Below are 55,962 nucleotides of genomic sequence, written 5' to 3'. Positions count from 1 at the left end.
CCACCGCGTCCGGGCATTACAATCGAAGATTTCCGGTCAACGGATATCGGTGCAACCTCAAAGGTTTGACTTATGAGCATGACTGATCCCATTGCCGACATGTTCACGCGCATTCGCAACGCCCAGGCCATGGGCAAGGCGACCGTGAGCATGCCGGCTTCCAAGCTGAAGGCGGCCATCGCCGACCTGCTGAAGAACGAGGGCTACATCCTCGACAGCAAGGTTGAGCAGAGCGATGCCAAGAAGCCCGTCCTTGAGATCCAGCTGAAGTACTTCGAAGGCCGTCCGGCCATCGAGCGCATTCAGCGCATCAGCCGTTCGGGCCTGCGCGTGTATCGCGGCAAGGACGAACTGCCGCAGATCATCGGCGGCCTGGGCATTTCCATCATCTCGACCTCCGCCGGTCTGCTGACCGATGCGCAGGCCCGCAACAAGGGTCTGGGCGGCGAAGTGCTCGGCCTGGTGGCATAAGGGAGAATCGTCATGTCTCGTATTGCCAACGCGCCGGTCGCCCTGCCCAAGGGCGTCGAATTCAAGTCCGACGACAGCGGCGTCACCGTCAAGGGCCCGAAGGGCACCCTGTCGCTGCACGCGCTTCCGGGCGTCATCATCAACAACGAGGACGGCACGCTGCGCTTCTCCATCGCCAATGGCGGTGAAGTGAAGTTCGCGGGTACCGCTCGCGCCCTGGTGGCCAACATGGTCAAGGGCGTCACCGACGGTTTCGAGCGCAAGCTGGAGCTGGTCGGCGTCGGTTACCGTGCCTCCATGCAGGGCAAGAGCCTGAACCTCAGCGTGGGTTACTCGCACCCGGTGGTGTTCGAGGCCCCCGAGGGCATCTCCATCGAAACCCCGAGTCAGACTGAAATTCTGATCAAGGGTGCCGACAAGCAGCGCGTCGGTCAGGTGGCCGCCAAGATCCGTTCGGTGCGCCCGCCGGAGCCGTACAAGGGCAAGGGTGTCCGCTATGCGGGCGAGCGTATCAGTCTGAAGGAAGCCAAGAAGGCGTAATGCCGTCGCGGGCCGCATGGCCCGGACGATGTAAAGCCGATCCGTTTCCAGGAGTAGCAAGATCGTGGATAAGAATTCCGCCCGTCTGCGCCGTGCCAAGTCCACGCGCGCTCACATCCGCAAGCTGGCCGTGCCGCGCCTCACGGTGCACCGTTCCGGTCAGCATCTGTACGCGCAGGTCATCGACGCCACCGGCGGTACGGTGGTGGCCGCGGCCTCGACGCTGCAGAAGTCGGTCAACGAGGGCCTCAAGGGCACCAAGAACCTGACCGCCGCTGCCGCGGTGGGCAAGGCCGTCGCCGAACGTTCCATCGCCGCCGGTGTCGATAGCGTGGCGTTCGACCGTTCGGGCATGAAGTATCACGGCCGCATCAAGGCGATCGCCGACGCTGCGCGTGAAGCTGGCCTGAAGTTCTGATTCGTTGCGGCGTCCGTGCTTTTTCCGGGGTTTCTCGGGCCGGCGCCGCAATTCAAGCATAACCAGAAGTACAACAACTCCAAGCGGCTGCGGCCGTAATCTACAAGTCCCGGACCGTTCCGGGCGCGACAGGAAAAGACATGTCTTCGAGTGATCGTGACAATTCAGATGGCCTGCTCGAGAAGCTGATTGCCGTCAATCGTGTGGCCAAGACCGTCAAGGGCGGCCGCCAGATGAGCTTTACCGCGCTGACCGTGGTCGGCGACGGCGAAGGCCGCGTGGGCTTCGGTTATGGCAAGGCGCGTGAAGTGCCGCTGGCCATCTCCAAGGCCATGGAGCGCGCCCGCCGCAACATGGTGAAGATCGACCTCAACAACGGCACCCTTTGGTACGCCATCAAGGCGAACCACGGTGCGGCGCGTGTCTACATGCAGCCGGCCGCCGAGGGTACCGGCGTGATCGCCGGCGGCGCCATGCGCGCCGTGCTGGAAGTGGTCGGCGTGCGCAACGTGCTGGCCAAGGCCGTCGGTTCGCGCAACCCGATCAACCTGGTCCGCGCGACCATCAACGGCCTGAAGGCGGTGGCTTCGCCGGCGCAGGTCGCTGCCAAGCGCGGCAAGACTGTCGAAGAGGTGCTGGGCAATGGCTAAGAGCAACGCCAATACCGTTCGCGTGCGCCTGGTCAAGGGCCTGCGCGGTGTGCAGCAGCGTCATCGTCTGAGCGTAAAGGCCCTGGGCCTGAACAAGCTCAACGATGTGCGCGAACTGAAGGACAGCCCGCAGGTGCGCGGCCTGATCAACAAGGTCTACTACCTGGTCCGGGTCGAGGAGTAAGCGATCATGCGTCTGAATACGATCAAGCCGTCCGAAGGCTCGCGTCCGAGCCGCACCCGTGTGGGTCGCGGTATCGGTTCGGGTCTCGGCAAGACCGCTGGCCGCGGCCACAAGGGTCAGCACGCCCGCTCCGGCGGTTATCACAAGGTGGGCTTCGAGGGCGGCCAGATGCCGCTGCAGCGTCGCCTGCCGAAGGTGGGTTTCCGCTCGCTGAAGAAGGCCGACACCGAGCAGGTGTTCCTGTATCAGCTGGACAGCGTGAAGTCCGACACCATCGATTTCGCCACGCTGCGCGAGGCGGGTCTGGTCAGCAGCCGCGCCAAGAAGGTCAAGATCGTGCTGCAGGGCAGCATCGATCGCGCGGTCAAGCTGTCCGGCGTGATGATCACGGCCGGCGCCAAGGCTGCCATCGAGGCAGCCGGCGGAAGCGTGGAGTAAGGCGTGGCCGGTCCGCAGGGCAACAGCATGCTGGGATCGCTCGGTCGTCTGACCGAGCTGCGCCAGCGCATCTTCTTCGTGATCGGTGCGCTGGTGGTGTTCCGCCTGGGTTCGTTCATTCCGGTGCCGGGCGTGAACCCGGACGCGATGAGCAGCTTCCTGAATCAACAGGGCGGCCTGCTGGGCATGTTCAACATGTTCTCCGGCGGCGCGCTGGGACGTTTCTCGGTATTCGCCCTGGGTGTGATGCCGTACATCTCGGCTTCCATCGTGGTGCAGATGATGGGCGCGGTACTGCCCAGCCTGCAGCAGCTGAAGAAGGAAGGCGAGGCCGGTCAGCGCAAGCTGACCATGTACACGCGTATCGGCACCGTGGGTCTGGCTGCGTTCCAGGCGTTCGGCATCGCCGTGGCGCTGCAGAAGCAGGTCGGCGCGGGTAACATCCCGGTCGTCTACATCCCGGGTTCCGGCTTCATTCTGTCCGCCGTGATCGGTCTGACGGCCGGCGCGATGTTCCTGATGTGGCTCGGTGAGCAGATGACCGAGCGCGGCGTCGGCAACGGTATTTCACTGCTGATCTTCGCCGGCATCGTGGCGGGTCTGCCTGCCGCGGTCATGCATACGCTGACCATGGCCAACAACGGCGAGCTGTCGATCCTGCGCGTGTTCATGGTCATTGCCGTGGTGCTGGGCGTGACGGCGTTCGTGGTGTTCATGGAGAAGGCGCAGCGGCGCATCACCGTGAACTACGCACGGCGCGGCGGCGGTCGCCAGGGCTATCAGAACCAGACCTCGCATCTGCCGCTGAAGATCAACATGTCGGGCGTGATCCCGCCGATCTTCGCCTCGAGTCTGATCATGTTCCCGGCCACGGCTGCGGCCTGGATCGGAACGAGCAACAAGTCGCACTGGCTGACTTCGCTGACCACCGCGCTGTCGCCGGGCGAGCCGCTGCACGACGTGCTGTATGCCGCGATGATCCTGATCTTCGCGTTCTTCTACACCGCGATCGTGTTCAATTCGCAGGAAACGGCCGACAACCTGAAGCGCTCGGGCGCCCTGATTCCGGGCATCCGTCCGGGTCGCAGCACCGCCAACTACATCGACGGTGTGATGACCCGGCTGACGACGGTCGGTGCGATCTACCTGGTGCTGGTGTGTCTGGTGCCGACGTTCCTGCAGAACGCATGGCACGTACCGTTCTACTTCGGTGGTACGTCGCTGCTGATCGTGGTGGTCGTGGTGATGGACTTTACCGCGCAGATCCAGGCGCATCTGGTCAGCCACCAGTACGAGAATCTGCTCAAGAAGGCCAATCTCCGTCGCAACTGAGACGGTAGCAAGGGCCACGGGGAGAAAGCCGGGATGCCGGGTGCGGCGCCCGTAGGGCTTTCTGTTTGATGAAATAAAGGTTAGAATTGCGCGTTTACCGCGCACGTTACGTAACTCGGAGAGAACAGCTCATGGCGCGCATTGCGGGTGTCAATCTGCCGGTCCACAAGCATGTGTGGGTCGGTCTGCAGAGCATTTATGGCATCGGGCGTACCCGGTCCATGAAGGTCTGCGCCGAAGCCGGTGTGGAACCCACCACGCCGATCAAGTCGCTCAGCGAAGGCGAGATCGAGAAGCTGCGTGCCGAAGTCGGCAAGTACATCATCGAGGGCGACCTGCGCCGCGAGATCGGCATGTCGATCAAGCGACTGATGGACCTGGGCTGCTACCGCGGCCTGCGTCATCGCCGCGGTCTGCCTGTTCGCGGTCAACGCACGAAAACGAATGCGCGTACCCGCAAGGGCCCGCGTCGTCCGATCAGGAAGTAAACGGATTCCAAAGTTATGGCAAAGCCGGTCAAGAGCAAGAAGAAGGTCAAGCGCGTCGTCACCGACGCGATCGCCCATGTGCAGGCGTCCTTCAACAACACCATCGTCACCATCACCGATCGTCAGGGCAACGCGTTGTCCTGGGCGACCGCCGGTGGTGCCGGTTTCCGTGGTTCGCGCAAGTCCACGCCGTTCGCCGCGCAGGTTGCTGCCGAGCGCGCCGGTCGTGCCGCGCTGGATTACGGCGTGAAGACGGTGGAAGTGCGCATCAAGGGCCCGGGTCCGGGTCGCGAGTCGGCCGTGCGTTCGCTGAATGCGCTCGGCTACAAGGTTCTGAACATCACGGACGTCACGCCGATTCCGCATAACGGCTGCCGTCCCCCGAAGAAGCGTCGCGTCTAAGGAGCACATCATGGCCCGATATCGTGGAGCCACCTGCAAACTGGCGCGCCGTGAAGGCGCCGACCTTGGGCTGAAGAGCCCGGCGCGCGCGCTCGATTCCAAGTGCAAGCTGGAGAACAAGCCCGGCCAGCACGGTGCCAATCGCCGCATGCGTCAGTCGGATTACGCCGGCCAGCTGCGCGAGAAGCAGAAAGTCAAGCGCATCTACGGCGTGCTGGAACGTCAGTTCCGCAACTACTACACCAAGGCGTCCTCGCTGAAGGGCAACACGGGCGAGAACCTGCTGCGCCTGCTGGAAAGCCGTCTCGACAACGTCGTCTATCGCATGGGCTTCGCCGTGACCCGTTCGCAGGCGCGTCAGCTCGTGTCGCACAAGGGCGTCATGGTCAACGGCAAGAAGGTGAACATTCCTTCCTTCCAGGTCCGTGAAGGCGACGAGATCTCCCTGACCGAACGCGCTCAGAAGCAGCTGCGCGTGCAGGAAGCCTCGACGCTGGCCGACAGCATGGATCTGCGCCCGATGTGGGTCGAGGTCGACGCCAAGAAGTTCGCCGGCGTGTTCAAGTCGGTGCCGGATCGCGGCGATCTGCCGTCCGACATCAACGAAAGCCTCATCATCGAGCTTTACTCGAAGTAAACCAATTACCGGAGCCGTACATGGCAGTTTCGTCTACAAGCGTGCTGCGGCCGCGCGGCCTGAATGTCGAGCAGCTCGGCCCCAACCACTCCAAGGTGGTGGTCGAGCCGCTGGAGCGTGGCTTCGGCCACACTCTGGGCAATGCCCTGCGTCGCGTGCTGCTCTCCTCCATCCCGGGTTCGGCGATCGTCGAGGTCGAGATCGACGACGTCCTGCACGAATACACCACGCTGGAAGGTCTGCAGGAGGACGTGATCGAAGTCCTGCTGAACCTGAAGGACGTCGCGATTCGCCAGCACAGCGGCGATGAGGTCGTGTTGACCCTGTCCAAGAAGGGCAAGGGCGTGGTCACCGCGGGCGACATCACCGTTGATCACACCGTGGAAATCGTCAATCCGGACCATGTGATTTGCCATCTGACCAAGGACATCGCGCTGAACATGCGCCTGAAGGTCCGCAAGGGGCTGGGTTACCAGCCGGTCAGTGCGCGTCAGAATCCGGACGACGAGAGCCAGCCGATCGGCCGTCTGCAGCTGGACGCGTCCTTCGCGCCGGTGCGTCGCGTGGCCTACGAGGTCGACGCGGCCCGCGTGGAGCAGCGTACCAACCTGGACAAGCTGATCCTGGACATCGAGACCAACGGCACCATCGACGCCGAGGAAGCGGTGCGCAAGGCGGCCGAGATCCTCAATGACCAGCTGTCGATCTTCGGCGACTTCTCGCAGCGCGAGAGCGACGAGGGCGAAGCCGAGCAGGCCGGGTTCGACCCGCTGCTGCTGCGTCCGATCGACGATCTGGAGCTGACCGTGCGTTCGGCCAACTGCCTGAAGGCCGAGAGCATCTACTACATCGGCGATCTGGTGCAGAAGACCGAGGTCGAGCTGCTGAAGACCCCGAACCTTGGCAAGAAGTCTCTGACCGAGATCAAGGACGTGCTGGGTGCGCGCGGTCTGGCGCTGGGCATGAAGCTCGAGAACTGGCCGCCGCCGGGTCTGGTGCACGGGATGCAGCTGGGCTGATAAGGCTCCGCTCGGACCTGCGGTGAATTGCAGTCCTTAAGTGTTTACTTGTGCGATCTTCCCTGATCGCCCTAGTAGTGAAGAATTCGGCCGGAGCGTTCATTACGCTCTGGCCGAAGCACCAAAAGTGGCCATCCATGGCCGCACTGTTCGAAAAGCGTCGTTCTTTTGGCATTTTCGGACGCAAGCGGTCTTCGGACCGTGTTTCTCTAAGGCCCCGATCTGATAGGGCTCACAGCGGGCAACCGCGGGTGTCGGACACAAGAGCCGGCTTCCCATAACGACAAACGAAGAGAATTCCATCATGCGTCACATGAAATCCGGTCGTAAATTCAATCGGACCAGCAGTCACCGTCAGGCGATGTTCCGCAACATGGCGGCGTCGCTGATCAAGAACGAGCTGATCCGCACCACGCTGCCGAAGGCCAAGGAACTGCGCCGCGTCGCCGAGCCGTTGATCACCCTGGCCAAGACCGACGGCGTCGCCAACCGCCGCCTCGCCTTCGCGCGTCTGCGCGACAAGGAAGCGGTCGGCAAGCTGTTCACCGATCTGGGCCCGCGCTACAGCGAGCGTCCGGGCGGCTACCTGCGCATCCTGAAGTGCGGCAACCGCGACGGCGACAATGCGCCGATGGCGTACGTCGAGCTGGTGGATCGTCCGGGTGCCCCGGAAGCCGAATAAGTTTTCCGGTTCCTGATTTGCTGAAAGACCCCGGCAGCCTGCGCTGCCGGGGTCTTTCGCTTTCGGCGCCGACGGTTTCTGCGACGCGCGCATGGGTCTGCGTGCTGACAAGCGCAAAGGGAATGGGTACCTTTGCGGTTCATTCGTCGAAGCGATGCCCCATGAATCCACTGCGTTGGTCTTTCCGCACCTTCTATCTCGTCGGCTTCCTGATCTGCGCCGCGCTGATCGGCTTCGCCCTGTATGCGCAGTACGTGCTGCTGATGGATCCGTGTCCGCTGTGCATTCTGCAGCGCGTGGCCTTCATCGCGCTTGGCATGGTGTTCCTGGTCGGTGGTCTGCATGCGCCCAAGGGCCATGGACGCTGGGTCTACGCACTGCTGGCGCTGTTGGCGGCCGCCACTGGCGTAGCCATCGCGGCGCGACACCTGTGGATTCAGTCGCTGCCGCCGGGCGCCGTGCCCAGCTGCGGTGCGCCGCTGGGTTACTTGTTGGATACGCGCGACGCGCACGGCGGCCTGCTCGGTGTGCTGAAGATGGTGCTCAGCGGTTCGGGCGAGTGCGCCAAGGTCGAAAACATCCTCGGTCTGCCGATGCCGCTGTGGTCGCTGATCTGGTTCGTGCTGCTGGGTGCCGGTGCGCTGTTCGCCGCGCGCCGCCGCCGCTGAGACTTCATCCGCCGGACATGCGCTCATGCCCGCACGGCATTTCCCTGGATGCGGGATAATGCCTATCCTGTTTCCATGAACCGCCGTGCCCGTGCCATGAATGTAAGCGATCGTCCCGTCCAGCCCATCCGTGAACCCGAGAACTGGGCGCCGGATTCCTGGCAGGCACGCGAAGCCATCCAGCAGCCGCATTACGAGGATCAGGCGGCGCTCGGTGCCGCGCTCGGGGAGCTTAGCGAGCGTCCGCCACTGGTCACCTCGTGGGAGGTGCTGACGCTCAAGCGCCTGGTCGCCGAGGCGCAGGAAGGCCGGCGCTTCGTGCTGCAGGGCGGCGATTGCGCGGAAAGCTTTGCCGACTGCAACAACCGGGTCATCACCAACCGCTTGAAGGTGCTGCTGCAGATGAGCCTGGTGCTGGTGCACGGCATGCGTCTGCCGGTGCTGCGCGTCGGTCGTTTTGCCGGGCAGTACGCGAAGCCGCGTTCGGCCGACACCGAGACCCGCGACGACATCACGCTGCCGAGCTACCGCGGCGACATCATCAATGCGCCGGCCTTCACGCCGGAAGCGCGTCGCGCCGACCCGCATCGCCTGCTGCGTGCCCATTCGCATTCGGCGATGACGATGAACTTCACGCGCGCGCTGATCGACGGCGGCTTCGCGGATCTGCATCATCCCGAATACTGGGACCTGGCGTGGGTCGACCATTCACCGCTGGCCAGCGAATACCGGCAAATGGTCGATGGCATCAGCGACTCGCTGCGCTTCATGGAGACGCTCGCGGGTGAGGCGCTGGAAAGCTTCTCGCGCGTGGATTTTTTCACCTCGCACGAGGCGCTGCTGCTGCACTACGAGCAGGCCCAGACGCGCCGTGTGCCGCGGCAGTGGGGTTGGTTCAACCTGGGTACGCACTTCCCCTGGATCGGCATGCGCACGGCGGCGCTGGACGGCGCGCACGTGGAGTATTTCCGCGGCATTCGCAATCCGGTCGCGATCAAGGTCGGTCCGACCATGCAACGCGATCATCTGCTGCGCCTGCTGGATGTGCTCAATCCCGACGACGAACCCGGCCGCATGACGCTGATCCATCGCATGGGGGCGGACAAGGTCGCCGACAAGCTGCCGCCGCTGCTGGAGGCGGTGCGCGCCAGTGGGCGGCGCGTGCTGTGGGTGTGCGATCCCATGCACGGCAACACCGAGAGCACATCCAACGGCTACAAGACGCGCCGTTTCGCCAACGTGGCCGGCGAGTTGGAGCAGGCGTTCGATGCGCATGCCGCTGCCGGCACGCGCCTGGGCGGCGTGCATCTGGAATTGACGGGCGAAGACGTGACCGAGTGCATCGGCGGCGCGCGTGGGCTGGTCGAGGCGGATCTGTCGCGTGCCTACAAGTCGACCGTCGATCCGCGTCTGAACTACGAGCAGTCGCTGGAGCTGGCGATGCTGATCGTGCGCAAATCGGGCGGTCGCATCAGCGTCTGATCTCGATGCGTATGAGCCTGTCATGCGCTTGAGGTCACATGCGAGCATGTGTCGACGACGACTGCAGCGAGCACGCTAGGGGGCGGAGGCGGCCCCATGCCGAACGTGCGTGCAACCCATGATCGCGCCCACCGACACGACGAGCCTGATCGGGCTCGTGCTGATACGCCCGCCGCTGCTGACCATGATCCACGAGTTCGGAGGACATGCGCTGGCCTGCGTCGTCAGCGGGTCATGTGCCGACGGCCTTGGGCGCCTACTACGTGGCATGTCCGGCGGCGATGGGGTGGGACGGCCGCCTGATCGCGCTGGCCGGCACTGCGATGGACGTGGTCACGGCGTTCAGCGTACCAGGGCTGGCGCTGCGTGCAGGGTGATTTAGCGCGCCTGGCGCTGTGGATCGTGTTCACCGTGAAGGGCATGGTCGCCGCTGGTTACTGGCGGTCTCGGGCGTGTTCGGCCTTGGCGACTGGACGCCGAGTGTGCGCGGCGGGATGGGAGCGATGCCGCGGCGCATGCGGTTGGCGGGCGTCGGTCTGTTCGCCTACATTGCGGTCACACGGCGTATCGATACGCAGCTCGACGACATGCTCGGCACGCAGGGGACTGCGCTGGCGATGCGCAAACGCGCGGCGATGACGGTGTACGGCGTCGGTGGCCTGGTCGCGGTGGTGGTCAGTCTCTTCAATCCGCTCGGCATCGCGATCACGCTGGTTGCGGTCGTGGCCTTGTCGTCCGGGGCACCGCGAGGCTGTTCAACGTGGCGTTCCGCTCGTCCGGTGAACAGCCTGCGACCGCACTCCGCCTAGCTCGACGGTATGCGTGGCTGGTCGCGGGCGTACGGGTCACGATAGCGTTCCCGGCCGTACTCGTACCGATGCTCTACATCGGTACGGTCTAGCCAGAGGTTGGCACCGTGGTGGCAGGCGCTGGAACGCTTGCCGCGGGTACCGGCGCACTTGAGGCTGCCGGTACGGGTGTGCTCGACGGCGTCGCTACCGAGGCTGCCGCGGGAGCGGTCGCGTTTTCCGCTGGTGCATCCGCTTGCGGCGTCTCTTCCAGCACCGTCGGGAAGAAATGCGGACGACGGCGTGCGTGCGTGTGCTGCTCGAAGCCGTAGGCGATGCGGATCAGCGTCGGTTCGCTCCACTTGCCGGCGAAGAACACCACGCCGACCGGCAGGCCATGCACGAAGCCGGCGGGTACGGTGATCGATGGATAACCGGCCACGGCGGCCGTGCCGTAGCCGTTGCCGCCGTCGTTGTCGCCGTTGACCAGATCGGTCACCCACGCCGGCCCCTGGGCTGGCGCCACCAGTGCGTCCAGGTGCTGCGCGGCGAGGGCGGCGTCGATGCCTTCCGGCCCGGCTAGACGGTGCGCCTTCTGCCGGGCGTCGAGATAGGCCTTGTCGGTCAACGGTCCCATGGATTCGGCTTTCAGGAACAGTTCCTGTCCAAACCAGGGCATCTCGGTGTCCGCGTGCGCCTTGTTGTAGGCGATGAGGTCGGCCAGCGAATGCACCTTCAGGCGCGGCCGCGTGGCCAGATAGGCATTGAGATCGTGCTTGAACTCGTACAGCAGCACGGTGAATTCGGCATCGCCGAATTCGTTCAGGTGCGGCAGTTTCACCGGGTCGATGACGATGGCGCCGGCGGCGCGCATGGCCGCGATGGACTGATCCAGGATGCGGTCGGTGGCCGGGCTGTAGCCGGTCAGTGCGCGCACCACGCCGATGCGCTTGCCGCGCAGTCCCTGCGGATCGAGGAAGCGGGTGTAGTCGGTGGCGTGCAGATCCGCTTCGCGGGTGGCCGGGTCCTGTGGATCGCTGCCGGCCATCGCGGTGAGCAGGCGCGCGGCGTCGCCGACGGTGCGCGCCATCGGTCCGGCGGTGTCCTGGCTGTGGCTGATCGGAATGATGCCGGCGCGGCTGACCAGCCCGACCGTGGGCTTGATGCCGACGATGCCGTTGGCCGCCGACGGGCAGATCACGGAACCGTCCGTCTCGGTGCCGATGGCGACCGTGACGAAGCCGGCCGCCACGGCGGCGGCCGAACCCGAACTGGAGCCGCAGGCGCTGCGATTGAGCACGTACGGATTGCGCGTCAGGCCGCCACGACCGCTCCAGCCGCTGGAGGCATGCGTCGAGCGGAAATTGGCCCATTCGCTGAGGTTGGTCTTGCCCAACAGCACCATCCCCGCCGCGCGCAGCTTCAGTGCGACGGTGGCGTCGCGGGGCGCGGGCGGGCCGACCAGCGCCAGCGAACCGGCGGTGGTCTGCATGCGATCGCCGGTGTCGATGTTGTCCTTGAGCAGCACCGGAATGCCGAGCAGCGGCGGGTGCGACGTCGGTGCGCTGGCACGCTGCTCGTCGCGCTGGCGGGCGATTTCGAGTGCGTCGGGATTGATCTCCAGCACCGAATTGACGTTGGGGCCGGACTGGTCCTTGGCTGCAATGCGCATGATGAAGGCGCGCGCCAGATCCTCGGCGCTGAGCTGGCCCTGGTCCATGCGCTTCTGCAGCGTCGGAATGGACGCGTAGATGTTGGGCACGACGGGCGCGGCCGGCGGCGTCGCTGGCGGCGATGCACTCGCGGCGGCGGCGATTCCGGACAACAGCGCCCATCCCGGTACGGTCCAGATCTTCATCAACAATTCCCCTGAGGTCATGGAGCACGAAGGCTGCCATGCATGTTACCGCGTTCGCCCGCAGCCGGTCGTCGTCGATCGCCGGACGCGTCTAGCGGGTGTGCAGCCAGTCGGACACGGCCTGCCAGGGCTCGATGCGCCAGGCCGAGCGGGCCTGTCCGGACGGCGAAGGCAGCACGAACAGGCGCGTGTCGCCGAGCCGTTCGTCCTGCCAACCGTAGTCCACCGCATGACGCAGCCAGGCACGCGCCGCATTCTTGCTGGTGAAGGCAATCGCTTCGGGTGCATGCCGCCGGATGCGCGCCTCGAAGGCATCCAGATCGAAGGCGTCGCGCGGCAGTTGGTTGTCATTGCCGGAGTGGTGCTTGGAAAGGTCGGTCAGCCCGACGCCCAGCGCGAGCAACTGCGGGAACTCCGCCGGCGCGAAGCGACGTGGCGTGATGCCCACTTCGTGCAGCGTGCGCCAGAAGGCGTTGCCGGGATGGGCGTAGTACGCGGCCTCGCTGGCCGAGCGGCGGCTCGGTGCGGTGCCGCAGAACACCAGGCGCAGGCCGGGCTGCAGCATGTCGGGGAGAATCGGCGCGGACTCAGTCGCCATCGTCGAGCAGGAAGTCGGTGTACTGGAAGCGTTCGTCGCGCAGCACGGATTCGCCGCGTTGCAGCGCGATCGGTGCGCGGAAGGCCGGGCCGGCGAACGCGAGGGTGTGGAATTCGCCGTTTTCGCCGCAGGGATCGACACCCTCCGGCAGCGCGTCCAGCAACGCGTCGTCGAAGGCGCGTCCGCAGAACGAGGCGTCGAGCTGGGTGGTATCGACGCAGACCAGCATGGCGCGATGTCCGGTCTGCACGAAGTGGCGGGCCACTCGAGCGGTGTCCATCTTCCAGAGTGGAAACACGCCTTCCCAGCTCATTCGCGCCAGCTGCTGCTCGCGGTAGGCGCGTACATCTTCGAGGAACAGATCGCCGTACGCGCAGTGCCGCAGGCCGGGCCAGCGCGCGGCGGCCGCTTGCAGCGCTGCGGCATGCGCCTTTTCGTAGGCGTCGTTGCTGCTGGGCCAATCGATTTCGGCGGTCAGCAGCGGCAGTTCGAGCGCCTGCGCCTGACGTTCCAGCACGTCGCGGCGGATGCCGTGCATGGCGATGCGGTCGAAGGTGCGGGTGACGGTGGTGAGCAGGGCGACGGGCTGCCATGACGGATCGGCGCGAAGGGCTTCGAGCGCCATCAGACAGTCCTTGCCGCCGCTCCATGCCAGCAGTACGGGAGCGGGTTTGGTCATGCCAGCCAGTCTAAGGCCTAGGCCATGGCTTGGCGATGGCTGCGCGATCCTCTGGGCGTGACGTCACATGTCGTGCGGTGGCACACGAGAAATATCGCGTACCTACCGCAGCTTGGACACATCATCGGCCGTCATCCCGGCGGATGCCGGGATCTCGCATCTCATCGGCGCCTCGTGAAGTCGCTGGGTCCCGGCTTTCGCCGGGATGATGACTTTGGAGGCTCTTCGCCGATGCTGGCGTTGCGTCAGGCGGCGCGCGAGGCGCGCTTGCGGTCGCTTTCGGTCAGATGTTTCTTGCGCAGACGGATTTCCTTCGGCGTGACCTCGACCAGCTCGTCATCGTCGATGAACTCCAGCGCCTGCTCCAGCGACATGCGCACCGGCGGCGTCAGGGTCAGCGCGTCGTCCTTGCCGGAGGCGCGGACGTTGGTCAGCTGCTTGGCGCGCAGGGCGTTGACGGTGAGGTCGTTGTCCTTGGAGTGGATGCCGACCAGCTGGCCTTCGTAGATCTCCACGCCGGCGTCGATCATCATGCGGCCGCGGTCCTGCAGACCGTACAGCGCATAAGCCGGGGCCGGACCGGTGCCGTTGGAGATCAGCACGCCGTTCTGGCGCTTGCCGATCGCGCCTTCCGACTTCGGGCCGTAGTGGTCGAACACGTGGAACAGCAGGCCGGTGCCGGCGGTCAGCGTCTTGAATTCGGTCTGGAAACCGATCAGGCCGCGCGCCGGGATCATGTATTCTAGACGCACGCGACCGCGACCGTCCGGCTCCATGTTCTTCAGCAGGCCCTTGCGCAGACCCAGGCGCTCCATCACGCCGCCCTGGTACTGCTCTTCCAGGTCGACCACGAGCTGTTCGTACGGCTCCTGCATCACGCCGTCGATTTCCTTGATGATGACCTCGGGACGCGACACGCCCAGCTCGTAGCCTTCGCGGCGCATGGTCTCGATCAGGATCGACAGGTGCAGCTCGCCGCGGCCGGAGACCTTGAACTTGTCCGGATCGTCCGTGTCTTCGACCTTCAGCGCGACGTTGTGCAGTGTCTCGCGGATCAGACGGTCGCGGATCTGGCGGCTGGTGATGAACTTGCCGCCGCTGACGTCCTTCTTACCGGCGAACGGCGAGTTGTTGACCTGGAAGGTCATGGAGATGGTCGGCTCGTCCACGGTCAGCACCGGCAGCGCCTCGGGCGCGTCGATCGCGCAGACGGTGTCGGAGATGCCCAGGTTCTCGATGCCGGAAATGGCGATGATGTCGCCGGCGCGCGCCTCGGGCACTTCATTGCGCTCCAGGCCCATGAAGCCGAGCACCTGCAGCACCTTGCCCTGGCGCTTTTTGCCCTCGCGGTCGATGACGGACACCGGCATGTTGGTGCGCACGGTGCCGCGCTGCACGCGGCCGATGCCGATCACGCCGACGTAGCTGTTGTAGTCGAGCTGGCTGACGCGCATCTGGAACGGGCCGTCCGGATCCACGTCCGGCGCCGAGACCTTGTTGACGATGGTCTGGAACAGCGGCGTCATGTCGCCTTCGCGCACGCTCTCGTCCATGCCGGCGTAGCCCTGCAGGCCCGAGGCGTAGACGATCGGGAAGTCCAATTGCTCGTCGCTCGCGCCGAGGCGGTCGAACAGATCGAAGGTGGCGTTGAGCACCCAGTCCGGACGCGCGCCGGGACGGTCGACCTTGTTGATGACGACGATGGGCTTGAAGCCCATCTCGAAGGCCTTCTGGGTGACGAAACGGGTCTGCGGCATCGGGCCGTCGAACGCGTCGACCAGCACCACCACGGAATCGACCATCGACAGCACGCGCTCGACCTCGCCGCCGAAGTCGGCGTGGCCCGGGGTGTCGACGATGTTGATGCGCCAGGTCTCGCCCTTGGGGTCGGTCCAGCGGATGGCCGTGTTCTTGGCCAGGATGGTGATGCCACGCTCCTTTTCCAGGTCGTTCGAGTCCATCACGCGATCCGGAATCACCTCGCGTTCGGAAAGCGTGTTCGACTGCTTCAGCAGCTGATCGACGAGGGTGGTCTTGCCGTGGTCGACGTGGGCGACGATGGCAATGTTGCGGAGCTTCTCGATGGACATGCGAAACCGGCCCGACCTGTAGGTCGCGCCGCCTCTGTGGTGGAGTGAAGCGCGCGATTATACGGGAAAATTAGCCGAAGCGATATGAACGGCAGCCTTCCGGCGGGGCGTCGTCGTTGGGCGCGAATGACCGGTCGGGACACGGCCGCCGTTGCAACGACCGTGTCCGCAAGCTTCACTGGATCAGGTTGACCTGATCGGCCGCGGTGTACCAGAGCAGGCCATAGTGGCCGTAGGGATAGGTCAGGCTGCCGTCCTCGCCCCAGATCGACGAGGTGTGCACGCCGTAGACCAGGCAGGTGCCGGTGGAGCAGTTGATCTCGTCGGACCACGACTTGATCGAGTAGACCTTGTCGCCGAAGCGTCGGCCGTACAGATCGTTGAGGAACGGACTGTTGACCGACAGCCCCCACGAACCGCAGGTGGCGTTCCACACGTTGTACGGATACATGCCGCACGACCACAGACCGCGGAAGGCACCGGCGATGCCGACGAAGGTGTCGACGTAGGGACGCGCGCCCAGCTTGACGATCTCGTGCGCGGCCAGCGTCGCACCCATCGAGTGACCGATGACGTCGATCTTGCCGGTGCACGAGGCGGCGATGGCGTCGACGATGGCGTTGGCGACCGGCGTCTCCTCCGATCCGTTGTGGTCGTTGCAGGCGGCGCAGGTCTTGCTGCCCCAGTTCGGCGTGAAGATCTGCGAGGCGCTGTAGCCGCGCGACAGCAGTTCCTGGCGGGTGTTGTCGAAGTCCGAGGGCGATCCGGTGTTGCCGTGCACCAGCACCACGTTGTCGTGGCAGGCCGCGTGCAGCACCCCCAGCGGAGCCAGCAGAAGCAGGGCCGCGAGGCCCAGGATCAGGCGTTTGACGTGCATGATGGTTCCTCCCTTGCGTTGCCGAGATGTCCCCGCGTCCCCCGATGCGGGGTCGATACAGCCGTGCATGTGGTGCGCCGGAACCGGTGCGCGCAGCCTTGCGATCCCTGTCCGTGCCCGCGTGCCTGCGGTTTCCTGTGGACGTGCGACCGGCTCCGGCACGAGCGTCACGGAGGCTGTGCGCCTCCCTGATGCGCGGGCGATGGATCGCGTCCTCGTGCCGTATTCCGTGCGACTCCGTCGCGCCACGCGTCGGAGTGCGATGCGTCGGCCCGGCACGTCGCGGGTATCGCCGCCTTTTCGTTTCGCTGCGCGCCGCCGTGCACGGGTCTAGACCAGCCCGGTCAGGTAGTACAGGGCGATCACCACGAACACGGCCAGCGTCTTGATGACGGTGATGGCGAAGATGTCCTTGTAGGACTGACGATGGGTCAGGCCGGTGACCGCCAGCAGGGTGATGACCGCGCCGTTGTGCGGCAGCGTGTCCATGCCGCCGGAAGCCATCGCCGCGACGCGGTGGAAGACCTCCAGCGGAATGCCCGCGGCATGCGCGTTGGCGACGAAGGTGTCGGCCATCGCGCCGAGCGCGATGCTCATGCCGCCCGAGGCCGAGCCGGTGACACCGGCCAGGGCGGTCACGGTCACGGCTTCGTTGACCAGCGGGTTGGGAATCGCGTGTAGCGCGTCGGCGACCACGCGGAAGCCGGGCAGGGCGGCGATCACCGCGCCGAAGCCGTATTCGGAGGCGGTGTTCATCGACGCCAGCAGCGCGCCGCCGACCGCGGCCTTGCTGCCGTCGGCGAAGCGCTGCTTCACCGGCCGCCAGGCGAACGCGAGCACGCACAGAATGCCGACCAGCAGCGCGCCTTCCACGGCCCAGATGCCGGCCACGCGCGACACCTGCTGCACCACCGGTTCGGCCTTGCCGACCACGGCGGGCGCGAACGACGTGGACTCGCCGTACAGCCGCGGGATCATGTCGGTGAATACCTTGTTGGTCACGCCCACCAGCACCAGCGGCAGGACGGCGATGACCGGGTTGGCCAGCTTGCCGCCTTGGAACGGGGCCGGCTCGTTGACCAGGTTCTCGCCGTAGCCTTCGCCGGCGCGCGCGGCCTTGCGGCGACGCCATTCCAGGTAGCTCATGCCGACGACGAGGATGAACACGCCTCCCAGCGTGCCCAGCCATGGCGCAGCCCAGGCGGTGGTGCCGAAGAAGCTGGTCGGAATGATGTTCTGGATCTGCGGCGTGCCCGGCAGCGAATCCATGGTGAAGGTGAACGCGCCCAGCGCGATGGTGCCGGGGATCAGGCGCTTGGGAATGTCGGACTGGCGGAACAGTTCGGCCGCGAACGGGTACACCGCGAACACCACCACGAACAGCGACACGCCGCCGTAGGTCAGCAGCGCGCACACCAGCACGATCGACAGCATCGCGCGGCCGCGGCCGAGCAGGCCGATGGTGGCGGCGACGATGGATTTGGAGAAACCCGACAGCTCGATCAGCTTGCCGAACACCGCGCCGAGCATGAACACGGGGAAGTAGAGTTTCAGGAAGCCGACCATCTTGGCCATGAACAGGCCGGTGAACATCGGCGCGACCAGCGACGGATCGGTCAGCAGCACCGCGCCCAGCGCGGCGATCGGCGCGAACAGGATCACGCTGTGCCCGCGATAGGCCGCGAACATCAGGAAGGCCAGCGCTGCCAGCACGATCACGAAACTCATGCGTTTTCCCCCACTCGTGGAGGTTCCGAGTATCGGCATGCGCTGCCGTGCGTCCCACTGGACCAAAGTACAAGTGTGACGCCAGGGGCTTGCCGATAGCCTCGTTGCACGCTGTCCTAGAGACATTCTTGCGGGGGAAAACATGAAACGTCAGATCCTTTGTGTGGCCATCGCCGCCGCCTTCGGCACGCCGCTGTGCGTGCAGGCCGCGCAGCCGTCCGTCGCGCGCGATGCCGCGCCGGTGATGCAGAACGCGCCCGCCGGCGCGCAGGGCAAGCCCGAGACCGAAGCGCAGAAGAAGCGCGCCGAGGCCACCGAGTTGCAGACCGTCACGGTCACCGCGCGCCGCCGCAGCGAGAATCTGGAGAAGGTGCCGGTCGCGGTCAGCGCTTTCAGCGCGGACGACCTCAAGGATCTGCAGGCCAACAACATCGACGGCCTGCAGGGCGCGGTGCCGGGCCTGAACATCGTGCAGGGGCGCGGTTCGTCGTCGTCGGTGAACGTGTTCATCCGCGGCATCGGTCAGCCGGATGCCTTGCAGACCTTCGATCCGGGCGTCGGCATGTACGTCGACGACGTGTACTACTCGCGCATCCAGGGCGCGTTGTTCGACCTGTTCGACGTCGATCACGTCGAGGTTTTGCGCGGACCGCAGGGCACGCTATACGGCAAGAATTCCACCGGCGGCGCGATCAAGATCATCACCAAGCAGCCCAGCCAGACGCCGGGCGGTTCGGTCGAGGTGAAGGTCGGCAGCTTCGGTCGCCGGCAGGGGCAGTTCTACTTCACCGGTCCGCTCAGCGACACGCTGGCGGGCAGTCTGGCCGGCATCTACACCAAGAGCGACGGCTTCGTCACCGACCCGACCACCGGACGCAAGTACAACAACGACGACACCAAGGCGGTGCGCGGCAAGTTGCGCTGGGCGCCGAGCGAAAGCTTCGACGCGACCCTGGCGCTGGATTACACCAAGCAGGACACCGCACTGACCCTGGGCCAGCCGACCGCGCCGCTGTACGCCACCGATCTGCTGCTGGGTCCGGTGCTGCTGTACACGCCGCCGGGCGGCAAGTACGACTTCCACTCGCAGACGTCGTTCGGTCCGGGCAAGGGACAGAAGCTCGAACACAAGGGCGCGGCGCTGCACATGAACTGGAAGTTGTCCGGCGACTGGAACCTGAAGAGCATCACCGCCTACCGCAAGCTCGACAGCCATTCGTACATCGACATCGACGCCTCGCAGTTCCAGCTCGGCGACGTGCTGGTCGACTTCCACCAGAAGCAGTTCAGCCAGGAACTGCAGCTGCAGTACAACAACGGCGACAACCTGGAAGCGGTCTACGGCCTGTACTACCTGGACGAGAAAGTGCCGTCGCACCAGGAAGCCTACGCCAACGACTTCATCCGTTTCGGCGGGCTGCCGATCGACTTCCTGCGCACCATCGACGACGATCTGCAGAACAAGAGCTACGCCGGTTTCGCGCACGTGAACTGGACCTTCGCGCCGACCTGGACGCTGGCCGCGGGCGTGCGCTACACCAAGGAAACCAAGCACTACTGGCGCACCACCAGCGCCTTCTTCGGCGCGCCGCTGCAGGCCTTCAGCGCGGATCCGCAGGCGGTGATCGATCACGCCAGCAAGTCGTGGAGCGCGGTCACGCCGTCGCTCAGCCTGCAGAAGCAGTTCACTCCGCAGGTGATGGGCTACATCTCGGCCAACCGCGGCTTCAAGTCGGGCGGCTTCAACGGCCGTGCCAACGATCCCAACGAAGCGGCCGATCCGGTGTTCAATCCGGAGTACGTGTGGACCTACGAAATGGGTCTGAAGATGCGCTCGGCGGACAACCGTCTGCAGGGCAACCTGGCGGCCTATCGTTCCAACTACAGCGACTTCCAGGCGCGCGTGTCCGACGTGGTCAACCCCGGCTCGCTGACGCCGAGCTTCGACTTCCCGGTGCTCAACGCCGCCAAGCTGCGCATCCAGGGTCTGGAATTCGAGGGCACCGCGCTGGTCGGCGACGGCACGCGGCTGTCCACGCAGCTGGCCTGGATGGACGCCAAGTACGAGAAGTTCGACGACCACCGCCTCAACCCGAGCGATCCGCTGTACGACCCGGACCTGCACAAGCATGTGCCGTTCTCGCCGAAATTCACCGCGCGGGTGGCGGTGACGCAGACCTTCGGCCTGTCCAGCGGCGCCGCGCTGACCTTCGGCGCCGACGCCTCCTATCGCAGCGACACCTGGCTCAGCGTCGACAACCGTCCGGGCCTGATGCAAAAGGCCTACACGGTGACCGGCCTGTTCGGCGTGTACGACTCGGCGGACGGCAACTGGCAGTGGCGCGCCGGCGTGCGCAACCTGGGCGACAAGGTCTACAAGACCGACGCGCAGGAATTCTCCAGCGTCGGCAACATCCAGACCGCCTACTACGCGATGCCGCGCAACTGGTACCTCAGCGCGCGCTACAACTTCTGAGGCCAAGCGCGCGGACGTTTCACGGTCTCTCCCCGGAAAACGTCCGCAGCGGGCGCTCGGCAAGGATCGGCCGAGCGCCCGCAGGCTGCGTAGACTTCACGCGTGACCACCATCCGGCGCACTGCAGGATATGTTCAGATGACTTCCATGACGATTCGCGCCGCCTGGGCGCTGTGCCTGCCGCTGTTGCTTGCCGCCTGCGTGCGTGCGCCCGAGGACCGATTGCCCTCGTTGAAGGTCGATCCGGCGCGCGTCGAGGTGGCCGGACTCTCCGCCGGCGCGTACATGGCCACGCAATCGCATCTGGCCTGGCCGGACATCTTCTCCGGCGCCGCGCTGGTGGCCGGCGGCCCCTGGGGCTGCGCCGGCGGACAGCTGACGACGGCGCTCGGCACCTGCATGAAGGGCACGCCGGCGCCCGACGTCGACGCCCTGGTGACGCAGGCGCGCGAGGCCTCGGCGGCCGGTCGTCTCGGCCCGCTGGACGCGTTGGCGCGTTCGCGCGTCTACGTGCTGCACGGCAAGGACGACACGCGCGTGGCCGCGAACGTCAGTCAGGCGGCCGCGACGTTCTACGACACGCTGCGGGCGAAGATGCCGGCGCTGGCGTCGATGCAGGTGACCTGGGACGGCGATCGCGATTTCGGCCACAACCTGCCGGTGGCGGCGTCCGGCGACGACTGCCGCACGTCGGTCGCGCCGTACCTTGGACACTGCGGTTTCGACGCCGCCGGCGCGATCTTCAAACAGCTGTACGGACCGGCGCCGATGCCGGCGAAGGCCGCAACGGGCGAGTTGCGCAGCTTCGACCAGAACCGGCTGCGTCCGGACGGGCGCGACGCGTTCCTGGCCGACACCGGCTACGCCTACGTGCCGAAAGCCTGCATGGACGGCGCGGCCTGCGGCGTGCTGGTGGTCTTCCACGGCTGCAAGCAGAACGTGGAGTCGGTCGGCGAAGCCTTCGTGCGCGAGGCCGGTTTCAATCGCTGGGCCGACGCGTATCACGTGGCCGTGCTGTATCCGCAGACGCGCGCCAGCTTCGCGCCGCTCAATCCGCAAGCCTGCTGGGACTGGTGGGGTTACTCGGGCGCGCACTACGACACCCGCGAGGGCGTGCAGCAGCAGTGGTTGCTGCGGGCGCTGGCCGCGCTCGGCGTGCCGCAGGCGCGCGTCGATCTGAAACAGCCGTAGGCCGCGCCGGCGCGTTTGGTTATGCTCGGGCGTCAGGCTGTCGTCGCGATCTGAGCGAGCGGCGGCCGGGGGACCTCATGCAACGCGCAAGCGAGCGGACAATCCGGCCATGCTGAGTTCCGGCGTCATCATCGCCGCCGGTCTGGTCTGGCTCGGGCTGCTGTTCGGCGTCGCGCTGTACGGCGAGCGCCATCCGCGCGTGTTGCAGAACCGCTGGGCCATCGTCTACGCGCTGTCGCTGGCGATCCACTGCACCTCCTGGACCTTCTACGGCACGGTGACGCAGGCCAGCCGATCCGGCTGGTGGCTGCCGCCGACCTTCGTCGGCGCGATCCTGCTGTACGCCTTCGGCGCCGCGGTGCTGATGCGCCTGGTGCGACTGGCGCGCGACTACAACGCCGGTTCGCTGGCCGACCTCATCGCCGCGCGGCTGGGCCGGCACTCGGGACTGGCCGCGCTGGTCACGGCGGTGATGCTGATCGGCATCGTGCCCTACATTGCGCTGCAGCTGAAGGCGGTGGCGATGAGCTACGGCGTGCTCAGCCGCGACCGCTACGAGGGCATGCCGCCGTGGCAGGACAGTGCGCTCTACGTGGCGCTGATCATGGCGCTGTTCGCGATGCTGTTCGGCACCCGCCGCGCCGCCGCCACCGAGCACAACCGCGGCCTGGTGCTGGCGATGGCCTTCGAGTCGTTGTTCAAGCTCGGCGCGATGCTGGCGCTGGGCGCGATGCTGCTGATGCCGATGCACGGCCTGCCGACGCTGCCGCCGGCGCAGACGACGGTGCCGCACGACACCAACGGGTTCCCGGCCTTGATCCTGCTCGGCGCGCTGGCCATGTTCACGCTGCCGCACCAGTTCCATGCCGGCGTGGTCGAGTGCCGCGATGCGCGTCACGTGAACACGGCACGCTGGTTGTTTCCGCTGTACCTGTGCCTGATCGCCGCGCCGATCCTGCCGCTGGCGCGGCTGGGCGACGCCTGGCTGGGGCCGGCCGGCGTGTCGTCGGACCTGTACGTGCTGGCGCTGCCGCTGGCGCAGCAGCAGAACGGGCTGGCGCTGCTGGCCTTTTTGGGCGGCCTGAGCGCGGCGACCAGCATGGTGGTGGTGGCGACGCTGGCGCTGAGTCTGATGGTGGCCAACCACTTCGTCGCGCCGCTGCTGGTGCGCGCGGGCTGGGGCCGCGGCGAACAGGGCGATCTGCGCCGCGAGGTGCTGACGCAGCGGCGTCTGGCGATCCTCGCCATCGTGCTGCTGGCCTGGGGCTACAGCCGCGTGCTGGCCGGCAACGACGCGCTGGCCGACATCGGCGCGATCTCGTTCTCGGCGCTGGCCGAACTGGCGCCGGCGACGCTGGTGGCGATCTACCGCCCGCAGCTCGGCGCGCGCGCGGTCGGCGCGGGCCTGCTGGTGGGCACGCTGGTGTGGCTGTACGCGCTGCTGCCGGCGCTGTTCACGCCGCAACCGGGCTGGGTGCATGCCGGGCCGTTCGGCATCGAATGGCTGGCGCCGCAGCACCTGTTCGGGCTGTCCGGATGGAGCGGGCTGGGCCGTGCGGTGGTGCTGAGTCTGCTCGCCAATATCGCCGCGATCTTTCTGGTAGCGCGGTCGCGTTTCGGGCGCGCGCGGCCGGCGTCCGCGGGCGGTGGCGTGCCGCTGCACGAGTTGCGCGCGCTGTCGGCGCGGTTCCTGCCAACGTCCGACGTCGAGCGCCTGTTCCGCGATGCGCCCGACCGCGTGCTGGCCGAGCCGCCGCGCGTGGCCGCGGTCGAGCACGAACTGGCGGCGGTGATCGGCGCGGCTTCGGCGCGCTTGCTGCTGGACGTGATGCGGCATCAGGGCAGCGAGGATCTGGACACGGTCGCCGCCATCGTCGACGAGGCTTCGCAGGACCTGCGTTTCAACCAGCGTGTGCTATCGGCGGCACTGGCCAACATGAGCCAGGGCATCTGCGTGGTCGATGCGGAGCTGCGCGTGGTGGCGTGGAATCAGCCGTACGCGGATTTGTTCGAGTATCCCGACGGCCTGCTCGAAGTCGGGCGTCCCGTGCTCGAGCTGATGCGCCACAACATCGCCGCCGGCCTGATCGGCGAGGGCGAGGTCGAAGCGCGTTGCCAGCGCCGGCTGGCGCACATGCGCGCCGGCACGCCGCATCTGTCCGAACGGCATCTGCACGACGGCCGCGCCATCGAGATCCGTGGCAACCCGATGCCGGGCGGCGGCTACGTGGCGACCTTCACCGACGTCACCGACTTCCGCACCGCCGAGCGCGAACTGAAACGCAGCAACGAGACGCTGGAACTGCGCGTGGCCGAGCGCACGCATGCCCTAGCGCAGGCCAGCGAGGCCGCGCAGCGCGCCAACGAGGCCAAGACCCACTTTCTGGCTGCGGTCAGCCACGATCTGCTGCAGCCGCTGCACGCCGCGCAGCTGTTCGCGCACACGCTGGAAGAGCGTCTGGGCGAAACGCACCGCGACACCGCGCGGCATCTGCAGGGCGCGCTGGACGCCACCGAGCATCTGCTGGCCGGACTGCTCGACATCGCGCGGCTGGAAGGCGGGCGCCTGGTGGCGCGCCCGCGGCCGTTCGCGCTGGCCGACGTGCTCGATCCGCTGGCGGCCGAGTTCCAGGCGCTGGCCGCCGAGCGCGGCATTCGTCTGCGCGTGGTGCGCACGGCGCTGTGGGCGCAGTCGGACCCGCAACTGCTGCGGCGCGTGCTGCAGAACTTCCTCGCCAACGCGCTGCGCTACGCGCGCCGCGGCCGGGTGCTGCTGGGCTGCCGTCGCCGCGAGGGCGAGCTGGCGCTGGAAGTGTGGGACACCGGTCCCGGCATCGAGCGCGCCGAGCAGGCCCTGATCTTCCAGGAGTTCCGCCGCGGCAGCGCCGCCAGCGGGCAGGGGCTCGGCCTCGGGCTGGCCATCGCCGAACGCATGGCCGGGTTGCTGGGGCACCGGCTGACGCTGCGTTCCTGGCCCGGCTCCGGCAGCGTGTTCGGCGTGCGGTTGCCGCAGGCCGAGCCGGGGCCGGTCACCCCGCGCGCGAGCGCGGGACCCACGATCGAATCGCTGCCGGCCGGCAAGGCGCTGGTGGTCGACAACGAGCCGGACGTGCTGACCGCGATGCGCGCCGTGCTGGGCCAGTGGGGCTGGAACGTGCACGGCGCGGGTACGCTGGAGCAGGCGCTGGCGGCGCCATGGTCGCCCGACCTGCTGCTGCTCGACTACCACCTCGATGGCGGCGTGACCGGTCTCGACGTGCTTGAGGCGCTGCGCGTGCGCTTCGGCGCCACACCGGCCATCGTGCTGACCGCCGACCGCGATCCCGGGCTGCGTCAGCAGGTGCTGGAGGCGGGCGCGACGATGCTCTACAAACCGCTGAAGCCGCTGGCGTTGCGGCAGGTACTCAAGCATCTGATGGCGGCCGCCGAGCCGCAGGGGCGTGCGCGCGCCTGAATCGAATGCGCGCTAGTCGGCGTGCGCCGGATCGGCGAGGTCCAGCGAACGCAGCAGCACGCCGGCCTGGGTGCGGTTGCGCACTTCCAGCTTCTCGAAGATGGCTGTCGCGTGCGCTTTCACGGTGCGCTCCTGGATGCCCAGGCGGTCGGCTATCTGCTTGTTGAGCAGCCCCTCGGCGAGCAGGCCGAGCACGCGGTACTGCTGTTCGGTCAGGCGCGCCAGGCGCGCGGCGAGTTCGCTGTCGGACGGATCGCTGGGGGTGGCCGCGACGCTGTCGCTCAGATGCGGCGGCACCCATTGGCCGCAGTCGAGCACGGTGCGGATGGCGTTGGCGATCTGCTCGGGATCGGCGCTCTTGGAGATGAAGCCGGACGCGCCGTGGTCCAGCGCGCGGCGGATCACGCGCGGTTCGTCGTGCGCCGACACCACCAGCACCGCGACCGCCGGATGCTGGCCGCGCAGCGCCGCCAGTCCGGACAGGCCGCGACTGCCGGGCATGTGCAGGTCCAGCAGCACCAGGTCGGTGTCCGGCTCGTCGGTCAGCGCGCTGAGCGTGGTCGGCAAGTCGGGCGCTTCGTGGATGTCGCCGTCGGGCAGCGCGTGCAGCGCCGCCTGGCGCAGCGCGGCGCGGAACAGCGGATGGTCGTCGGCGATCAGCAGGCGCGGCATGCGAGGGATTCGGTACGGACGTCGAACACCGAGCCTACTGCGCGGTCCAGCCGCCGTCGACGACCAGCGTCTGCCCGGTGATGTTGCGCGCAGCCGGCGACATCAGGAACGCCGTGATCCCGGCCAGCTCCTCGATGCTGATGAACACGCCCTTGGGCATCGGCTTGAGCATGATCTCGCTGACCACCTGCTCTTCGCTGAGACCGTTCTCGCGCGCCTGCGCGGCGATCTGCTTGTCGACCAGCGGCGTATGCACGTAGGCCGGACAGACGGTATTGATGGTGATGTCGGTGTCCGCGGTTTCCAGCGCCATCACCTTGGAGAAGCCGAGCAGGCCGTGCTTGGCGGCGACGTAGGCGCTCTTGTAGCGCGAGGCCACCAGCGAATGCACCGAGCCGATGTTGACGATGCGGCCGTGGCCGCGTTCGCGCATGCCCGGCAGCAGCGCGCGGGTGATGCGGGCGACGCCGGTCAGCATCACCTGGATCAGCAGGTCCCACTTCGGCATCGGAAATTCTTCCAGCCGCGACACGTGCTGGAGGCCGGCGTTGTTGACCAGCACGTCGACCGGCGCGGGCAGGGCGGCGAGCAGGGTATCGACGCTGTCGTCGCGGCTGACGTCCAGCGCCAGGGCGTCGGCCCGACCGCCGTCGGCGCGGATCTGCGCCGCGATCTTGCCGGCGGCCTCCGCGTCGAGATCGGTGGCGAGCACATGATGGCCGGCGGCCGCCAGCGTCGTGGCGAGGCCGGCGCCGATGCCGCTGCCGGCGCCGGTGATCAGGATGGTGGACATGCAGCTACCTCGGGCAATGCGCAGGATGCGCCCAGCCTAGCGCTCCGGGGGCGACCCGGCATGTGGACTTTCGTACCATGGTCAGGAACGGATTTGCGGCTAGGCTGACAGCATGTCGAAGTTTGCCCGCTACCTCTGCACCGCCGCCGTGGCCGCCGTGACGGCCTGCGGGGCGCCGACGACTCCCAGCGAGGACGCCATGTCCGTCGACTTTCTCTCCGGACCGGTGCGCGTCACCGAACATCGCGGCAGCGACGACCTGCTTTCGGCCGGTCTCGGCCTGAAGGGGCTGGCCGGCGCGCCGACGCCGTTCGCCGATGCCGACGCACCCACGCCCGAGGCATTGCGCCGACGCGCCATCCAGACGAGCTGGAAGGGCATCGCCGATCTCGGTCCGCTGGGCGGCTACGGGCGCGCCTACGGCGGCGTGCCGGACGTGCCCGGTCGCGAATACACGGCGTTCGCGCGCGTGCCCGGCGCGCATGCCCCGCATCGCGTGCTGCTGCAGGCGCCGGACGCCTTCGACGCCAACGCGCGTTGCCTGATCGTCACCGCATCCTCGGGTTCGCGCGGCGTGTACGGCGCGATCTCCCTGGCCGGCGCGTTCGGTCTGCCGCGCGGCTGCGCCGTCGCCTACACCGACAAGGGCACGGGTTCGGGCTATTTCGACACCGCCACCGGTACCGGCGTGGCGCTGGACGGCACGCGCGCCAGGGCCGGCGATGCGCCGCTGGAATTCGAGCCGCGCGAATACGACGCCGGCGCCGGTGTCGCGGTCAAGCACATGCATTCCGGCGACAACCCCGAAGCCGACTGGGGCCGCGACGTACTACAAGCAGCGCGCTTCGGCCTGGCGATGATGGACCGCGCCTATCCCGACCAGGCGCCGTTCACACCGCAGAACACGCGCATCATCGCGGCCGGCCTGTCCAACGGCGGCGGCGCGGTGCTGCAAGCGGCCGGGCTGGATCACGACGGCCTGCTGGACGCGGTGATGGCGATGGAGCCGAACGTGCACGTGGCCGGACACGGTCGCGCGCTGTACGACTACGCCACCGAAGCGGCGCTGTGGATGCCGTGCGCGTTGACGGATGCCCGTTTCGACGACGCGCCACTGGCGCGCACCGAAGGCAAGCCGCCGGCGCACTGGCTGGCGCGTTGCGCGAGCCTGCACGCGCGCGGCGAGCTCCAGTCCGACACACCGGCCGGGCAGGCCGCCGAGGCGCTGGCGCACCTGCATGCGCAGGGCTGGACCGATGCCGTGCTGGCGACCGCCGCCAGCACCACGGTCTTCGACTCCTGGCGCAGCGTGGCGGCCGGCTATGCCTCGGCCTACCTGCGGCGCGGCGTCGGTCGCATGCCGTGCGGCTTCCGTTACGAGGCGATGGACGCCCAGGGCCAGCCCGTCGCGGCGGACGATGCAACCCGCGCCGCCTGGTGGGCCGACGCGTCGGGCATTCCGCCGGGCGCGGGCGTGGGCCTGTTCGGCAGGGTCGACGCGTCATCGGACCCGACGCTGGCCGGACTGGATTGCCTGCGCGCGCTGTGGACTGGCGAGGACACGGATGCCGCGACCCTGCATGCCTCGGTGGACGCGCTGGCCGCGCAGTTGCCGCGCAAGGATCTGCCGATCTCGGTCGTGCACGGCGCCGACGACGGCCTGATCCCGACCGCCTTCACGTCCGAGCCGTACGTGGGCTGGCTGCGCGCCGAGGGGCGCTCGCCTCGTTACTGGAAGGTGCCGCATGCCCAACATTTCGACGCCTTCCTGGCCCTGCCGGCCTTCGGCGCGGCGCATGTGCCGCTGATGCCGTACGGCTACGCCGCGATGGACGCGCTCTACCGTCACGTGGTCGGCGGCGAGCCCCTGGCCGACGCACCCACGCCGCAACCGAAGGCACGGGGCGCGCAGGCACTCACCCGCGAAGGATTGGACCTGTCGCCCTGAGTCCCGAGCAAGGGCGGTATAATCCGACGTTTCGTTCTCCACGACCGGACACCGCCCATGAGCATCACCGCCACCCTGCACACCAGCCGCGGCCCGATCCGCATCCGCCTGCACGACGACAAGACGCCGCTGACCACGGCCAATTTCGTCAACCTGGCCAAGCGCGGGTTCTACGACGGCCTGAACTTCCACCGCGTGATCCCCGACTTCATGATCCAGGGCGGTTGCCCCGAGGGCAGCGGTCGCGGCGGTCCGGGTTACCGCTTCGAGGACGAGTTCGACGCCAGCCTGCGTCACGACAAGCCGGGCGTGCTGTCGATGGCCAACGCCGGTCCGGGCACCAACGGCAGCCAGTTCTTCGTCACCCACGGCGCGACGCCGTGGCTGGACGGCAAGCACAGCGTGTTCGGCGAAGTCGTCGACAGCAGCGATCAGGCCGTGGTCGACGCGGTGCTGCAGGGCGACGCCATCGAGAAAGTCACCCTGGAAGGCGACGTCGACGCGCTGCTGGACAAGATGAGCGAGCGCGTGGCCGACTGGAGCGCGGTGCTCGACGCGCGCGGCTGAGCGCGGCTAATCCGCGACATGAAAAAGGGCGGCCCGCGGGTCGCCCTTTTTCGTTGCACGCGAAGACGCGCGCTAGGTCTTCTTCGCCACCAGTCGATACAGGAACAGCAGGATGATCGCGCCGACCACGCCGGCGATGAAGCCGCTGAGTCCGCCGCCGACCATGATGCCGAGCTTCGCGGCCAGCCAGTCGCCCACGAACATGCCGGCGATGCCGAGAATGGCGGTGATGATGAACCCGCCCGGATCTTTGCCGGGCATGAGCAGCTTGGCGACGATGCCGATCACCAGGCCGACCAGAAACAACCATATCCAATGCATGTACGTTCTCCCGTCGATGGGTCAGTGACACGCTGATACGTGCGTCCACGGATGCGGACGCCCCATTATGCACGGGCGGTCTGCATACGTATGCAGGACCACGGTGGCGATGGATGGGGCTACCGTGGGCAAAATGTGTGCTGCGCGCTGGCGGGAGGGTCCGCGTGTGGCATAGACTCGGAAAACGTTTACATAAAAACCACGGGGAGACTGCTCGATGAACGCAACCGTCGCGGCGCCGCAAGGCCGCAAGACCACGTTCACCTATTTGCTGGCCGCCTTGGCCGGCCTCATGTTCGGCCTCGACATCGGCGTGATTTCCGGCGCCGAACAGTTCATCCAGACCGAATTCCACATCAGCGACAACTACATCGAGTGGATCGTCAGCATCATGATGTGGGGCGCGGCCACCGGCGCCGCGGGGGCCGGCTGGCTTTCCTCGTCGTTGGGTCGCCGGCGCACGCTCATCATCAGCGCGGCGCTGTTCGTGATCGGTTCCGTGCTGTGCGCGTTCGCGTGGTCGCCCGCGTTTCTGCTGGTGGCGCGCTTCCTGCTCGGCATCGCGATCGGCGTGGCGGCGTTCACCGCGCCCCTGTACCTGGCCGAGGTCGCGCCGCAGGAGACGCGCGGCGCGATGATCTCGATGTATCAGCTGATGATCACCATCGGCATCCTCGGCGCGTTCCTGTCCAACCTGTGGTTTAGCCAGCATGGCGAGTGGCGCTGGATGCTGGGCGTGATCGCCATTCCGGGCGCGTTGTTCCTGATCGGCGTGCTGCGTCTGCCGGAAAGTCCGCGCTGGCTGGTCATGCGCGGTCGTTCCGAGGAGGCGCGCGATGTGCTGCATCACCTGCGTTCGGACGAGGCCGCGGTCGACCGCGAGGTCACGGACATCCAGGAGCAGCTGAAGATTCCGCAGCGCGGCTGGCACATGTTCCTGCAGAACCGCAATTTCCGCCGCTCGGTCGGTCTGGGCGTCCTGTTGCAGGTCGTGCAGCAGCTGACCGGCATCAACGTGATCATGTACTACGCACCGCGCATCTTCATGCACGTGGGTTTCGGCGTAAACGCGCAGATGTGGGCCACCGTGATCGTCGGCGTGACCAACGTGCTGGCCACCTTCATCGCCATCGCCTTCGTCGACCGCATCGGTCGCAAGCCGATCCTGTACGCCGGGTTCCTGGTGATGGCCGCCGGGCTGGGCGCGGTCGGCACGATGATGAACATGGGCACGCTGACGCAGGGCGAGCAGATCTTCACGGTCTGCATGCTGCTGGTGTTCATCGTCGGTTTCGCCATGTCGGCCGGTCCGCTGGTGTGGGCGATCTGCTCGGAGATCCAGCCGCTGAAGGGCCGCGACTTCGGCATCGGCGTGTCGACCCTGACCAACTGGGTCGCCAACGCCATCGTCGGTCTGACCTTCCTCAGCCTGCTCAACGGCATCGGCGCGGCACAGACCTTCTGGCTGTACGGCGGCCTGAACATCCTGTTCCTTCTGTTCACCATCTGGTTCGTGCCCGAGACCAAGGGCGTCAGCCTGGAGCAGATCGAGCGCAACCTGATGGCCGGCAAGCCGCTGCGCCGCATCGGCAGCTGATCGTCCGCACGCCTTGCCGGGCGGTGAGGCGTGCGTGCGACATCCGAAGGGCGCCAGCAACGGCGCCCTTCGCTTATGCCCTCCTGGCGGTTCGGGGCCGGCGACCGTGTGATAAAATTGCCGCTTTCCCCATCCCGCCCGCGTGAGGATTCCATGCCCAAGCTTGCCCAGCGCATGAGTCGCGCCAAGCCCAGCGCGATCATGCTGATCGCCGAGAAGGCCCGTCAGCTCAAGGCCGAAGGCCGCGACATCATCAGTTTCTCGATCGGCGTGCCGAACTTCCTGCCCGGCCCGCACGTGTATCAGGCCGTGCGCGACTGGCTGGACAAGGACTCGGGCCAGTACGGCTCCAACCGCGGCAGCAAGCCGCTGCTGGACGCCTTTCTGGAGCACATGAAGGGCAGCGGCATGGACGGCTACACCGCCGAGAACTGCGCGGTGGCGGTCGGCGCCAAGCACATCCTCTACAACCTGGCCGAGGCGCTGCTGGACGACGGCGACGAGATCGCCTTCCCGACGCCGTACTGGACCAGCTACCTGGACATCGCCGAGATCCTCGGTGCCAAGGTGAAGCTGCTGCCGTGCCCGCCGGAGCAGCACTACAAGCTGACCCCGGCGCAGCTCGACGAGGCGCTGGCCAGCAAGCCGAAGATCTTCCTGTTCAACAACCCGTCCAACCCGACGGGCATGGTCTACACCAAGGACGAGATCGCCGCGCTGGCCGAGGTGCTGGTCAAGCATCCGGACACCTGGATCATCACCGACGACATCTACAACCGCATGGTGTTCGACGGCGTCGGCTACCACAACTTCGTGCATGTCCGTCCGGAACTGCGCGAGCGCGTGATCTTCGTCGACTCGATGTCCAAGACCTACGGCATGCCCGGCTGGCGCATCGGCATGATGGCCGGTCCGAAGGACGTGGCCAAGGCCGTGGTGACCTTGAACTCCAACCACATCACCAACATCCCCGAGGTCGCCTCGGTGGCCGCGGCGGCCGCGCTGTCCGGTCCGCAGGACGTGCCGACCGAGAAGTGCGCCGAGTTCGCCCAGCGCCGCGATCTGGTGGTCGATGCGCTCAACAGCATCGAGGGCGTCGAGTGCCCGCGTCCGCAGGGCGCGTTCTACGCCTTCCCGGACATCTCCTGCGCGTTCGGCAAGAGCCACAACGGCAAGCGTCTGGAGAACGACGTCGACGTCTGCACCGCGCTGCTGGAAGCCAAGGGCGTGGCCTGCGTACCGGGCTCGGCCTTCGGCGAGCCGCGCGGTCTGCGTATCTCCTACACCTGTCCGGCCGAGCAGCTGGAGCCGGGCATGCAGCGCATCCGCGAGTTCTTCGCCGAGCTGTCCTGATTTTCACGGTCGCGGAACGGCTCGGTTCCGCGACCGACTCTCGCATTTCCCTGTTCAACGGAGTACCGACATGAAAGCACCCGTTCGAGTTGCCGTCACCGGCGCCGCCGGCCAGATCGGCTACGCGCTGCTGTTCCGCATCGCCGCCGGCGACATGCTGGGCAAGGACCAGCCGGTCATCCTGCACCTGCTCGAGATCACCCCGGCCCTGGATGCGCTCAAGGGCGTGGTGATGGAACTGAACGACTGCGCGTTCCCGTTGCTGGCCGACGTCGTCGCCACCGACGACGCCAACGTCGCCTTCAAGGACGTCGACTACGCGTTGCTGGTCGGCGCGCGTCCGCGCGGCGCCGGCATGGAGCGCAAGGACCTGCTGGAAGCCAACGGTAAGATCTTCGGGCCGCAGGGCAAGGCGCTGAACGACCACGCCAAGCGCGACGTCAAGGTGCTGGTGGTCGGCAACCCGGCCAACACCAACGCGCTGATCGCGCAGCAGAGCGCGCCGGACCTGGATCCGAAGTGCTTCACCGCGATGGTGCGCCTGGACCACAACCGCGCCATGAGCCAGCTGGCCGAGAAGACCGGCAAGCACAACACCGACATCAAGAAGATGATCATCTGGGGCAACCACAGCTCCACGCAGTACCCGGACATCCATCACGCCACCGTCGACGGCACGGCTGCCACCGATCTGGTCGATCAGGCCTGGTACGAGAGCGACTTCATTCCGACCGTGCAGCAGCGCGGCGCGGCGATCATCAAGGCGCGCGGCGCGTCGTCGGCCGCCTCGGCCGCCTCGGCCGCCATCGACCACATGCGTTCGTGGGCGCTGGGCACCGACGAGGGCAACTGGGTCTCGATGGGCATCCCGTCGGACGGCTCCTACGGCATCGAGCCGGGCGTGATCTACGGCTACCCGGTGACCTGCAAGGACGGCAAGTACGCCATCGTGCAGGGTCTGGAGATCAACGACTTCTCGCGTGCCCGCATGGACGCCACCGAGCAGGAACTGCGCGAAGAGCGCAGCGCCGTCGAGGGTCTGTTCGCCAAGTAAGCGCGAGCGAGATGCGGTATGGGAGAAGGCGGCCCTGTGCCGCCTTCTCTGTATCTGCAGCCTACGTGAAAGATTTTCGCCTGCATGCCGGTCATCATCCAATGATGTCCACGCCATTGCCCGCCTGCAGGAAAACGCCCATGCTGGACACGTTCCCACAGACCCACGCCGCGCGCGCCGCGGCACGACTTCACGGAGAAGCAACGATCATGAAACGCATGATGATGTGCATGGCCGCCTCGCTGGCGCTGGTCGCCTTGCCCGCGCTGGCCGCGCTACCCGACGGCGCCAAGGCGCCGCTGTTCACCGCCAAGGCTTCGCTCGGCGGCAAGGTGTACAGCTACTCGCTGGCCAAGGCGCTGAAGAAGGGCCCGGTGGTGGTCTACTTCTACCCGGCGGCCTTCACGCCCGGCTGCACCATCGAGGCGCACGACTTCGCCGAGGCCATGCCGAAGTACAAGGCGCTGGGCGCCAGCGTGATCGGCGTGTCGCACGACCCGATCGCCAAGCTGCAGAAGTTTTCGGTCAGCGAGTGCCGCAGCAAGTTCCCGGTGGCCTCCGATGACGACGGCGCCATCATGAAGGACTACGACTCGGTGCTGCCGAGTCACGCCGAATACGCCAACCGCACCTCCTACGTGATCGCGCCGGACGGTACGGTGATCTACAGCTACACCGCCATGAATCCGGACAAGCACGTCGCCAACACGCTGGAAGCCATCCGTGACTGGCGCAAGAAGCACGCGATGTGATCGCCGGCGTGCGGCGCACGTTTCGCGACTCGACGGGGCGGCTTCGGTCGCCCCGTTTCGTTGGGCGGGCAGGGCAACAGGGCGGGCATGCATCGTTTTCGGCGGCGGGCGCGTATATGCAATAGGTCGCCGTGTCCGGCGAGCGCTTCATCGCATCGAGGAGATCCAACGCATGAAACACGGAATTTCGTTGTTCGTGGCCGTCGTTCTGGCCGGTTTTGTGGGCACGGCGTCCGCTGCGCTGCCGGTCGGCGGCAAGGCGCCGATGTTCACCGCGCAGGCGTCGCTGGGCGGCTCGGTCTACACCTACGTGCTGGCCGACGCGCTGAAGAAGGGTCCGGTGGTGGTCTATTTCTATCCGGCGGCGTTCACCAAGGGCTGCACCATCGAGGCGCACGACTTCGCCGAGGCCACGCCCCAGTATCAGGCGCTGGGTGCGACGGTGATCGGCGTGTCGCGCGACGACATCGGCACGCTGAAGAAATTCTCGGTCAGCGAGTGCCGCAGCAAGTTCCCGGTGGCCGCCGATACGGACGGCAGCATCACGCGTTCCTATGACGCGGTGATGCCGATCGTGCACAAGTACGCGCGCCGCGTGTCCTACGTGATCGCCCCGGACGGCACGGTGATCTACGAGTACACCGACCTCAACCCGGATCACCACGTCGCCAACACGCTGAAGGCGCTGCAGGCCTGGCGCAGCGCGCATCCGCAATGAGATCGGGGCAGCGTCGTCCGGCTTGCACCTGAGCCGTTGCGCGGGCGGTTCGTGTCCGTCCGCGCCGCCTGGACTACAATAGGGGGCTGCAATCGCCCCTGATGGAGTCCACGCATGAGTTCTGATGCTTCGGCCGGCGCGCGTTTCCGCGCGGCCCTGAATGCCGAAAATCCGCTGCAGGTCGTCGGCGCGATCACCGCCTACGCCGGCCTGATGGCCAAGCGCGTTGGCTACAAGGCGCTGTACCTGTCCGGTGGCGGTGTGGCCGCCAACTCGCTGGGCATGCCGGACCTGGGCATCAGCACGATGGAAGACGTGCTGACCGACGCCCGTCGCATCGTCGAGGCCACGCAGCTGCCGCTGCTGGTCGATATCGATACCGGCTGGGGTGGCGCCTTCAACATCGCTCGCACAATCCGTTCCTTCGAGCGCGTCGGCGTGGCTGCCGTGCACATGGAGGATCAGGTCGGGCAGAAGCGCTGCGGTCATCGTCCCGGCAAGGAAGTGGTGCCGACGGCGGAAATGGTCGACCGCGTGAAGGCGGCCGTCGACGGCCGTACCGATCCCGCTTTCGTCATCATGGCGCGCACCGACGCCGCTGCCAACGAGGGCATCGACGCCGCCATCGAGCGCGCCGTGGCCTACGTCGAGGCCGGCGCCGACATGATCTTCCCCGAGGCCATGAAGACGCTGGACGACTACCGCAAGTTCAAGGCGGCGGTGAAGGTGCCGATCCTGGCCAACCTGACCGAGTTCGGTTCCACGCCGTTCTTCACCGTCGACGAACTGCGCGACGCCAACGTCGATATCGCGCTGTACTGCTGCGGCGCCTACCGCGCCATGAACAAGGCTGCGCTGAACGTCTACGAGACGATCCGCCGCGACGGCACGCAGAAGGCCGCGGTGCCGACCATGCAGACGCGCGAGGAGCTGTACGATTTCCTCGGCTATCACGAGTACGAGAACAAGCTCGACGCGCTGTTCGCCGAAGGCAACGACTGAATCACGCGACGGACGCCGGCCGCGCGCGGGCGTCCTCCACGACTCACGGAAAACACGAGGTTCCCAGCATGAGCGAGAACACCCAGCAGACCCTGCCCAAGGCCAAGAAATCCGTGGCGCTGTCCGGCGTCACCGCCGGCAACACCGCCGTGTGCACGGTCGGCCGCAGCGGCAACGACCTGCATTACCGCGGCTACGACATCAAGGACCTGGCGACCAAGTCCACCTTCGAGGAAGTCGCGCACCTGCTGATCCACGGTCATCTGCCGACCTGGTCCGAGCTCAACGCCTACCGCGCCAAGCTCAAGCGCATGCGCGGCCTGCCGCAGCAGGTCAAGGGCGTGCTCGAGCGCCTGCCGGCCGCGACCCATCCGATGGACGTGCTGCGCACCGGCTGCTCGGCGCTGGGCACGGTACTGCCGGAGAAGGACGACCACAGCATCAGCGGCGCGCGCGACATCGCCGACCGTCTGATCGCCAGTTTCGGTTCGATGCTGCTGTACTGGTATCACTTCCGCCAGAACGGCAAGCCGATCGAGACCGAGACCGACGACGACACCATCGCCGGCCACTTCCTGCATCTGCTGCACGGCGAGCCGCCCAGCGAGTCGCACGTCAACGCGCTGGACAAGTCGCTGATCCTGTACGCCGAGCACGAGTTCAACGCCTCGACTTTCACGGCGCGCGTGATCGCCGGCACCGGTTCGGATATCTACTCGTCGATCACCGGTGCCATCGGCGCGCTGCGCGGTCCCAAGCATGGCGGTGCCAATGAAGTGGCGATGGAGATCATCGCCCGCTACCGCGACGCCGATCAGGCCGAGGCCGACATCCGCGAGCGCGTGGCCAACAAGGAAATCGTGATCGGCTTCGGTCACCCGGTGTACACCATCGGCGATCCGCGCAATCCGATCATCAAGGAGATCAGCCGCAAGCTGTGCCAGGAAGGCGGCAACATGCGTCTGTTCGAAATCTCCGAGCGCATCGAGAACGTGATGATGGAACTGAAGAAGATGTTCCCGAATCTCGACTGGTACAGCGCCTCGGCGTATCACATGATGGGCGTGCCCACGGCCATGTTCACGCCGCTGTTCGTGATCGCCCGCACCACCGGCTGGAGCGCGCACGTGATGGAACAGCGCGAGGACAAGAAGATCATCCGTCCCAGCGCCAACTACGTCGGTCCGGAGGATCGGGCGTACACTCCGATCGAGAAGCGCTGAACCCGCGCAGGCGGCCCGCGAGGTGCGGGCCGCCGTCCGGCCACGGAGACGCACGATGCAGGGCACCGTATGATCACGTCGGCGATCGCACCGATCCTGCGCACGGTGCCGCACAGCGATACCTATGCCCACTGGGGCGTGAACTTTGCCGTCGCCGGCGCCACGGCAGTGGTGGTCGCGCTCTGCGTGCTGCTGCACTACGAGGGGCTGACGTTGCTTTCGCGCAGCCTCTCGCGCCTGCATGCGCATGCACGCCGTGGCGTGCTGCGCGGCATCTTCGGCGTGCTGCTGCTGCACGTGCTGGAGATCTGGGTGTTCGGTCTGGCGTTGTTCGCGCTGCTGCTGATCGATCCCCGCTTCGGCCAGATTCACGGCATTCCGCCGGAATCGATCTTCGATCACGTGTACTTTTCCGCGGTCACCTACTCGACGGTCGGCTTCGGCGACGTCATTCCCACCGGGCCGATCCGCTTCCTGGTCGGCACCGAGGCATTGACCGGCTTCGTGCTGATCACCTGGTCGGCCTCGTTCACCTACCTGGTGATGGAACGCTACTGGAAGCGCGCCTAGCCGCTCGCCGTCGCATGCGTGGCGAGCGGTCGCATGCGCAGCGTCAGGTCAGTCCTTCCTGCTCCAGTGCGCGACGCACGCTGGCGTCCTCGCCCATGCGCTCGAACCAGGCTCGCAGATGCCGCAGGCCGTCCAGATCGACTTCCTTGGCGTGGGTCCAACGCGTGATCGCGAACAGATAGGGATCGACGACGGAACGCGGACCAGCCAGCCATTCGTGCGTCGACAGTTGTGCATCCGCGCGCTCGAAGAGCCGGCGCAGCGTGGCGCGCGCGTGCGTCTGCGTGCGCTCGACGACGGCGTCGTCTTCCAGATAGCGCGTGCTTCCGAACAGCGGTTTGAACGCCGGGTGCACATCGGCATTGAGAAACCCCAGCCAGCGATTGATCTCGGCCCGTGCGCGCGGCGTGCCGTCGCCGCCGAGTCCGACTTCGGGGAAAGCGTCGGTGAGGTAATTCAGAATCGCGGCGTTCTGCGTCAGCGCCCAACCGTCGACTTCCAGCACGGGCACGGCGCCCGCGGGATTGAGGGCGAGGTAGGCGTCGGACTTGAGATCGTCGCGGCCCATCTTCTGCGCCAGGTAGGGTCGGCCGATCCATTCGAGGACGATGTGACTGGCGAGGGAGCAGGCGCCGGGGAGGTAATACAGCTTCATGAGCGACTCGGGCAGGGAAGTCCTGATCCCATAAACATAGCGCCAATCCGCCCATGGCCGGACATGCGCGTTCAGCGCGCGGTCGGGCGGATGAATCCCTTCTGATGACGGCGGCACTGCATGCGTCGTGACCGCACGGCTTTTCGCTAGGATCGATATGGCGGATGCCGTGTGCGCATCGGGCGGGCGTCCGCGCTTTCCGAAGCAAGAAAGGACGTGTCACATGCACCGCCAACCTCATATCTTTCATGGTTCCTGTCTGCTGCTCGTTGCAGGTTTGCTTGTCAGCGGCACGGTCGCGGCCCAGCATTCGCCCGCGCTCGATCGAGCCAGCATCTGGATCGGTGCGTACGACTCTGGCAGCGACACCACGCTGCGCGCCAGCAACCGCGACGGCAGTGCCTACGGTGACGTCAACCTCGAGGACGACCTCGGCTTCAGCAAGCGTGCCTGGTCGCCCCGTCTGCGCGCGGACGTGTTGATCGGCGACAGTCAGGGATTCTCGTTCGACTACTACCGCTACCGGCGCGAACGCAGCAAGACGCTGAGCGACAGCATCACCTATGAGGGCAACACCTACGAGGCGCAGGCCAGCGTGCGCGGCAAGCTCGGTTTCGATTTTGGCAGTGCGGCCTACCGCTGGTGGATCGGTCACGGCAACGATGTCTTCGGCATCGGCCTGGGCGCGGGCTATTACCGCGTGGATGCCTCGATTCGCGGGCAGGCCTCGGTCAACGGACAGACGGCGCAGGCCGAGTCGTCGACCGACGAAAGCGCCTGGGCGCCGCTGTTGCAGCTGGGCTGGCGGCATGCCTTCAACGACCGTTGGCGCATGTATCTCAACGCCTCGGGCGTGAAGAAGAATGGCGGAAATCTCTACGGTCACATCTATAACGCCGCGCTCGGCGTGCAGTGGTTTGCCACCAAGCACTTCGGGATCAGCGCCGAATACGACATCAACCGCATCCGGCTGCATCAGCGGCACGACGCCTACAACGACAGCCTCGATCTGAAGCTCGACGGCCCGTCGGTATTCGCGACTTTCCGCTTCTGAACGCGCTTCAGAGCCTTGCCGCGAGACGCGTACCCTGGTCGATGGCGCGCTTGGCGTCGAGTTCGGCGGCGACGTCCGCGCCACCGATGACGTGGGTGGCGATGCCGGCGGCGACGAGGGCGTCGGCCAGCGTGCGGTTCGGCTCCTGGCCCGCGCACACCACGACGTGATCGACGGCCAGCACGCGATCCTCGCCATCGACGCGCACGTGCAGACCGGCGTCGTCGATGCGCTGGTAGCTCACGCCGCCGAGCATGTGCACGCCTTTTTCCTTCAGCGTCGCGCGGTGCACCCAGCCGGTGGTCTTGTTCAGGCGTTTGCCCGGTCGGCCTTCGCTGCGCTGCAGCAGCCAGACTTCGCGCAGCGGCGCTTCCGGCGTGCGCGGCATCAGGCTGCCGGGCGTGCGCATCTGTTCGTCCACGCCCCATTCGGCGTTCCAGCGATGCACGTCGGTGGTGGGCGAGGGCACGTCCTGGGTGAGGAATTCGGCGACGTCGAAGCCGATGCCGCCGGCGCCGATGATCGCCACGCGCGGACCGACCTTCGCATCGTTGCGCAGCACGTCGATGTAGCCGAGCACCTTCGGATGATCCGCACCGGGCAGCGCCAGCGCGCGCGGCGTGACGCCGGTGGCGACGACCACGGCGTCGAAGTCGCGCAGAGCGTCGATGCCGGCCTCGCGGCCGAGACGCCGGGTGACCTTCGCGGCATCCAGACGCTGGTCGAAGTAGCGCAGCGTCTCGCGGAATTCTTCCTTGCCGGGAATGCGCTTGGCCATGTTGAACTGGCCGCCGATGGCGTCGGCGCGATCGAACAGCGTGACGGCGTGGCCGCGCTCGGCCAGCGTCGCGGCGCAGGCGAGTCCGGCCGGACCGGCGCCGACCACGGCGTAGTGGCGCGGCGTCGCGGCGGGCTCGATCTGCAGTTCGGTCTCGTGGCAGGCGCGCGGATTGACCAGACAGGAGGCGCGCTTGTTCTCGAACACGTGATCCAGGCAGGCCTGGTTGCAGGCGATGCAGGTGTTGATGGCGTCGCTGCGCGCCTCGCGCGCCTTCGCCACCCAGGTCGGGTCGGCCAGCAGCGGACGCGCCATCGAGACCATGTCGGCCTCGCTCGCGGCGAGGATGCGTTCGGCCACGTCCGGCATGTTGATGCGGTTGGTGGTGATCAGCGGCAGCGTCAGTTCCTGCTTCATGCGCGCCGTGACCCAGCTGAACGCACCGCGCGGCACGCTGGTGACGATGGTCGGCACGCGCGCCTCGTGCCAGCCGATGCCGGTGTTGATGAGCGTCGCGCCGGCCGCCTCGATGGCCTTCGCCAGGCGCACGATGTCGTTCCAGGACTGACCGCCCTCGACCAGGTCCAGCATCGACAGGCGGTAGATCAGGATGAAATCGGAACCGACGGCCTCGCGGATGCGGCGCACGATCTCGATGGGAAAGCGCATGCGTCGCTCGGCGTCGCCACCCCAGGCATCGGTGCGCTGGTTGGTGCGTTCGGCCAGGAACTGGTTGATCAGGTAGCCTTCCGAGCCCATCACCTCGACGCCGTCGTAGCCGGCCTTCTGGGCCAGCTTCGCGCTGCGCACGAAGTCGCCGATGGTGCGCTCGACGCCGCGTGCGGACAGGGCGCGCGGCGTGAACGGCGTGATCGGCGATTTCACTTTCGACGGCGCCACCGACAGCGGGTGATAGCCGTAGCGTCCGGCGTGCAAGATCTGCATGCAGATGCGCCCGCCTTCGTCGTGCACGGCGCGGGTGATCTTGCGGTGCCGCGCGACGTGCCAGGGCATCGACATGCGCCCGCCGAACGGTTTCAGCCAGCCGGCGATGCTGGGCGCGATGCCGCCGGTGACGATCAGGCCGACGCCGCCGCGCGCGCGCTCGGCGTAGAACGCGGCCAGCTTGTCGAAGTCCGCCGCGCGATCCTCCAGGCCGACGTGCATCGAGCCCATCAGCACGCGGTTGGGCAGGGTGCAGAAGCCCAGGTCGAGCGGGCGGAGCAGATGAGGGTAGGCGGTGGCGGTCATCGATGCGGCCAGGTCCAAACGATCGTTTGATTATGGCCGCGATGCGGGCGCGGGGCCAGCCCGCGCCCGGCTAGTCCGCCTTGGCGCGGTGCTCGCGGCGCTCGGCCCAGACGCCGAGGCCGCACACGCCGCCGACCAGTACGATGTCCAGCACCCAGCGCAGGCTGTCGTGGGCGTCGAACCAGGCGCGCAGCAGTTGCTCGTGGGTGATCATGCGCGCCGCGGTCCAGGCGATGGCGGCGGCGCCGACGTAGACGATCACCGGGAAGCGCTTGATCAGCCGCAGGATCAGGGTCGACCCCCACACCACCAGCGGCACGCTGATCAGCAGGCCGACGACGACCAGGCCGAGGTGCCCCTTGGAGGCGCCGGCGATGGCCAGCACGTTGTCCAACCCCATCAGCGCGTCGGCGACGATGATGGTACGCATGGCGGCGAGGAAGTTGTCGGCGACCTTGACGTGCGGGTCGTCGTTGTCGCCCTGGCGCAGCAGTTTCCAGGCGATCGGCAGCAGCACCAGACCACCGGCCAGCATCAGGCCCGGCACTTTCAGCAGATAGACCACGATGGCGGTCATCGCGATGCGCACGCCGATGGCGCCGGCCGTGCCCCACAGGATCGCCTTCTTCTGCAGGTGCGGCGGCAGATTGCGTGCGGCCAGGGCAATGACGATGGCGTTGTCGCCGGCCAGCACCAGGTCGATGAGGATGATGGCGATCAGGCCGGAGATCAGGTCGGGGGTCAGAAAATCCATGCAGGCTCCATTGCGCGTGGGACTCGTGCAGACGCCGGCAAACACGCGCGAAGCTTCGCCGACGGCCACAAAAGTCTTGCTCGCGGTCCGTGGACCGCCGCGACGACCGGGGCAGGTTTGCCCGTGATGACGATCGTCGCGCTTGGGAGCTACTCCCCTTTGATGCAACGATTGTCCGCAGCGCGGGACGTCGGCGTCAAGCGGCGCGGCCGGCGGATCGCGGTCCGGGCAGGGTACAATGGGCGTTTGATTCCCTTCAGCGAGGTCCGTCATGAGCGCCCCCGACATCCGTTCCGCCCAGCGTCCCGATCCCGATCAGCCGATGGTCGACATTGCCGACTACGTGGCCGACTACACCATCGATTCGACCGAGGCCTACGACACCGCGCGCTACATGCTGCTGGACTCGTTGGGCTGCGCCATGCTGGCGATGAAGTTCCCCGAGTGCGTCAAGCACCTCGGCCCCATCGTGCCGGGCGCGAACCTGCCGGGCGGCACGCGCGTGCCGGGCACCAGCCACGAACTGGATCCGGTGCAGGGCGCCTTCGCCATCGGCACGCAGATCCGCTGGCTCGACTTCAACGACACCTGGCTGGCCGCCGAGTGGGGCCATCCGTCGGACAACCTGGGCGCGATCCTGTCGGTCGCCGACTACCTCAGCCGCAAGGCCGAGCGCGAAGGCGGCGAACCGCTGACCGTGCGCGACGTGCTGGGTTATGCCATCAAGGCGCACGAGATCCAGGGCTGCTACGCGCTGAAGAACAGCTTCAACCGCGTCGGCCAGGATCACGTGATCCTGGTGCGCTTGGCCTCCACCGCCGTCGCCACCAAGATGCTCGGCGGCGACAAGGACGCCATCACCACCGCCGTGTCGCACAGCTGGATCGACAACGGCGCGCTGCGTACCTACCGCCATGCGCCGAACACCGGACCGCGCAAGAGCTGGGCCGCGGGCGACGCCTGCCGCCGCGCCGTGACCCACGCGCTGAACGCCGCGCACAAGGGCGTGGTCGGCTACCCGTCGGCGCTGACTGCCAAGACCTGGGGCTTCTACGACGTCGCCTTCGGCGGCAAACCGTTCGAGTTCGAGCGTCCGTTCGGCAGCTACGTGATGGAGAACGTGCTGTTCAAGATCAGCTTCCCGGCCGAGTTCCACGCGCAGACCGCGGTCGAGTGCGCGATGCAGCTGCACGGCGAGGTCGCCGGCAAGATCGACCAGATCGAGAAGATCGTCATCGAGACCCAGGAAGCCGGCTGCCGCATCATCGACAAGACCGGCCCGCTGGCCAACTACGCCGACCGCGATCACTGCATCCAGTACATGGTGGCCGTGCCGCTGATCTTCGGCCGCCTGACCGCCGCCGACTACAACGACGACATCGCCGCCGATCCGCGCATCGACGCGCTGCGCGACAAGATGGAAGTGAAGGAGAACCCGCAGTTCACCAAGGATTACTTCGATCCGGACAAGCGCTACATCGGCAACGCGGTGCAGGTGTTCTTCAAGGACGGCTCCAGCACCGACAAGATCTCCATCGACTACCCGATCGGTCACCGTCGCCGTCGCGACGAAGGCATCCCTGTGTTGCTGAACAAGTTCGAGCAGGCGTTGCGCGGTCACCTCCCGGCGCGTCAGGTCGAGAACATCCTGGCGGCGACCGCGGACCCGGCGAAGCTGGACGCGATGCCGATCCACCAGTTCCTGGGGCTGTTCACGGCCTGAATTACTGCTCTGACTGGTTTATGAACAGCATTCTCGAGCGGCGCGGAGAATGTTGTTTTTTTGATAAAATGGCGTCAACCGCACGAAATAGCGAATGCGGGACGCAAGTAACGGATTCCCGAGGCTCAGTTGTGGCAGGCGCAATGCCACTGCGGGCGGGAGCGGATGCGAAAAGCAACGAAGTGAAGAGGAGATTCCACATGAAACACAAGGCTTTGTACGTGCTTGTCGCGTTGACGCTTGGAAGCGTCAGTGCCGCGCATGCCCAGGACGCGATGACCTCCAGTGACAACGGTCAGGCCATGAGCAGTTCGAGTATGAGCAGCGATGCCAGCGCCAGCAAGGACAACTTTGACGGTCGTTGGTACGTGGCGCCGACGATCGGTGGCTACTACAACGACACCGACCGCAACACCAACAGCCGACAAATCTACTACGGTCTGGGCTTCGGCAAGTTCGTGAACCCGAACGTGTCGATTGATGGTTTCGCGGACTTCACCAGCCGCAAGATCGACTATTCCAGTTCCCATTGGAAGAATTTGACGATCGGCATGGCTGCGCGCTTCTATGCCGGTAGCTGGGATTCCTGGCGTCCGTATGCCTTGCTGGGCGCGATGGGCAGCCATCACACCAGCATGCTGGACAGCGGCTGGGCGCCTGCCGCCGAGATCGGTGTGGGCCTGTCCAAGACCATCACCAAGAACAACGACTTCCGCGTCGAGGCGGGCTATCGGTACGATTGGGACAGCAATTCGCAGGTCACCAACGGTGGCTATGGCGATTACTTCCTGGGCCTGAGCCTGGTGCATCGTTTCGGTGAAGTAGCCGCGCCGCCGCCGCCGCCGGTGGCTCCGCCGCCGCCGCCGCAGCCGACCTGCGATCAGCTGGACAGCGACAACGACGGTGTCAACAACTGCGACGACAAGTGCCCGAACACCGCGGCCGGCACCATCGTCGGTCCGGACGGCTGCCCCACGAAGGTCGTCATTGACCTGCGCGGCGTGAACTTCAAGTTCGACCGTCCGCACAAGGGCGAGACCGACATCGGTCCGACCCTGCAGAAGCCGACGTCCGACTCGATGGACATCCTCAACCAGGCCGTCGATACGCTGAAGCGCTATCCGAACGTCCACGTGATGGTTGCGGGTTACACCGACTCGATCGGTAGCGACAAGTACAACCAGGCGCTGTCCGAGCGTCGTGCGAAGATCGTCTATGACTATCTGACCGCGAATGGCGTGGACGCCAGCCGTCTGGACGGCCCGGTGGGTCATGGCGAGAGCAATCCGGTCGCCAGCAACTCCACCGACGAAGGTCGTGCGCGCAACCGCCGCACGGAGCTGCAGGTCGAAGACCAGCAGTAAGCCTCTCGGCAAGCAACACGAAAAAGCCCGGCGCGAGCCGGGCTTTTTCTTTGTCCGCGGTTCGATGCAGCGTGCGCAGCAGATGTCTCGGAACCGGGCATGGAAGGCAAACGCGTCATGGCCTCGACCCGTGCAAGCAATGCTACGTTCGCTACGTCATCCGCCTGCCGAGCGTTCTGCGCAAGGGCGATCGCCGTGGCGCATTGAAGCGTGAGCGAGGGCACATTGCTCGAAGCGACACCCTATCCGATGCGTTCCGCATCGTTCTGACATCCGGTGGCGAACCATGGGCGGGGCGACCTTCCCGATTGCTTCGAGTGAGGCTGCCGTAGGGCAGAGGTTTCCGCGCGTGCGGAGACCGGCCTCGGAAGCAGTGGCTACTGGAGTCTGTGTGCCGAGCGATCATTCGCAAGTATTTCTGACGCAGGGTTCAAACCGGCTGCGGCGGTTCCACTCGCGGGGTGCGGCGACCTGGTGGGCGCTTCCACAGTGGGGTGAAGCGGATGATCGGTTTGCTGCGCGGACCCGGTCCATCCCATGCCTTTCTTGCGGCAAGATCGTGCTGCCGGGGCAATGAAAAGTCGCCTCAGGCGCCTCGGTCATCCTGTCGCCGAGTCATGCGCGGCCGCGTGGATCCCGAACGGGGGATCGACAAGCACGCATCGACATACGAGAAAGCCCGGCCTGCGCCGGGCTTCCAGGGGATGCTCGCGTCGATGACGAAAAATTCAGGGCCGCACGAAGCGGTAGTGCCCCACGATCCATTGCTGACCGTGGTCATAGCCGAACAGCTCGGCGCAGGCCATCCAGAACATGCGCCAGCGCTGGTGCCAGAGACGGGCGTCGTCGCCATAGGTCTCGGCGAGCACGTCGAGCACCTGGTCGCGACGGGCGTCCTGGTTCTCCAGCCACAGATTCGCGGTGCGCTCGTAATGACGTCCGGACAGCCGCCATTGCTGTTCCAGCTTCAGGTCCTGCTGGAAGTGGAGCAGCGTGTCGGCGGCGGGCATCAGACCACCGGTGAAGAAATGCCGGCCCATCCAGTTGTCCTCGCCGTCGGTCTCGAACGGGTACATCAGTTCGCGATGACAGAAGATGTGCACGAACATCTTGCCCCCGCTGCGCAGCCAGCGTCCGATGTTGCGCAGCAGATGCTGGTAGTTGCGCATGTGCTCGAACATCTCGATCGAGACCACGCGGTCGAAGGCATCGGCATCCAGTTCCAGGCGATTGACGTCGGCGGTGATGACGCGGACGTTGCCGATGCCGCGCTCGCGGCACTGCGCCTCGATGTGCTGGCGCTGCAGACGCGAATTGGACACGGCGGTAATGCGCGCGTTCGGGTAGCGTTCGGCCATCCACAGCGTCAGCGAACCCCAGCCGCAACCGAGTTCGAGGATGTCCATGTCGTCGTCGAATTCGGCGCGCTCGCCATACAGCCGGAGCATGGCGGTCTCGCCGTCTTCCAGCGACTCGTTGCCCCGCGGGAAGTAGCAGCTCGAATATTTCAGGCGCGGTCCCAGGCATTGCTGGAAGAACGCCGGCGGCAGCTCGTAGTGCTGCTCGTTGGCGGCGTCGGTGTGGATCGCCAGCGGACTGCCGCGCAGTTCGCGAAGCAGATCGTTGAAGCGTTGCCATTGCCGTTCCAGCCCGCCTTCGTGTTCTTCGCGCAGGCGCTGCCGGCACAGGTTGCGGATACCGAGGCGCAGCAGCCGGTCGGGGACCAGACCGCGTTCGGCCAGTCCGATCAGCCCGCGTTCGCGCGGCATGCGGTGATGCGATGTGTTCAGTGCGATGCTGTCGCTCATGGGAGGGCGTCCTTCTTGGGTGGCCAGGGGATGAAGGCGCTGGTGCTGCGCTGATAGGCGCGGTAATCGTCGCCGCGGCTGCGCAGCGCCTGCGCTTCGGTGTAGGGAATACCGGTGAGGCGGTACAGGAACAGAAGCATCAGCACTGGACCGCTCCATGCCAGCCAGCCGATCGGCGAACCGATGGCCAGCAGCGGATAGACGAACCAGTGCGTCCACTCGAAGAAATAGTTGGGATGACGCGAGTAGCGCCACAGACCGGCGCGGCAGGTCGTGCCGCGATGCGCCGGATCGGCGCGGAAACGCGCCAGCTGCCGGTCGGCCAGCGCCTCGCCACCGACGCTGAGCAGCCAGATCAGCAAGGCCAGCGTGAGCGCCCAGCGCGGCAGCGGCGTGGCGTTGTTGGCCGCGGCCAGGAACGGCAGCGACAGCAGCGCGGTGAAGCCGGCCTGAGCCAGGAAGAAGGCCAGGAACTTGCCTTGCGCATCGTTCCAGTGCTGTCGCAGGTAGGCATAGCGGCCATCCTCCGGTTCACCGCTCACGCGCCGGAACAGATACAGGAACAGGCGCGCACCCCACAGGCCGCCCAGTACGAGCACGCTCAGGCGCGCTTCCATTGAACCTTCGCCGAGCCAGGCGTAGGCGGCGGCGCTGGCGGTCATCGATCCGGCCCACACCACGTCGACGATGCCGGCGTTGCGCGTTGCGCGCTGGCGCAGCCAGGCCAGGAACATCAGCACGGCCGTGGCGGCGAATATCAGCAGCGGTTGCGTCCACAGCGGGAAGTCAGGCATGTCGGACTCCGGTCTCGGTCGAGGCGCGCGACTCGAAGCGTCGCGCCAGATGCAGCATGAAGGGCAGGGCGGCGGCCCACATCAGGACCAGCGCGGCCATGCCGGGGAAGGCATCGGTGCCGAAACGCACCGCGTCCCAGCCGCGCGCGGCAGCCAGATAGGCCAGCGGCGCGCCCACGCCGCCGAACACGGCGGCCAGCGCGGGGCGGCCGAACAGGAAGCGGAAGGTGTGCCGCAGGGTCAGCGCGAAACAGCACCAGATGGCGACGATCCACAGCGGCGCCAGGTGCGCCGACGGCACCGGCGCGGCGTAGTGAAGCCAGCCGCTGGCGGCCAGGATCGAATCCATCGCGCAGCCCAGCGGCACGACCGTAGCCATCAGCAGCAGATCGGCGCGCCGCCCGCGATGCGCCAGTACCAGCGCAACGAACAGCGGCATGGCCACGAACGCCGGCCACCACAGCCCGTGTCCGGCGCCCCATACCGCCACCAGCCACACGATCTGGTAGCCGACGATGTTCAGCCATGCGTTCACGCGGACTCCAGGTCGGGCAGCCAGGCGTCGCGGCGGTTGCCGGGACGCGTGAACAGCATCTGCACGTCGCCGATCGAGCGTTCCAGGAAGCCGCCTTCACAGTAGGCGAGGTAGAACTCCCACATGCGCACGAAGCGCTCGTCGTAGCCCAGTTCGCGCACGTCCGGCAGCCGATCGAGGAAGCGTTCGCGCCAGGCGCGCAGGGTCAGCGCGTAACTCGGACCGATGTCTTCCAGGTTGAACAGGCGCAGATCGCTGCTGCGCGCGGCCGCCTGCAGCATCGCGCTGACGCACGGAATGAAGCTGCCCGGAAAGATGTAGCGCTTGATGAAGTCGACCGCATGCAAGGCCTGCCGGTAACGATGGTCTTCGATGGTGATGGCCTGGATCAGCGCCGCGCCGTCGGGCTTGAGCAACTGGCCGACGGTGCGGAAATAGGTGTCCAGATACTGATGGCCGATGGCCTCGATCATCTCGATCGACACCAGCTTGTCGTAGGTGCCCTTGAGGTCGCGGTAGTCCTCCAGCAGCACCGTCACCCGGTCGCCGAGGCCGGCCTGCGCGACGCGCTCGCGCGCCAGGTCGTGCTGCTCCTGCGAGATCGTGGTGGTGGTCACGCGGCAGCCGTAGCGCGACGCGGCATGGATGGCGAAACCGCCCCAGCCGGTGCCGATCTCGACCACGTGGTCGTCGGTCTTCAGGTCCAGCTTGCGGCAGATGCGTTCGAGCTTGCGCGTGGCGGCGACGTCCAGCGATTCGCGCGGATCGGCGTAGATGGCCGAGGAGTACATCAGCGACGGATCGAGGAACAGCTCGAACAGCGGATTGCCCAGATCGTAGTGCGCGGCGATGTTGCGCCGGCTGCCGTCGCGGGTGTTGCGGCGCAGGGCGTGCCAGGCGCGCATGGCCAGACCGCCGAGGCGCGCCACGCCGGTTTCCATCGCGTCGAGGATGTCGCGGTTGCGCACCAGGATACGCACCAGCGCAACCAGGTCGTCGCATTGCCACAGGCCGTCGATCCACGCTTCGCCGGCGCCGACGCTGCCGTTGGCGGCCAGAAAGCGGTAGAAGGCCGGATCGCGGACGTGGATCTCGACGTACAGCGTGTCCGCATCGGCGGCCGCCGGCGTGCCGAGGGTCTCCTGGCCGAGCGGGTCGCGCAGCGTCAGGCGGCAGTCGGTGAGCTGCGCCATCTGTTGCAGCAGACGCGCGCGCAGCATCTTCTCCAGGGAGGAGAACGGGCGCGATTGTTCGGAATAGGGTTGGTCGATTCGCATGTCCATGGCTTCAGCTCCCTTGTTTGCGGGGATGGTCGTAGACGGGAACGCGCTTCAGGAACAGGCGCAGGGCCTGCCAGTGAATCGCGACGATCACTTTCAGCGTCATCAGCGGGTAGCGCAGCAGCACGCGCGTCAGGCCGCGCCGGTTCAGCGGGCGGCGATGCAGCACCAGGGTGGCGTCGAACTCGCGGCGCGTGCCGTCGAGCACGTCCATGTGCACCGCCAGATCGTCGCCGGGAGCGGTGAAGCGCCAGGCGTAGTCGCGCTGCATGGCCATGAAAGGCGACACGTGGAAGGTCTTCGGGAACGTCCAGTGCGCGGCGCGCGCATGCTTGTGCGCCTGCTCCATCGGCAGGACGTAGGCGTGCCGTTCCTTCCACGGCGTGTTGGTAATTTCGGCGACGACGGTTTCCAGCGTCACGCCGTCCGGTGCGTAGCAGTAGTAGAAGCTGACCGGATTGAAGATCACGCCGAAGTAGCGTGCATGGGTCAGCAGGCGGATCGGTCCGCGCGGGCGTAGACCGGTGGCGTATTCGACGCGGCGGCGCACGGCTTCGTCCAGCGGCAGATCGACCGGCCCCATGTAGTCCTCGCGACGGAACGCGGCGAGGTTGGGACGGTCGAGCGACCACAGACGATGGCCCTCGAACAGCTGCTCGAGCTCGGCCAGATCGATATACAGCATCGCCACGCGGTAGCGGAAGCGGTGCTGCCGCGGCGCGTGACGACGATGCCGCACCCAGCCTTCGTAGATGCCGCTGGCCAGGCCGGTTGCGGCATCCGTCGGTGCGGATTTGGCAGATTCGGCCACCGCTCTGGGGTGTGTAGGCGTGTCGACTTGCTGGCGCAGCAGCGTGTTCATGGCCAGGGCACTCCAAGCTGGTTGGCGACTTCGACCGCGCTGCGCATGCCGTCTTCGTGGAAACCCCAGCCCCACCATGCGCCGGCGAACCAGGTGTTGCGCCGCCCCTGGATCTCGGCCTTGCGACGCTGCGCGGCGACCGTCGCATGCGTGTACACCGGATGCTGGTAGTTCATGCGCGCCAGCACGCGGTCCGGGTCGATGCGGTCGGTGCAGTTCAGCGACACGCAGAAGGTGTGCGGCGATTCGATCGACTGCAGATGATTCATGCAGTAGCTGACCGTGCAGGCGTCGCCGCCGTGTTGCGGGATCAGTGCGTTCCAGGCCGCCCAGGCCTTGCGACGGCGCGGCAGCACGCGGGTGTCGGTATGCAGTACGGTGTCGTTGTCCTGCCATTCGATGGCGCCGAGGATGGCGCGCTCTTCCGGCGAGGCATCCTCCAGCAGCTTCAGCGCCTGGTCGCTGTGGCAGGCCAGCACCACCTGGTCGACATGCTCGTCGCCGGCGGCGCTGTGGATGCGCACGCCGTCGCGCGCGCGCGTCACGCGCTCGACCGGACAGCCGACGCGCTCGTGCACCGACCAGCGCGCGCGCAGCGCGTCGATGTAGCGACTCGATCCGCCCTGCACCACGCGCCAGGACGGGCGGCCGTCGACCTGCAGCATGTGGTGATTGGCCATGAACCGCACCAGGTACGCGGCGGGGAAGGCCAGCACCTTGGCTTCCGGCGACGACCACAGCGCGCTGGCCATCGGCACGATGTGCTGATCGCGGAAGGCGTCGCCGTAGCCCTGCGCGCCGAGGTATTCGCCCAGCGTCGGGCCGGGTCCGTCGATGTCCAGCAGCGCGGGCGCCTCGCGGTAGAAGCGCAGGATGTCGCGCACCATGCCGTGGAAGCGCGGCGAGAACAGATTGCGCCGCTGGCAGAACAGCCGGTTGATGCTGGTGGCGTTGTATTCCAGCCCGCTGCGTTCGTCGTGCACCGCGAAGCTCATCGTGGTCGGCTGACCGCTCACGCCCAGCTCGTCGAACAGCTTGCACAGCAACGGATAGTGGGTCGGGTTGTAGACGATGAAACCGCTGTCGATGGCGTACGAGCGACCGTCGATCTCGATGTCGTGGGTGTGCGTATGGCCGCCGAGGCGGTCGGCGGCTTCGTACAGCACCACGTCGTGCCGGCGCGACAGCAGCCAGGCGCTGGCCAGTCCGGCGATGCCCGAGCCGACGACCGCGATGCGCGTCTTCATGCGTGCGGCTTCCCGTGCGGACGACGCAGACCGACCGGCACCGGCTTGAGCGCGCGGATCAGGCCCAGCGCCGCCATCAGACGCAGGCCGTAGTAGGTCGCGTCGATCTCCCACCAGCGGAAGCCCTGACGCGCCGAACCGGGGAAGTGATGATGGTTGTTGTGCCAGCCTTCGCCCATCGTCAGCAGCGCCAGCCACAGGTTGTTGCGGCTGTTGTCGCGGGTGGCGAAGCGGCGCGAACCGAAGCGGTGCGCCAGCGAGTTGATGGTGACCGAGGCGTGGAACAGGGCGACGGTCGACACGAAGAAGCCCCACACCAGCAGCTGCCCGCCGGTCACGCCCAGCGCCGGATGCGCGGCGTGCAGCCAGTCGCCGAAGAAGAACAGTCCGGCGGCCAGCGCGATCGGGACCAGGATGTCGAAACGGTCGATCCAGCGCAGTTCCGGATACTTCGCCAGATCGGGGATGACCGACCAGTCGGTGACGAAACCGCGCCGGGTCAGGAACCAGCCCATGTGGCTCCAGAAGAAGCCGCGCTGCACCGGCGAGTGCAGGTCGGCCGGCTGGTCCGAATGGCGGTGATGGTTGCGGTGATGCGCCGCCCACCACAGCGGCCCGCGCTGCACGGCGCTGGCGCCGATCACGGCAAACACGAACTGCAGCCAGCGCGGCGCGCGGAAGGCGCGGTGCGAGAAGTAACGATGGTAGAACGCGGTGATCGCGAACATGCGGATCAGGTACAGCGCCAGGGCGGTCCACAGCGCGAACCAGGAGAAGCCGACGAAGAACACCCCCAGACAGGCCAGGTGCATGCCGATGAAGGGCGCCACGCGGGCCCAGTCGATGCGGTCGGCGTGGGCCTGGGCGACATCGCTTTCCGCGGTGGCGCCGGTGTCGAACCACAGGCGGATCGCGTTCCACAGGCGGCGGTGCGTGCGGTCGGGGCGGGTGGCTTCATGCATAGATCGGCGTCCGAAAGGCGGGTCTGTGGGGAGATACGCAGATCCGGCCTGGTCGGATGCACCCGAAACGCGCCGGAAACGCGTTTTATGGGGAGATGCGCGAGGTATGTAGACTGGACGGGTCGCCCGCGCCGCGGAAGCGGTCCGCCGCGCGATGATGCAACGCAACGAGGAGACGCGATGAACCGCATTCGCCTATGGCTGGATGCCCTGCGGACCAGCCTGTGGTTCGTGCCCATGCTGATCGTGCTGGCATCGGTGGTGATGGCCTATGCCCTGCTGGCGGCGGACGCGGCGCTGCCGTCCGGGTGGTGGAAGCACTACGGCGAATGGGTCAACGCGGTGATGGACGTGCGCATCCGCGGCGCCACCGCGATGCTGCAGATGATCGGTACCTCGATCATCACCATTGCCGGCGTGGTGTTCTCGATCACTATCGCCGCCTTCACCTTGGCGGCCGGACAGTACACCTCGCGCGTGCTGCGCAACTTCATCGGCGACCGCGGCAATCAGACCGTCCTGGGCAGCTTCCTCGGCATCTTCATCTACTGCATGCTGGTGCTGCGTTCGCTGTCCAGCGCCAGCGACGCCGCGCACGCGCCGGCACTGGCATTGCTGATGGCGCTGGTGCTGGCGTTCTTCGCCATCGGCATCCTGATCTACTTCATCCACCACATCGCCATCAGCCTGCAGGCCACCAACGTGGTCGCGGCCATTGCGCGCGATGCGCTGCCTTCGATCGACCACCATTTTCCCGAGCGCTTCGCGCCGCCCGAACAGGACAACGTCGATCTCCAGCGTCCGCAGGGCAAGCATCGCAGCGCCCTGCGCGCGCGCCGCAGCGGCTATCTGACCGGCGTGGCCTTCGGCACGCTGGCCGAACATGCCGAAGCGTGCGACGGCCTGGTGCAGGTGCACCGCAACGCGGGCGAATTCGTCGCCGAAGGCGAGATGCTGGCCGAGCTGGTGTCACCCGAGCGCATCGAGGAGGCGCGTATCGAAAGCATGCGCGACGCCTGGTCCTTCGGCGACCAGCGCACCCTGGCGAACGATCCCGGCTACGGTCTGCGTCAGCTGGTCGACGTGGCGCTGAAGGCGCTGTCGCCCGGCGTCAACGAAACCACCACCGGCGTGATGTGCGTGAACTGGATTGGCGTGATGCTGCTGCGCATGGCCGAACGCCGCCTGCCGGCGCAGTTGCGCGTGCGCGATGGCTGCATCCGCGTCATCACCCGTGCGCCGCAGTTGGGCGATTTCATCGCGCTGGGGTTCGATCAGATTCGCCAGAATGCGGTCGGCAACGTGGCCGTGCTGCGGCGGCTGCTGGAAGTGCTGCTGGCCCTGTCGGCGAGCGAGGGCGCGCACAAGGCGCGCAAGCCGATCCTGCAGCAGGCCGAGGCCATCGAGATGCTGATCCGCGAGAGCATTCCGTGGGAGCGCGACGCGCGACCGCTGCAAGACTTGTTGACGGCTCTTCGCGAGCGTCTCGGCGGCGATGCCGAGACGCCTGCGGAAGGCAAGCCCGCCGGCGAGTGAATCGCGCTGGCGGACGCGGCTTCAGCCCGCCGGCAGTATGCCGAGCTGACGGCCGACGCGGGTGAAGGCATCGATGGCCTTGTCCAACTGCTCACGCGTATGCGCCGCGCTCATCTGCGTGCGGATGCGCGCCTGGCCCTTGGGCACCACCGGGAAGAAGAAGCCGGTCACGTAGATGCCCTCGTCGAGCAGGGCATTGGCCATGGCCTGCGCCTTGGGCGCGTCGTGGATCATCACCGGCACGATCGGATGGTTGCCCGGCTTGATCTCGAAGCCGGCCTCGGTCATGCGCTGGCGGAAGTAGGCGGTGTTCTCGACCAGCTTCTCGCGCAGGTCGCCGGCGGCGTCGAGCATGTCGAACACCTTGATGCCGGCCGCGACCACGTGCGGCGGTAGCGAGTTGGAGAACAGGTACGGCCGCGAACGCTGGCGCAGCATGTCGATGATCTCCTGGCGACCGGTGGTGAAGCCGCCGACCGCGCCGCCCAGCGACTTGCCCAGCGTGCCGGTGAAGATGTCGATCTTGTCCATCACGCCGTGCACCTCGGCCGAGCCGCGACCGGTCTTGCCGAGAAAGCCCGTGCAGTGGCATTCGTCGATGTGCACCAGTGCGCCGTACTTCTCGGCCAGGGCGGTGATCTCGTCCAGCTTGGCGACGTAGCCGTCCATCGAGAACGCGCCGTCGGTGGTGATCAGCTTGGCCTGGCAGCCGGCTTCGTCGGCGGCCTGGAGCTGGGCTTCCAGGTCGGCCATGTCGGAGTTGGCGTAGCGGAAGCGCTGCGCCTTGCACAGGCGCACGCCGTCGATGATCGAGGCGTGGTTGAGCGCGTCGGAGATGATCGCGTCCTCGGGGCCGAGCAGCGGCTCGAACAGGCCGCCGTTGGCGTCGAAGCAGGCCGCGTAGAGGATCGCGTCGTCGGTGCCGAAGAACTCGGCGATCTTCTTCTCCAGTTGCTTGTGCAGGTCCTGCGTGCCGCAGATGAAGCGCACCGAGGCCATGCCGAAGCCGTGGGTGTCCAGCGCCTCCTTGGCGGCGGCGATGACCTCGGCGTTGTCGGCCAGGCCCAGGTAGTTGTTGGCGCAGAAGTTCAGCACCTTGCGGCCATCGGCCAGCGTGATCTCGGACGACTGCGGCGAGGTGATGATGCGCTCGGCCTTGTACAGGCCGTCGTCGCGGATGCCTTCGAGTTCGGTCTTGAGGCGGTCGCGGATGGTGTAGGCCATGTCGGGTCTCCCGTGTTCCAGTATGGCGAAAAATGTTTTGGTGCGAGTGACACACAGGATCGTCATTCCTGCGAAAGCAGGAACCCAGCGTCTTTCAACGCTGCGTGGAAGTCGCTGGGTTACTCGCTGCGCTCGCCCCTCCGGGGCCGTCCTGCGGACGTTCTGCGCGCTGCGCGCTTGTCCGGCGTCCGCCGGGATGACGTCCCGATGGGTTGTGCGTAGGTACGGGTGTCACGTCCAGGAACACACGACCTTGCCGCAGTTGCCCGCGGCCATCAGGTCGAAGCCGGTCTGGAAATCGTCGATGCCGATCTGGTGCGTCAGCACCTTCTGCAGCGGGAAGCCGGTCAGCACCATCTGCGTCATCTTGTACCAGGTCTCGTACATGCGGCGGCCGTAGATACCGTGCAGGGTC

The 55,962-nt window shown here is 66.7% G+C and carries 54 protein-coding genes (1 of these 54 only partly in view); 33 read left to right on the top strand and 21 right to left on the bottom strand.

Annotated elements, in window-relative coordinates; all coding sequences use genetic code 11:
* Nucleotides 1–72: 72 nt before the first annotated feature.
* From rpsH to LF63_RS16305, 16 genes are all read left to right on the top strand, one after another.
* Nucleotides 73–471: a 30S ribosomal protein S8 gene (gene rpsH / locus LF63_RS11055; RefSeq protein ID WP_043101793.1), complete on the top strand. Its 399-nt coding sequence runs from the start codon at nt 73–75 to the stop codon at nt 469–471.
* 12 nt (nt 472–483) lie between these two features.
* Entirely contained in the window at nt 484–1,011 is a 528-nt protein-coding gene (gene rplF, locus LF63_RS11050) for a 50S ribosomal protein L6 (protein WP_043101790.1), read from the top strand.
* A gap of 64 nt (nt 1,012–1,075) precedes the next feature.
* Nucleotides 1,076–1,429, top strand: a complete 354-nt coding sequence (rplR, locus tag LF63_RS11045) for a 50S ribosomal protein L18 (RefSeq protein WP_081945192.1) — start codon at nt 1,076–1,078, stop codon at nt 1,427–1,429.
* 140 nt (nt 1,430–1,569) lie between these two features.
* On the top strand, nt 1,570–2,079 hold the full coding sequence (gene rpsE / locus LF63_RS11040) for a 30S ribosomal protein S5 (protein ID WP_043101786.1): 510 nt from the start codon (nt 1,570–1,572) through the stop codon (nt 2,077–2,079).
* Nucleotides 2,072–2,263: a 50S ribosomal protein L30 gene (gene rpmD, locus LF63_RS11035; RefSeq protein WP_043101784.1), complete on the top strand. Its 192-nt coding sequence runs from the start codon at nt 2,072–2,074 to the stop codon at nt 2,261–2,263. Before rpsE ends, rpmD begins: the two co-directional genes overlap by 8 nt.
* Before the next feature lie 6 nt (nt 2,264–2,269).
* Nucleotides 2,270–2,701, top strand: coding sequence for a 50S ribosomal protein L15 (gene rplO / locus LF63_RS11030; RefSeq protein WP_043101782.1), 432 nt, complete (start codon nt 2,270–2,272; stop codon nt 2,699–2,701).
* Between the two features lie 3 nt (nt 2,702–2,704).
* On the top strand, nt 2,705–4,033 hold the full coding sequence (gene secY / locus LF63_RS11025; protein ID WP_043101780.1) for a preprotein translocase subunit SecY: 1,329 nt from the start codon (nt 2,705–2,707) through the stop codon (nt 4,031–4,033).
* A 131-nt stretch (nt 4,034–4,164) separates the two neighbouring features.
* A complete protein-coding gene (gene rpsM / locus LF63_RS11020; protein ID WP_043101779.1) occupies nt 4,165–4,521 on the top strand; it encodes a 30S ribosomal protein S13 in 357 nt (118 codons plus the stop codon).
* A gap of 15 nt (nt 4,522–4,536) precedes the next feature.
* A complete protein-coding gene (gene rpsK / locus LF63_RS11015; RefSeq protein WP_043101775.1) occupies nt 4,537–4,923 on the top strand; it encodes a 30S ribosomal protein S11 in 387 nt (128 codons plus the stop codon).
* A gap of 10 nt (nt 4,924–4,933) precedes the next feature.
* Nucleotides 4,934–5,560 carry a 30S ribosomal protein S4 gene (gene rpsD / locus LF63_RS11010; RefSeq protein ID WP_043101766.1) on the top strand — a complete coding sequence of 209 codons (627 nt, stop codon included), beginning with the start codon at nt 4,934–4,936 and terminating at the stop codon, nt 5,558–5,560.
* A gap of 20 nt (nt 5,561–5,580) precedes the next feature.
* Nucleotides 5,581–6,579 carry a DNA-directed RNA polymerase subunit alpha gene (locus LF63_RS11005; RefSeq protein WP_043101764.1) on the top strand — a complete coding sequence of 333 codons (999 nt, stop codon included), beginning with the start codon at nt 5,581–5,583 and terminating at the stop codon, nt 6,577–6,579.
* A gap of 304 nt (nt 6,580–6,883) precedes the next feature.
* Nucleotides 6,884–7,261: a 50S ribosomal protein L17 gene (gene rplQ / locus LF63_RS11000; RefSeq protein WP_043101762.1), complete on the top strand. Its 378-nt coding sequence runs from the start codon at nt 6,884–6,886 to the stop codon at nt 7,259–7,261.
* A 161-nt stretch (nt 7,262–7,422) separates the two neighbouring features.
* A complete protein-coding gene (locus LF63_RS10995) occupies nt 7,423–7,929 on the top strand; it encodes a disulfide bond formation protein B (protein ID WP_043101760.1) in 507 nt (168 codons plus the stop codon).
* A gap of 96 nt (nt 7,930–8,025) precedes the next feature.
* On the top strand, nt 8,026–9,411 hold the full coding sequence (locus tag LF63_RS10990) for a class II 3-deoxy-7-phosphoheptulonate synthase (protein ID WP_043101758.1): 1,386 nt from the start codon (nt 8,026–8,028) through the stop codon (nt 9,409–9,411).
* A 206-nt stretch (nt 9,412–9,617) separates the two neighbouring features.
* Nucleotides 9,618–9,788 carry a hypothetical protein gene (locus LF63_RS16310; protein ID WP_235205313.1) on the top strand — a complete coding sequence of 57 codons (171 nt, stop codon included), beginning with the start codon at nt 9,618–9,620 and terminating at the stop codon, nt 9,786–9,788.
* A gap of 18 nt (nt 9,789–9,806) precedes the next feature.
* Entirely contained in the window at nt 9,807–10,220 is a 414-nt protein-coding gene (locus LF63_RS16305; RefSeq protein WP_235205312.1) for a hypothetical protein, read from the top strand.
* An 88-nt stretch (nt 10,221–10,308) separates the two neighbouring features.
* On the opposite strand, the gene LF63_RS10980 is transcribed toward LF63_RS16305, so the two are convergent.
* The 6 genes from LF63_RS10980 to LF63_RS10955 form a co-directional block, all read right to left on the bottom strand.
* Nucleotides 10,309–12,057 carry an amidase gene (locus LF63_RS10980; protein ID WP_081945191.1) on the bottom strand — a complete coding sequence of 583 codons (1,749 nt, stop codon included), beginning with the start codon at nt 12,055–12,057 and terminating at the stop codon, nt 10,309–10,311.
* A gap of 91 nt (nt 12,058–12,148) precedes the next feature.
* Nucleotides 12,149–12,622, bottom strand: a complete 474-nt coding sequence (locus tag LF63_RS10975) for a mismatch-specific DNA-glycosylase (protein WP_235205311.1) — start codon at nt 12,620–12,622, stop codon at nt 12,149–12,151.
* A gap of 22 nt (nt 12,623–12,644) precedes the next feature.
* Nucleotides 12,645–13,334 carry a Dph6-related ATP pyrophosphatase gene (locus LF63_RS10970; protein ID WP_043101755.1) on the bottom strand — a complete coding sequence of 230 codons (690 nt, stop codon included), beginning with the start codon at nt 13,332–13,334 and terminating at the stop codon, nt 12,645–12,647.
* Between the two features lie 245 nt (nt 13,335–13,579).
* On the bottom strand, nt 13,580–15,424 hold the full coding sequence (gene typA / locus LF63_RS10965; RefSeq protein WP_043101753.1) for a translational GTPase TypA: 1,845 nt from the start codon (nt 15,422–15,424) through the stop codon (nt 13,580–13,582).
* Nucleotides 15,425–15,599: 175 nt separating this feature from the next.
* The gene (locus tag LF63_RS10960; protein WP_043101751.1) at nt 15,600–16,301 is read right to left on the bottom strand and encodes an alpha/beta fold hydrolase; all 702 of its coding nucleotides are present in this window, start codon (nt 16,299–16,301) and stop codon (nt 15,600–15,602) included.
* A 330-nt stretch (nt 16,302–16,631) separates the two neighbouring features.
* Nucleotides 16,632–18,029, bottom strand: coding sequence for a GntP family permease (locus tag LF63_RS10955; protein WP_043101749.1), 1,398 nt, complete (start codon nt 18,027–18,029; stop codon nt 16,632–16,634).
* A 142-nt stretch (nt 18,030–18,171) separates the two neighbouring features.
* Between LF63_RS10955 and LF63_RS10950 the strand changes: the two genes are divergently transcribed.
* The 3 genes from LF63_RS10950 (at nt 18,172) to LF63_RS10940 (ending at nt 25,150) form a co-directional block, all read left to right on the top strand.
* Nucleotides 18,172–20,505, top strand: a complete 2,334-nt coding sequence (locus LF63_RS10950) for a TonB-dependent receptor (protein ID WP_235205310.1) — start codon at nt 18,172–18,174, stop codon at nt 20,503–20,505.
* Nucleotides 20,506–20,643: 138 nt separating this feature from the next.
* Entirely contained in the window at nt 20,644–21,696 is a 1,053-nt protein-coding gene (locus LF63_RS10945) for an extracellular catalytic domain type 2 short-chain-length polyhydroxyalkanoate depolymerase (RefSeq protein ID WP_052394985.1), read from the top strand.
* Nucleotides 21,697–21,805: 109 nt separating this feature from the next.
* Complete coding sequence (locus LF63_RS10940; protein WP_043101747.1) at nt 21,806–25,150, top strand: hybrid sensor histidine kinase/response regulator; 3,345 nt, start codon at nt 21,806–21,808, stop codon at nt 25,148–25,150.
* Nucleotides 25,151–25,162: 12 nt separating this feature from the next.
* Here LF63_RS10940 and LF63_RS10935 read toward each other — a convergent pair whose 3' ends face one another.
* Together LF63_RS10935 and LF63_RS10930 are read right to left on the bottom strand one after the other, a co-directional pair.
* Nucleotides 25,163–25,822, bottom strand: a complete 660-nt coding sequence (locus LF63_RS10935; RefSeq protein ID WP_043101744.1) for a response regulator transcription factor — start codon at nt 25,820–25,822, stop codon at nt 25,163–25,165.
* Nucleotides 25,823–25,856: 34 nt separating this feature from the next.
* Nucleotides 25,857–26,615 (bottom strand): 3-hydroxybutyrate dehydrogenase, encoded by a 759-nt coding sequence (locus LF63_RS10930; protein ID WP_043101742.1) that lies wholly within the window; start codon nt 26,613–26,615, stop codon nt 25,857–25,859.
* A 112-nt stretch (nt 26,616–26,727) separates the two neighbouring features.
* On the opposite strand from LF63_RS10930, the gene LF63_RS10925 reads away from it, so the two are divergent.
* Together LF63_RS10925 and LF63_RS10920 are read left to right on the top strand one after the other, a co-directional pair.
* On the top strand, nt 26,728–28,563 hold the full coding sequence (locus LF63_RS10925; RefSeq protein WP_081945190.1) for a 3-hydroxybutyrate oligomer hydrolase family protein: 1,836 nt from the start codon (nt 26,728–26,730) through the stop codon (nt 28,561–28,563).
* A gap of 57 nt (nt 28,564–28,620) precedes the next feature.
* The gene (locus LF63_RS10920; protein ID WP_043101737.1) at nt 28,621–29,130 is read left to right on the top strand and encodes a peptidylprolyl isomerase; all 510 of its coding nucleotides are present in this window, start codon (nt 28,621–28,623) and stop codon (nt 29,128–29,130) included.
* Nucleotides 29,131–29,202: 72 nt separating this feature from the next.
* On the opposite strand, the gene LF63_RS10915 is transcribed toward LF63_RS10920, so the two are convergent.
* Nucleotides 29,203–29,451: a GlsB/YeaQ/YmgE family stress response membrane protein gene (locus LF63_RS10915; protein WP_043101734.1), complete on the bottom strand. Its 249-nt coding sequence runs from the start codon at nt 29,449–29,451 to the stop codon at nt 29,203–29,205.
* Nucleotides 29,452–29,668: 217 nt separating this feature from the next.
* Between LF63_RS10915 and LF63_RS10910 the strand changes: the two genes are divergently transcribed.
* From LF63_RS10910 to LF63_RS10875, 8 genes are all read left to right on the top strand, one after another.
* Nucleotides 29,669–31,048, top strand: coding sequence for a sugar porter family MFS transporter (locus tag LF63_RS10910; protein ID WP_043101732.1), 1,380 nt, complete (start codon nt 29,669–29,671; stop codon nt 31,046–31,048).
* A 153-nt stretch (nt 31,049–31,201) separates the two neighbouring features.
* A complete protein-coding gene (locus LF63_RS10905; RefSeq protein WP_043101730.1) occupies nt 31,202–32,401 on the top strand; it encodes a pyridoxal phosphate-dependent aminotransferase in 1,200 nt (399 codons plus the stop codon).
* Nucleotides 32,402–32,471: 70 nt separating this feature from the next.
* Nucleotides 32,472–33,455, top strand: a complete 984-nt coding sequence (locus LF63_RS10900; RefSeq protein ID WP_043101727.1) for a malate dehydrogenase — start codon at nt 32,472–32,474, stop codon at nt 33,453–33,455.
* A gap of 209 nt (nt 33,456–33,664) precedes the next feature.
* Entirely contained in the window at nt 33,665–34,207 is a 543-nt protein-coding gene (locus LF63_RS10895; protein ID WP_043103725.1) for a peroxiredoxin, read from the top strand.
* Nucleotides 34,208–34,379: 172 nt separating this feature from the next.
* Nucleotides 34,380–34,925, top strand: coding sequence for a peroxiredoxin (locus LF63_RS10890; RefSeq protein WP_043101725.1), 546 nt, complete (start codon nt 34,380–34,382; stop codon nt 34,923–34,925).
* A gap of 114 nt (nt 34,926–35,039) precedes the next feature.
* Nucleotides 35,040–35,927: a methylisocitrate lyase gene (gene prpB / locus LF63_RS10885; RefSeq protein WP_043101723.1), complete on the top strand. Its 888-nt coding sequence runs from the start codon at nt 35,040–35,042 to the stop codon at nt 35,925–35,927.
* A 68-nt stretch (nt 35,928–35,995) separates the two neighbouring features.
* The gene (prpC, locus tag LF63_RS10880) at nt 35,996–37,150 is read left to right on the top strand and encodes a bifunctional 2-methylcitrate synthase/citrate synthase (protein ID WP_043101720.1); all 1,155 of its coding nucleotides are present in this window, start codon (nt 35,996–35,998) and stop codon (nt 37,148–37,150) included.
* Nucleotides 37,151–37,219: 69 nt separating this feature from the next.
* Nucleotides 37,220–37,720 carry a potassium channel family protein gene (locus tag LF63_RS10875; protein WP_081945189.1) on the top strand — a complete coding sequence of 167 codons (501 nt, stop codon included), beginning with the start codon at nt 37,220–37,222 and terminating at the stop codon, nt 37,718–37,720.
* A 43-nt stretch (nt 37,721–37,763) separates the two neighbouring features.
* On the opposite strand, the gene LF63_RS10870 is transcribed toward LF63_RS10875, so the two are convergent.
* Nucleotides 37,764–38,375 carry a glutathione S-transferase family protein gene (locus tag LF63_RS10870; RefSeq protein WP_043101718.1) on the bottom strand — a complete coding sequence of 204 codons (612 nt, stop codon included), beginning with the start codon at nt 38,373–38,375 and terminating at the stop codon, nt 37,764–37,766.
* A gap of 223 nt (nt 38,376–38,598) precedes the next feature.
* Here LF63_RS10870 and LF63_RS10865 point away from each other — a divergent pair, with 223 nt between their 5' ends.
* A complete protein-coding gene (locus tag LF63_RS10865) occupies nt 38,599–39,429 on the top strand; it encodes a porin family protein (RefSeq protein WP_235205309.1) in 831 nt (276 codons plus the stop codon).
* 7 nt (nt 39,430–39,436) lie between these two features.
* Here the strand turns inward: LF63_RS10865 and LF63_RS10860 are convergent, their stop codons facing one another.
* Nucleotides 39,437–41,458: an NADPH-dependent 2,4-dienoyl-CoA reductase gene (locus tag LF63_RS10860; protein ID WP_184655011.1), complete on the bottom strand. Its 2,022-nt coding sequence runs from the start codon at nt 41,456–41,458 to the stop codon at nt 39,437–39,439.
* Between the two features lie 70 nt (nt 41,459–41,528).
* A complete protein-coding gene (locus tag LF63_RS10855; protein ID WP_043101716.1) occupies nt 41,529–42,212 on the bottom strand; it encodes a TerC family protein in 684 nt (227 codons plus the stop codon).
* Between the two features lie 271 nt (nt 42,213–42,483).
* Here LF63_RS10855 and LF63_RS10850 point away from each other — a divergent pair, with 271 nt between their 5' ends.
* Nucleotides 42,484–43,935 (top strand): bifunctional 2-methylcitrate dehydratase/aconitate hydratase, encoded by a 1,452-nt coding sequence (locus tag LF63_RS10850; protein ID WP_043101713.1) that lies wholly within the window; start codon nt 42,484–42,486, stop codon nt 43,933–43,935.
* A gap of 200 nt (nt 43,936–44,135) precedes the next feature.
* Nucleotides 44,136–45,299 (top strand): OmpA family protein, encoded by a 1,164-nt coding sequence (locus tag LF63_RS16380; protein WP_043101711.1) that lies wholly within the window; start codon nt 44,136–44,138, stop codon nt 45,297–45,299.
* Nucleotides 45,300–46,027: 728 nt separating this feature from the next.
* On the opposite strand, the gene LF63_RS10840 is transcribed toward LF63_RS16380, so the two are convergent.
* From LF63_RS10840 to LF63_RS10810, 7 genes are read right to left on the bottom strand one after another with little or no spacing between them, the layout of a single operon-like run.
* Nucleotides 46,028–47,107 (bottom strand): SAM-dependent methyltransferase, encoded by a 1,080-nt coding sequence (locus tag LF63_RS10840; RefSeq protein WP_043101709.1) that lies wholly within the window; start codon nt 47,105–47,107, stop codon nt 46,028–46,030.
* Nucleotides 47,104–47,901 (bottom strand): DUF1295 domain-containing protein, encoded by a 798-nt coding sequence (locus LF63_RS10835; protein ID WP_052394984.1) that lies wholly within the window; start codon nt 47,899–47,901, stop codon nt 47,104–47,106. Before LF63_RS10835 ends, LF63_RS10840 begins: the two co-directional genes overlap by 4 nt.
* Nucleotides 47,894–48,436, bottom strand: a complete 543-nt coding sequence (locus LF63_RS10830) for a DUF2878 domain-containing protein (RefSeq protein ID WP_043101707.1) — start codon at nt 48,434–48,436, stop codon at nt 47,894–47,896. Before LF63_RS10830 ends, LF63_RS10835 begins: the two co-directional genes overlap by 8 nt.
* Nucleotides 48,433–49,713, bottom strand: coding sequence for an SAM-dependent methyltransferase (locus tag LF63_RS10825; protein ID WP_052395238.1), 1,281 nt, complete (start codon nt 49,711–49,713; stop codon nt 48,433–48,435). Before LF63_RS10825 ends, LF63_RS10830 begins: the two co-directional genes overlap by 4 nt.
* 10 nt (nt 49,714–49,723) lie before the next feature.
* Complete coding sequence (locus LF63_RS10820; RefSeq protein ID WP_081945187.1) at nt 49,724–50,578, bottom strand: DUF1365 domain-containing protein; 855 nt, start codon at nt 50,576–50,578, stop codon at nt 49,724–49,726.
* Complete coding sequence (locus LF63_RS10815; protein ID WP_043101702.1) at nt 50,575–51,825, bottom strand: NAD(P)/FAD-dependent oxidoreductase; 1,251 nt, start codon at nt 51,823–51,825, stop codon at nt 50,575–50,577. Before LF63_RS10815 ends, LF63_RS10820 begins: the two co-directional genes overlap by 4 nt.
* Complete coding sequence (locus LF63_RS10810) at nt 51,822–52,787, bottom strand: acyl-CoA desaturase (RefSeq protein ID WP_184655014.1); 966 nt, start codon at nt 52,785–52,787, stop codon at nt 51,822–51,824. Before LF63_RS10810 ends, LF63_RS10815 begins: the two co-directional genes overlap by 4 nt.
* Nucleotides 52,788–52,967: 180 nt before the next feature.
* Here LF63_RS10810 and LF63_RS10805 point away from each other — a divergent pair, with 180 nt between their 5' ends.
* Nucleotides 52,968–54,323, top strand: a complete 1,356-nt coding sequence (locus tag LF63_RS10805; RefSeq protein ID WP_052394983.1) for a DUF2254 domain-containing protein — start codon at nt 52,968–52,970, stop codon at nt 54,321–54,323.
* A gap of 21 nt (nt 54,324–54,344) precedes the next feature.
* Here LF63_RS10805 and kbl read toward each other — a convergent pair whose 3' ends face one another.
* Both kbl and tdh read right to left on the bottom strand, forming a co-directional pair.
* A complete protein-coding gene (kbl, locus tag LF63_RS10800; RefSeq protein ID WP_043101700.1) occupies nt 54,345–55,547 on the bottom strand; it encodes a glycine C-acetyltransferase in 1,203 nt (400 codons plus the stop codon).
* A gap of 231 nt (nt 55,548–55,778) precedes the next feature.
* On the bottom strand, nt 55,779–55,962 hold the final stretch of the coding sequence (tdh, locus tag LF63_RS10795) for an L-threonine 3-dehydrogenase (protein ID WP_043103707.1). Its footprint extends 839 nt past the window's final position; the window shows 184 of its 1,023 coding nt (coding positions 840–1,023); the start codon falls outside the window, past its right edge; the stop codon is at nt 55,779–55,781.

Source organism: Oleiagrimonas soli, assembly GCF_000761445.1.
Classification (GTDB): Bacteria; Pseudomonadota; Gammaproteobacteria; order Xanthomonadales; family Rhodanobacteraceae; genus Oleiagrimonas; species Oleiagrimonas soli.
Note: the sequence above shows the minus strand (reverse complement) of the source record. Positions and strands in the feature narration are given on the sequence as shown.

Coding starts and splice junctions, on each gene's coding strand:
- rpsH (WP_043101793.1), top strand. CDS start 73: ATGAGCATGACTGATCCCATTGCCGACATGTTCACGCGCATTCGCAAC.
- rplF (WP_043101790.1), top strand. CDS start 484: ATGTCTCGTATTGCCAACGCGCCGGTCGCCCTGCCCAAGGGCGTCGAA.
- rpsE (WP_043101786.1), top strand. CDS start 1,570: ATGTCTTCGAGTGATCGTGACAATTCAGATGGCCTGCTCGAGAAGCTG.
- rpmD (WP_043101784.1), top strand. CDS start 2,072: ATGGCTAAGAGCAACGCCAATACCGTTCGCGTGCGCCTGGTCAAGGGC.
- rplO (WP_043101782.1), top strand. CDS start 2,270: ATGCGTCTGAATACGATCAAGCCGTCCGAAGGCTCGCGTCCGAGCCGC.
- rpsM (WP_043101779.1), top strand. CDS start 4,165: ATGGCGCGCATTGCGGGTGTCAATCTGCCGGTCCACAAGCATGTGTGG.
- rpsK (WP_043101775.1), top strand. CDS start 4,537: ATGGCAAAGCCGGTCAAGAGCAAGAAGAAGGTCAAGCGCGTCGTCACC.
- rpsD (WP_043101766.1), top strand. CDS start 4,934: ATGGCCCGATATCGTGGAGCCACCTGCAAACTGGCGCGCCGTGAAGGC.
- LF63_RS11005 (WP_043101764.1), top strand. CDS start 5,581: ATGGCAGTTTCGTCTACAAGCGTGCTGCGGCCGCGCGGCCTGAATGTC.
- rplQ (WP_043101762.1), top strand. CDS start 6,884: ATGCGTCACATGAAATCCGGTCGTAAATTCAATCGGACCAGCAGTCAC.
- LF63_RS10995 (WP_043101760.1), top strand. CDS start 7,423: ATGAATCCACTGCGTTGGTCTTTCCGCACCTTCTATCTCGTCGGCTTC.
- LF63_RS10990 (WP_043101758.1), top strand. CDS start 8,026: ATGAATGTAAGCGATCGTCCCGTCCAGCCCATCCGTGAACCCGAGAAC.
- LF63_RS16310 (WP_235205313.1), top strand. CDS start 9,618: ATGCGCTGGCCTGCGTCGTCAGCGGGTCATGTGCCGACGGCCTTGGGC.
- LF63_RS10980 (WP_081945191.1), bottom strand. CDS start 12,057: ATGAAGATCTGGACCGTACCGGGATGGGCGCTGTTGTCCGGAATCGCC.
- LF63_RS10975 (WP_235205311.1), bottom strand. CDS start 12,622: ATGCTGCAGCCCGGCCTGCGCCTGGTGTTCTGCGGCACCGCACCGAGC.
- LF63_RS10970 (WP_043101755.1), bottom strand. CDS start 13,334: ATGACCAAACCCGCTCCCGTACTGCTGGCATGGAGCGGCGGCAAGGAC.
- typA (WP_043101753.1), bottom strand. CDS start 15,424: ATGTCCATCGAGAAGCTCCGCAACATTGCCATCGTCGCCCACGTCGAC.
- LF63_RS10960 (WP_043101751.1), bottom strand. CDS start 16,301: ATGCACGTCAAACGCCTGATCCTGGGCCTCGCGGCCCTGCTTCTGCTG.
- LF63_RS10955 (WP_043101749.1), bottom strand. CDS start 18,029: ATGAGTTTCGTGATCGTGCTGGCAGCGCTGGCCTTCCTGATGTTCGCG.
- LF63_RS10950 (WP_235205310.1), top strand. CDS start 18,172: ATGAAACGTCAGATCCTTTGTGTGGCCATCGCCGCCGCCTTCGGCACG.
- LF63_RS10945 (WP_052394985.1), top strand. CDS start 20,644: ATGACTTCCATGACGATTCGCGCCGCCTGGGCGCTGTGCCTGCCGCTG.
- LF63_RS10940 (WP_043101747.1), top strand. CDS start 21,806: ATGCTGAGTTCCGGCGTCATCATCGCCGCCGGTCTGGTCTGGCTCGGG.
- LF63_RS10935 (WP_043101744.1), bottom strand. CDS start 25,822: ATGCCGCGCCTGCTGATCGCCGACGACCATCCGCTGTTCCGCGCCGCG.
- LF63_RS10930 (WP_043101742.1), bottom strand. CDS start 26,615: ATGTCCACCATCCTGATCACCGGCGCCGGCAGCGGCATCGGCGCCGGC.
- LF63_RS10925 (WP_081945190.1), top strand. CDS start 26,728: ATGTCGAAGTTTGCCCGCTACCTCTGCACCGCCGCCGTGGCCGCCGTG.
- LF63_RS10920 (WP_043101737.1), top strand. CDS start 28,621: ATGAGCATCACCGCCACCCTGCACACCAGCCGCGGCCCGATCCGCATC.
- LF63_RS10915 (WP_043101734.1), bottom strand. CDS start 29,451: ATGCATTGGATATGGTTGTTTCTGGTCGGCCTGGTGATCGGCATCGTC.
- LF63_RS10910 (WP_043101732.1), top strand. CDS start 29,669: ATGAACGCAACCGTCGCGGCGCCGCAAGGCCGCAAGACCACGTTCACC.
- LF63_RS10905 (WP_043101730.1), top strand. CDS start 31,202: ATGCCCAAGCTTGCCCAGCGCATGAGTCGCGCCAAGCCCAGCGCGATC.
- LF63_RS10900 (WP_043101727.1), top strand. CDS start 32,472: ATGAAAGCACCCGTTCGAGTTGCCGTCACCGGCGCCGCCGGCCAGATC.
- LF63_RS10895 (WP_043103725.1), top strand. CDS start 33,665: ATGAAACGCATGATGATGTGCATGGCCGCCTCGCTGGCGCTGGTCGCC.
- LF63_RS10890 (WP_043101725.1), top strand. CDS start 34,380: ATGAAACACGGAATTTCGTTGTTCGTGGCCGTCGTTCTGGCCGGTTTT.
- prpB (WP_043101723.1), top strand. CDS start 35,040: ATGAGTTCTGATGCTTCGGCCGGCGCGCGTTTCCGCGCGGCCCTGAAT.
- prpC (WP_043101720.1), top strand. CDS start 35,996: ATGAGCGAGAACACCCAGCAGACCCTGCCCAAGGCCAAGAAATCCGTG.
- LF63_RS10875 (WP_081945189.1), top strand. CDS start 37,220: ATGATCACGTCGGCGATCGCACCGATCCTGCGCACGGTGCCGCACAGC.
- LF63_RS10870 (WP_043101718.1), bottom strand. CDS start 38,375: ATGAAGCTGTATTACCTCCCCGGCGCCTGCTCCCTCGCCAGTCACATC.
- LF63_RS10865 (WP_235205309.1), top strand. CDS start 38,599: ATGCACCGCCAACCTCATATCTTTCATGGTTCCTGTCTGCTGCTCGTT.
- LF63_RS10860 (WP_184655011.1), bottom strand. CDS start 41,458: ATGACCGCCACCGCCTACCCTCATCTGCTCCGCCCGCTCGACCTGGGC.
- LF63_RS10855 (WP_043101716.1), bottom strand. CDS start 42,212: ATGGATTTTCTGACCCCCGACCTGATCTCCGGCCTGATCGCCATCATC.
- LF63_RS10850 (WP_043101713.1), top strand. CDS start 42,484: ATGAGCGCCCCCGACATCCGTTCCGCCCAGCGTCCCGATCCCGATCAG.
- LF63_RS16380 (WP_043101711.1), top strand. CDS start 44,136: ATGAAACACAAGGCTTTGTACGTGCTTGTCGCGTTGACGCTTGGAAGC.
- LF63_RS10840 (WP_043101709.1), bottom strand. CDS start 47,107: ATGAGCGACAGCATCGCACTGAACACATCGCATCACCGCATGCCGCGC.
- LF63_RS10835 (WP_052394984.1), bottom strand. CDS start 47,901: ATGCCTGACTTCCCGCTGTGGACGCAACCGCTGCTGATATTCGCCGCC.
- LF63_RS10825 (WP_052395238.1), bottom strand. CDS start 49,713: ATGCGAATCGACCAACCCTATTCCGAACAATCGCGCCCGTTCTCCTCC.
- LF63_RS10820 (WP_081945187.1), bottom strand. CDS start 50,578: ATGAACACGCTGCTGCGCCAGCAAGTCGACACGCCTACACACCCCAGA.
- LF63_RS10815 (WP_043101702.1), bottom strand. CDS start 51,825: ATGAAGACGCGCATCGCGGTCGTCGGCTCGGGCATCGCCGGACTGGCC.
- LF63_RS10810 (WP_184655014.1), bottom strand. CDS start 52,787: ATGCATGAAGCCACCCGCCCCGACCGCACGCACCGCCGCCTGTGGAAC.
- LF63_RS10805 (WP_052394983.1), top strand. CDS start 52,968: ATGAACCGCATTCGCCTATGGCTGGATGCCCTGCGGACCAGCCTGTGG.
- kbl (WP_043101700.1), bottom strand. CDS start 55,547: ATGGCCTACACCATCCGCGACCGCCTCAAGACCGAACTCGAAGGCATC.